This is a genomic window from Synechocystis sp. FACHB-383 (genome assembly GCF_014698605.1).
In the GTDB taxonomy this organism is placed as follows: Bacteria; Cyanobacteriota; Cyanobacteriia; order Cyanobacteriales; family Microcystaceae; genus Synechocystis; species Synechocystis salina.
This window is the reverse complement of the sequence record NZ_JACJTJ010000051.1, coordinates 1-56002: the sequence shown is the minus strand read 5'-3', so window position 1 is coordinate 56002 and position 56002 is coordinate 1. Positions and strand designations below refer to the sequence as shown.

Below are 56002 nucleotides of genomic sequence, written 5' to 3'. Positions count from 1 at the left end.
AACATGACCCAGCAGTAGGGCGTCACATTCCGTCAGGGATAATAACCTTTCCGTGAGATGGGATAACCCTGGCACAAAGCTTTCTGTGGCTAATAACACCGAACCAACCCAATACCCTCGCACCATTTCTTTGCGGAGATTGTGCATGGCTTCTGCAAATAAAAATTGTAGGGGAGGGGGAAATCCCGGGTCGGCGTACTCCCCAATCAAACGTAAATTGGCTCCCTGTTCCATCAACCAAGCCAGGGCCTTTACGTCCCGCACTGTGGCTTGGGTAAAGGTTAAACTGCCCGTGTCCACATGGATGCCCAGGGCCATCACGGATGCTTCCACCATGGAAAGGCTGATGTCCGTTCTTTGTAATTTCTCCACAATTAAAGTGGTACTGGCTCCCACCGCTTCCAGTTCCAAAATATTCGCCTCAATATCCCTGGGACTGTTGAGGTGATGATCGTAAATGGCAATCTGTTGCACATGGGGTAACGTCAACCAATCCGCTGCTTTGCCCAGGCGATCGCCTTGTTGATTATCAACAATGTAGAGAGCGCGAATTTTATCGGAGTTAACGCTACGGAGTTCAATCAGGGGAAATTCGTTACGATGGAGCGCTAAAAATTGCCGCACCGTGGGATGGGAACCCCCAGTGAGCACAATGCGACTGCCAGGATGGAGTTTAGCTAGCCCCACCGCCGCTCCCAACACATCAAAGTCCGCCGTTTGGTGACAAAGGATTAAATCCATGGTTTTTGGGAAAAACTTCGATCACAGCCAAAGAGCAGCATGGCCTTTTGCCTCCAACAACGGTGGTATAAACTTTGACGCCCCGCCTACCGACCATGGCATTCGAACAGGTATTTGTGGGAACAAATTACATATATCGGGTTAATTGGATACGATAACGTTCCTTTTTGGTGACTGTAATTTCGCCTATTTCTAGTCTACCTTTACCCCGATAGGTGACCAAATCTCCTGCTTTGAGGGCGTAGCTAGACTGGGTAATGGGCTTCCAATTGACCTGCACATTGCCCTGGTTAACCGCATCGGCCATTTTACTGCGGGACAAACCAAACCCTGCTGAAGCAATGGCGTCCAAGCGCAGGGACGCTTCCACGGTGGTCATTTCTTTAGTTTTGGGCGGGCGAATTTTTAACTCTTCCAGGGTAATAGCTTTAGCTTTAACGGGGACGGTACGCACCTGGGTTAAATGGAGACTGACAAATTCCGCCACCTCCGGCACCACGATCGCCTGGGCTCCCCGTTCTCCCAATAGGATAATATCCCCCACCTTTTCCCGTACTAACCCCGTGCCTAACAAGGCCCCTAAAAAGTCCCGATGACTGGCAGGATCAAAAAGAAAATTACCAGCTACATCCAGTGCTGTCAGGGGGATTTGCTCCGTTTCCAAGGGAATTTCCGCCCTAGCAATGGCTAACCTCTGCCGTTCGGCTTGGGGATAACCCCCCCAGGGTAAAAAATGTAATTCCGTTAGGGTGCCAAAACGAGCTTGAATTTCCGCAATCAGGGGCGGCGCACAAAAATCCGTCACCACTACTTCCCAGGTACGCAAGGCTTGTTCCGCCTGGTCAATTACCCTGGCGATCGCCTCCCGGTCTGGGGCTCCCTTCAACAAAGCTTCTCTTGGCAACATCGAGCAACGGCATTAACTGACAAATCATTGTGGTAACTTTGGTGGCCTGTTTGTCAAGGGGCTACAATGCGCCTATGTATTAACCCCCAAGGGCAGAGACAGTGTCAGTCCCTTTTTTGTGATCCCTGACGATGACCCAATCACCTATTCTGGCAGAATTAAGCTCCTGGCTCCGGCGATCGGGACAGGCGATTTTATTGTTGGGCAATACTACCTTTCAGCTTTTTACCGGCAGAATCGACGGACGCAACACCAGTCAACAGTTAATGTTTGTGGGGCCCGCTTCTCTGCCCATTACTCTGATCACCGCCGCCGTCATTGGTATGATTTTCACCATTCAGGTGGCCCGGGAATTCCTGGCTTTTGGGGCAGGTAGTGCGGTGGGAGGAATTTTAATGCTAGCCCTAGGGCGGGAGCTATGCCCGATTATGACAGCGGTGGTGGTAGCAGGACGAGTCGGCTCAGCCTTTGCGGCCGAAATTGGCACCATGCGCGTGACGGAACAAATTGATGCCCTTTACATGCTCAACACTAACCCGGTGGAATATTTAGTCATTCCCCGACTGTTGGCCTGTTGCATTATGGTGCCCACTTTGAGCGTGTTAGCCTTAGTAACCGGAATGATGGGGGGAGCTGTAATTTCCAGCAACGTTTACGGCATTGCCAACCAGGTATTTTTTGAGTCAATACAGACCTTTGTCACTCCTTGGGATATATTTTGTGGCCCCATCAAGGGCATTGTGTTTGGCGTTTTAATCGCCATTATCGGTTGTAACTGGGGTTTAACCACCAGGGGCGGAGCTAAAGGAGTGGGAGAATCCACCACCGCTGCAGTGGTAACTTCTCTGTTAGCAATTTTTGTGAGTAATTTTCTGATGTCTTGGATTATGTTCCAGGGCAGTGGTTCCGGTGCTGTGCTGATGGGTAATTAAACTTTTAACCTAGGCGATCGCCATTGGAGGGCCAAAAAATCCCTATAAATCAGGGGAGGAGGCTAAATTCTTAAGGGTATCGGCACTTAATCCAGTCAGACTGATTACCTCCGGTATTGATAGTCCTTTGTTGATTAGATTTTGGGCAACCTCTAGCTTGCCTTCTAGTTTGCCTTCCAACTTTCCTTCTAGCTTGCCCTTGAGCAAACCCCGTTGTTCTCCTTCCTGCAAAATTTCCTGATAAACGGCCGATTCTTTCATAATTTCGCTCCTTAGGATGGTCTTGATTAATTCTGACTTAACCCTTAATCCCCCAAAGATAGCGGCGGCGGTGGTCAAGTTGGCTTTCGTGCTTTTATCTTCAATTGTATCCAGGGTAAGGGCAACCTCCCGCAATCGTTCCGTAGCATTCTGGGTTTGAGTCAAAACCGCGAGGGGCAGGAGTCCAGGACTGGTCAAAAATGGCTCCGGTGATTCTTCCCACAAACGGATGACACGATAGCGATGGGTGGTTTCTCCCAATTGAAAGATGTCCTGATAAACCAAAGCAGAACTGGTTTTTTTCAGATAAATGACCACTTGATGCATGGCTTTGTTTGGAAACCGTCGATGGACCCGCACCCGATAGTCCAGCATCCGAAACCCCATAGTTTCATCCGGCTCAGTCTGAAATTCCAGGTGCAAGACCAAATCCTCCGACTGCTCCAAAATTAGCGCGTTCGCCCGAATTGGTTCCAAGGAAAGTTCCTTGGGGCTTAAGGTGGTGAGGGCCACAGGTTTACCCAGCAACCACATGGCATAGTCTGAGGAAAAGGTTTCTGCGAGATATTTACAAACGTTGTCAAACATTTCGACACTTTATCATTGATTGCTATGGTTTTCCTTGACTTTATGAGTAGAGCTAAATTTAAATTTTTTGATCTTTTGTGAACATTTAAACTTATTAAATAAAAGTGTTTTTAAAAAGAATTAGTTGGAGTCAAGTTTATGCATGAAGTTAGTCTGATGGAACAAACTTTGGCGATCGCCATTGCCCAGGCGGAGGGCCATGGAGCTAGCAAAATTCACCGTTTAACCCTACGAGTGGGACAGCAGTCTGGGGTGGTGGCCGATGCCCTGCGGTTTGCGTTTGAAGTGGTGCGGCAAAACACCATAGCCGCTGAAGCTAGATTGGAAATTGAAGAAATTCCCGTTACCTGCCATTGCCAATGGTGCCAACAAAATTTCCAGCCGGAGGATTGGATTTACCGCTGTCCCCAATGCGACCAGATTAGCCAAACAGTACTGGATGGTAAACAATTGGAACTAGCTTCTCTAGAATTGAGTTGAGCCTCGGCCAAGTCCCAACCCAGGTAAGAACCGCCGTCACCATGGGCTGTGTTAAATTTCTTTAAGCAACCGTAGCTCAGCTTTTCCCAAGCTGAATTAACTACGACCAATCATCAACTGAATTAAAATGATGTTTCCTCTACTGGCCCTTGAGATTCCTGAACCGGTCAAAATTTATGGGCAATTTGGCCATCCCATTATGATGTGGGCGCTGTTCTTTACTTCGGTGTATGCCATGTGGCTGGGCTTCCAGTCCCGACAAATTCGCTCCGCGGAACCGGAAAAGCGGAAGGAGTTGATCCAAAAAGATGTTAAGGGTAAGCACTTTATCCTTGGCTCTCTCCTACTTTCTCTGATGGTGTTGGGCACCATTGGCGGCATGGCTGTTACCTATATCAACAATGGCAAACTGTTTGTCGGCCCCCACTTACTCGTTGGTCTAGCTATGGTCGCTTTAATCGCTACGGCGGCGGCGTTGGTACCTTGGATGCAAAAGGGTAATGAAACGGCCCGCTTAACCCACATCACCCTGAACGTCACATTGATTGGTTTATTTGGTTGGCAAGCTTTCACCGGGGTGGAAATTGTCCAAAGAATTATTAGCAAATTGGGTTCCTAGGTCGTCACTGTTTTGCAAACTTTGCCCGTATTGACCAATCCCGTTGACGTTTTAATCCTGTCCAATGGCCCAGGGGAAGTGACTACCTGGGTCCGTCCCGTTGTCCATGCTTTACGTCAATTGCCGGCTGGCGATCGCCTGAGAATATCGGTGATGCTTTCCCCCTGTCCCCATGCCATGGGTAAGGAAGCGGAGGTGGTGCGTAGCTATCCAGAAGTGGATCGGGTACAGGACAGTGAACATTTTTGGAATTTCTTACTCTGGGGTAAAACGGCGGAGTCATGGTCCTGGCATGCTCAAGGGGTGGTTCTTTTTTTGGGAGGGGACCAATTCTTTGCCCTGGCGATCGCCAAACGTTTAGGCTATCGTTCCGTGGTCTATGCCGAGTGGGATGCCCGCTGGCCCCGCTGGATTGATGCCTTTGGGGTGATGAATGAGCAGGTGCGCCAAACTTTACCCCAGGCTTATCAAGCAAAAGCCGCTGTGGTGGGGGATTTAATGGTGGATGTGGATGCCACTGATTCCCCAGTAGATCCATCGGCCAAACCGTTAATTGGTCTACTGCCCGGTTCCAAAGCTACTAAACTCAGCCAAGGGGTTCCCCTGGAAGTGGCGATCGCCGTGGAGTTGCATAAAACCCATCCCCAATGTCAATTTGTGCTCTTCTTAGCGCCCACCGTGGATTTGGCCCAATTGCAGAGTTACGGACAAGTAAAAACTAATCCCTTGGTTAGTTCCATGGGCAACATTGAAGTGGAAGTGGTGGAAAAAGAGGGGGAAGAACCTTATCTGTTGACAGCAACGGGGTTAAAAATTGATATTTGCCGCCAATTCCCCGCTTTGACGGAGCTGAAAAAACTAACTTTTGCTTTAACCACAGTGGGGGCCAACACGGCCCAACTGGGCGCTTTAGGCATTCCCATGGTGATTTTATTACCCACCCAACATACGGAAGCCCTCAAACATTTAGATGGCTTGCCGGGATTAATTGCCCGCATTCCCTGGGTAGGGCCCCAATCCACCCGTTTGATCAACTATCTCATTGCCAAGAAAAAACGTCTTTTTGCCTGGCCTAATCTCTGGGCTGGTCGGGAAATTGTCCCGGAATTGTTGGGGGATCTAACTCCTGCTGGGGTGGCTAGTCAATTAACCCCCTGGTTGGAGCATCCTGAGCAGTTAGCCCAGATACGCCAACAATTACAACAGGTGCGGGGAAAATCCGGAGCGGCGATCGCCATGGCGGAGTTAGTAATGCAACAAATTACAGCCCAGCAGGAACAAGGGGGCACCAATTTGACAAAGTAGCTACCAACTCAGACAATAGAAGATCGCTTGTAAACTATCCCGCTCGGATCAGGTTACGACAATCATCAGCAAAAAATGCCAAAGCTGAGGGGTTTTTCTTGAAATTCGTTGGAATAAATCGGAGAACTTAACGGCGGCATACCTGTACGGCAATCTACGCAAATAAATTATGAGTTACGCCATTATTGAAATTGGGGGCACCCAAGTTCGGGTCGAGCCCGGCCGTTTTTACGAGATCAATCACCTCGACGGCGCACCGGAAGACAGCTATGTTGTCGACAAAGTGTTACTGGTCAAAGACGGCGACAATGTCACCATCGGCCAGCCCTACGTCGCTGGGGCCACTGTGGAAGGGGAAATTCTCTCCCACCGTCGGGGTCGCAAGGTCATTGTTTATAAAATGCAACCCAAAAAGAAAACTCGTAAAAAACGGGGGCACCGTCAAGAGTTAACCCGCCTGTTGATCAAGTCCATTTCCGTCAACGGTAAGGCGATCGCCGAGGCCCCCGAAGTGGATGCTAAAACCCCAGTGGTGGCAGGTTAAGACTGACCAGCTAAAGCCGCCCAAATTTGGCTAAATTGTAGATTGGGCTAACAAAAAAGCCCATAACTACCCCACTAATCCAACCTAATCAGGATCATTAATAACCATGGCACATAAGAAAGGAACGGGGAGTACCCGGAACGGTCGGGATTCTAATGCCCAACGCTTGGGAGTCAAACGCTACGGTGGTCAAACCGTCACCGCCGGCAGCATCATCGTCCGTCAACGGGGCACCCAAGTTCACCCAGGCAACAACGTTGGTCGGGGCAGTGATGACACCCTTTATTCTTTAATTGACGGTGTGGTTAAGTTTGAATACAAAACCAGAAGCCGTCGCAAAGTGAGCGTATATCCCGCCACTGCTGAGTAAATTTTCATTCAGTTGAAGTTTTGAAAATCCTCCAAATTTTGGGGGATTTATTATTTTTGCCGTGGAAAATAGGATTACATCTTCACTTTTCCCTAATCGGGCAAGCAATCTCCTAGTTATTCCACCGGAGTGGGTAAGGAAATTTAAATGGTTTTTGGTAAATTTAAATAGATTTAAGCAACAACTTCAGACCTTGCAGACGAGTCTCCTTGATTTTTTCCGCCTATGAAGCCCTATCTTGCCGTCTCCATCCAGGATTGTGGTGAACCCCTCGCCCCCATCAATCTTGAGGGTGTTAAGTTGCTTAAACCCCACCCCTACGAAATATTAGGAGCGGATTATCAAGGGCGATCGCCTTACGTGTTGCGTACTGGAGTGTTAAAAAGATTAGGCCAGGCTCGTTTGACCTTAGCTGACATTGAACCAACTTGGAAGATTTTAGTGTTTGATGCCTACCGCCCGATCGCCGTGCAACAGTTTATGGTGGATAACACTTTTGCCGAAATTGTGGCTAGGGATGGTTTACAGGGCCAATCACTAACCACCGAGCAAAGGAAAAATATTTATCAGCAGGTCTACCAAATTTGGGCTGTGCCCAGTTCCAATCCCCTCACTCCTCCTCCCCACAGCACCGGGGCGGCTTTGGACATAACGCTACTGGATGGATCGGGACAACCTGTAGATATGGGAGGAGAAATTGATGAGCTATCAGCCCGTTCCCAACCCAATTATTATCAAACAGCCCAGGCAGAGAGTGACCCCCAAAGGGAAGAGTTTAAACTCTACCAACAGCGGCGGGAGCTATTGAACACCATGATGGAAAGTGCGGGATTTCTACGCCATCCAGGGGAATGGTGGCATTTTTCCCTGGGGGATCAACTCTGGGCCTGGCAATATAATCAACACCATCCCGATCGCCAAAAGATTGCCTATTACGGCCGGGTTGAATGAGTTTGAATATTGATCAATTTTTATCGGAAAAATCTAGCCAAAATTTATCATTTAACAAACTTTCTAGTTCCCCAGGAAAAGGAGACATATCTGGGAAAAATGTGTTGGGATAATCTTCTCTCATTGCTGCTAGGGCGTCTTGGTAAGACTCAGGGAAAATTTCCAGCACAAACCCCTTCAGACTAGGAGAGCTTTTCAATCGTTTTTTAATTTCCTGACGAAAATTGCGAATTTCAATTTCCCACCCCCGAAAACACTCTAGACAATCGACAAAACAACGTTTCAATAAATGCTCTAGCAAACGGGATAATAAACTATCAACAGCGTGACGTTCATTTCTGCCCAAAGTTTCTATTTCCTCAATCAAATTATCCCAATCAACTTGAGAAAAATCCTGGCATTTTAAGAGCTTGGCTGTTTCCTTTATCCACAGGCTGAAGTCCTGTTCATAAAGTGTTTTTTGTTGTATGAATACCATAACTATTCAGCTCCTGGAATTTTCTTGATGCAACTACTTTTTGCCATCGAAATGAGTAGTTCTTAGCCCATAATCTTAAGTGATAAATATATCTGACTAGCGATCGCCAATGGCCACAAATTCCTTCACCCCAAAAATTGCTTCCCGGTGACGGTACCATTTGAATTCCAGGTAATTATGGAAGGGGTCAGCTAGGAAAAAAGTGCGATGTTCTGTCAATTCCCCTCCAAAACGGAGCTTGGGCGGTAAATGATAGGCAATGCCCTGGGCTTCCACTCTTTCACAGAGGGCAAACCAATCCGCTTCAGCGGTGAACACTAAACCAAAATGCCGGGGATAAATGCCCTGTTGTTTTACCAATGGCTCCAGAGTAACGTGGGCCACTACTTGATGGCCATAGAAATTCAGAATTACCGCCTTATCGGTTTCTCTACCGGCCTTGGCCCCCAGGCGATCGCAGTAAAATTCCTTAGTTTTCGGAATATCATTAACGGGGATGGCGAGGTGGAAAATAATGGGGGCTGTCATCGGCATTGCACTCCAGCCTTACAAATAAATCGGCACTGACCTTCCTATTCTAAGCTTCTTGCCCCTTGCCTTTGCCTGCCCCGTCACAGGCTGTTAACTTGACCTCTTTTTTTTGCCTTTTGGAGTTAGGCTGAGAATCCCCCTGTTTGTCGATCGCCCGGTTACCCCGCAATGGCCTACGAACCTCTGCACCATAAATATCGCCCCCAGACCTTTGCGGACTTAGTGGGCCAAACGGCGATCGCCGCTACGCTGAGCAATGCCATTGCCCAGGAGCGCATTGTTCCTGCTTACCTATTCACCGGCCCCAGGGGAACGGGCAAAACCTCTTCGGCGAGAATTTTAGCCAAGTCCCTAAACTGCATTGCCGGCGATCGGCCCACGGCCACCCCCTGCGGTCAATGTGCTACCTGTCGGGCCATTACCAACGGTTCCGCTTTAGACGTCATTGAAATTGATGCGGCTAGTAATACAGGGGTAGATAATATTCGAGAAATTATTGAACGGGCCCAATTTTCTCCAGTACAATGTCGGTATAAAGTATATGTGATCGATGAATGTCATATGCTTAGTACGGCCGCATTTAATGCTCTATTGAAAACCTTGGAGGAGCCGCCGGAAAGGGTTGTTTTTGTTTTGGCCACCACCGATCCCCAGCGGGTGCTACCCACCATCATTTCCCGCTGTCAAAGATTTGATTATCGCCGCATTCCTCTAGAAGCAATGGTTAGCCATCTACGGTACATTGCCCAGCAAGAACAGATTCATATTGACGACCCGGCTTTGACCCTAGTGGCCCAAATTGCCAATGGCGGTTTACGGGATGCAGAAAGTTTACTCGATCAACTAAGTTTACTCCCCGATCTAATTACCCCTGATAAGGTTTGGGATCTGGTGGGGGCAGTGCCAGAGCAGGATTTATTGACTCTCCTAGAGGCGATCGCCAGTGACGATGCAGAAACACTATTGGGCACCTGTCGGCAAATTTTAAACCGGGGACGGGAACCCCTGGTGGTATTACAAAACCTAGCAAGCTTTTACTTAAACTTACTCATTGCCCAAACTGCTCCCCAACGGTCGGATTTAGTAGCGGTGACAGCGGAAACTTGGCAAGCACTCTGCGGTCTGGCTCCCCAGTGGGAGAGGGGGATAATTTTACAAGGACAACAAAAACTGAAGGAGAGTGAAATCCAAATTCGCAATACCACCCAACCCCGACTCTGGTTGGAGGTGACCCTGTTGGGCTTGTTACCATCAGCCTGTGCAGTAGCAACCGTTGCAACTCAGCAATCTTCAGCCAAAGCATCTGGGGTCCAACGGACAACCCAGGCAAAACCCAGTAATGTGGTCGCCTTTCCCAGTGGCCAGCATAACCGTCTGACGGTGGTGGATTCCCCCATTACCCCGCCGCCCCCCACTTCTGAAACCGTTGCTGTGGAACAGAATGAAGTCGTAGATGACTCCAGCTCGAAGCCAACCAAATACCATGGCGACTTAACTCAACTGTGGGCAGAAACCTTAAACAACCTAGGCGCCCTTAGTCAGTCCTTATTTAAATCCTTTGGTGCTTTAGTTGGCTTAGTGGGCAACAATGCCACTGTGAGTGTCACTACCCAACAATTGCTGAAAATTGCGGCAGGTAAAAAAGATGAACTGGAAGCGGCCCTAGGGCAGGCCTGTGGCCAATCGGTGAAAGTTAATTTGGTAGTGGGCAAATCATCTAATCCAGAGCAGTCTTCCGTTAGTACTCCTCCGCCCCCTAGCCATACTAAACCACCAGCTTTTACCCCGGAACCGAGTCATCCTCCGACAAAAACCGTAGCGTCTACTCCCCCTGCATCCCCACCGATCGCCTCTGGAACGGCCACCTCAGAAATTAAGCCTTCCCCCCGACGGGAATCCCATAGTCAGTCCAGACCAACATCGCCACCGGAACCAGTCAGCGAAGCCCTTCCTCCAGAAAATATTAGTGAAACTGCCACCCGTAAGGCGATCGAGCAGTTTGCCAAAAATTTTGACGGGGAAATTGTGGCGTCCGATGCTACTCCCCAACCGGGGGCCGATAATGGCGATGATGTGCCAACAGCACCAGCCCAGCCTCCCATGGACCACAACGGCCATCTTCAAACGAACCAACCCACCGTGCTCAACCGACCGGCGATCGTCCCGGAGGAAGAAGAGGATTTACCTTTTTAGTGCCTGTTGCTCAGGTCTGACTTTTCCCCTAACCACACCTATGGCTTTTCGGCAAAGAAGCCCTTAACTTTTTCCACCCCTGTTTGCACATCCTGCCAAGACAGTTTGAGCAGGGAAAACACCCCCACAAATACCAGGGCAATGCCAATCAAAAAATTACTATCAGCCAAAAACAAACCCACAATGACAATGAAATAGGGGGAAAGAATAGCACTAACTTTTTCCACCACCTGGACGGTTTCGGTCTGTTTTGGTTCATTCATGGCCGGTTGTTCCAGAAAAATGAGCAGGTTGATAGACGATCATCCCTTGGAATTATACTGGGCCGCCAGGGTAGATCAAGCAAAGACCAGCCTATGGCGATCGCCGAGGGGGGAGTAAAACAGCGGTGGATGGGTTAGGAAAACGGGGTAAAATCAACAAGTATTCCTATGCACAACTCTGCCCTAAAGCCACTGTGACTGAAGCCAAAAGTTATAAAGACACCGTTAACTTGCCCCAAACCCGCTTTGATATGCGGGCCAATGCCAGCAAAAGAGAGCCGGAAATTCAGCAATATTGGCAGGAAAAAGGAATTTACGCCGACCTAGCAGACCATAACCCCAAAGATTTGTTTGTGCTCCACGACGGGCCGCCCTACGCCAACGGCGCTCTCCACATGGGCCATGCCCTCAATAAAGTCCTTAAGGATATTATTAATAAATATAAACTATTACAGGGGCACAAAGTTCACTATGTCCCCGGTTGGGACTGCCATGGCTTACCGATTGAACTCAAAGTTCTGCAAAGCCTAAAAAGCAGTGAACGGGCGGAGTTAACCCCTCTCACTCTGCGCCACAAAGCCAGGGATTTTGCCCTCAAAGCCCAGCAGGAACAGGCCGTGGGTTTCCAGCGTTACGGCATTTGGGGGGATTGGCAAAAACCCTATTTAACTCTGACCCCGGAATATGAAGCGGCCCAAATTGGCGTATTTGGAGCCATGGCCCTCAAGGGTTACATCTATCGAGGCCTAAAACCCGTCCATTGGAGTCCCAGTTCCCGCACGGCTTTGGCAGAAGCGGAGTTGGAATACCCCGAAGGCCACACTTCCCGCAGCATTTATGTTGGTTTTCCCATCACCGAGGCGGGAGAAAAGGCTACGGAAATTCTAGCGCCCTACATTGATGATTTAGCGGTGGCTATCTGGACTACCACTCCCTGGACTCTACCCGGTAACTTAGCCGTGGCATTGAACCCAGATTTAACCTACGCAGTGGTGCAAACGGAATCCCATATTTTCCAGAACAGTTACCTAATTGTGGCATTGGATTTGGTGGAAAAATTAAGTGAAACCTTTGGGGTGCAGTTAACCGTTAAAGCCACCATCAAAGGGGAAGCCCTGGAAAATACCCAGTATCGCCATCCCCTATATGACCGGGTTAGCCCCATTGTCATTGGTGGGGATTATGTCACCACGGAATCGGGTACGGGATTAGTCCACACCGCCCCAGGGCACGGTCAGGAAGATTACATTGTGGGGCAACGGTACAGCTTACCAATTTTGTCCCCAGTGGATGGGGCCGGCAATTTAACGGCGGAAGCGGGGCAGTTTGCTGGTTTAAATGTGCTTAAAGATGCCAATGAAGCGATTATTAATGCCCTCCAAGACAAGAAAGCGTTGCTGAAGGAAGAGGCCTATGAGCATAAATATCCCTACGATTGGCGCACCAAAAAACCGACTATTTTCCGAGCCACGGAACAGTGGTTTGCCTCGGTGGCAGGTTTTCGAGATCAAGCCCTAAAAGCCATCAAAGAAGTTACTTGGATTCCTGCCCAAGGAGAAAATCGCATTACCCCCATGGTTGGCGATCGCAGTGATTGGTGTATTTCCCGTCAGCGGGCTTGGGGTGTGCCCATTCCCGTATTTTACGACGATGAAACCAATGAGCCTTTGTTAACGGAGGAAACCATTAACCATGTGCAACGGATTATTGCCCAAAAAGGGTCCGATGCCTGGTGGGAATTGACAGTAGAGGAACTGCTACCGGAGGCATACCGGAACAATGGCCGTACCTACCGCAAAGGGGAAGACACTATGGACGTGTGGTTTGATTCTGGTTCTTCCTGGGCGGCGGTGGCGGACAATCGGCCAGAACTGAAATACCCGGTGGATCTGTACTTGGAAGGTTCCGACCAGCATCGGGGTTGGTTCCAGTCCAGCTTGCTCACCAGCGTGGCGGTGAATGGTATTGCCCCCTATAAAACGGTGTTAACCCATGGTTTTGTCCTCGATGAAAAGGGCCATAAAATGAGTAAGTCCTTGGGTAATGTGGTAGATCCTTACCAAATCATCAATGGCGGTAAAAATCAAAAACAGGAACCCGCCTATGGGGCAGACGTTTTACGGCTTTGGGTGGCGTCGGTGGACTATGCCAATGATGTGCCCATTGGTCAAGGCATTCTGAAGCAGTTGGTGGATGTGCGCAACAAAATCCGCAATACGGCCCGGTTTTTACTGGGTAACTTGCATGATTTTAATCCTGAAACCGATGCAGTGGCTTATGAAGATTTGCCAGAATTAGACCGTTATATGTTGCACCGTATGACGGAAGTATTTACGGAGGTAACGGAAGCCTACGAAAGTTTCCAATTCTTTAAGTTTTTCCAAACGGTACAAAACTTTTGTGTGGTGGATTTATCCAACTTTTACTTAGACATTGCTAAAGACCGTTTGTATATTTCTGCCCCCGATGCTCCCCGCCGCCGCAGTTGCCAAACCGTACTCCAGTTAGCGTTGGAAAATTTGGTCAAGGCCATCGCCCCGGTGTTGTGTCATTTGGCGGAAGATATTTGGCAATTTTTACCCTATGAAAAGCCAGCGGAATCGGTTTTCCAAGCCGGTTGGGTAACCATGGATTCCCATTGGGTGCAGCCAGAATTAGCCCAAACCTGGGTGAAGCTACGGCAACTACGCACAGAAGTTAATAAGGTGATGGAATCGGCCCGTACCGCTAAGGCGATCGGTGCGTCTTTGGAAGCTAAGGTCTTAATCCACACTAACGACGACCATTGGTCCCAATTACTACAGCGTTATAACCGAGAAGAATCCAATCATGTGGATACTCTGCGTTATTTGTTGTTGGCTTCCCAAGTGGAATTGTTGGAGGATACGGCTGGAATTAATGCCTTGCAATTCAAGACTTCAACAGATGCGTTAAGCCTAGGCATTACCAATGCAGATGGTCATAAATGTGAGCGTTGCTGGAATTATTCCACCCAAGTGGGTAGTTTTAGCGATGATCCCAGCATTTGTGAACGGTGCAACGAGGCTCTCCAGGGAAAATTTTAGATCTTCATGGTCTGAACAGAGTTAATTGAGCCATAGTTCAAGGGATAGTTTTGGGGGTTTTCACGCCCCCATTCCTTAAGTTGAAACTGCCAATAGGCTCTTAACTCAAGGGAAAAGGGTAGGAAAATTATTCCATTGACACCTGAAAATTCACCCAGGCAGAACGGGAAGAATAGGGTTCCACCCAGGCCAATTGCTCTCCGCTATTGAGGGCATTGCGGGGGCCACTCCAGGGTTCGAGGCAAAGATAGTCCTTCCCTGCCACAGTCCAAAACACCAGGGTTTGGTACAGTTCACTGAAGCTAACTTCTATCTTTACATTCCGGTCTGGGTCGATAAAATTGGCCCTTGGCTGGGAAATTTGGGTAAAGGCTAAATCCAATTCCGGGGCAGTGAGATCCAGTTGACCACCATAGCCATGGCGATCGCCAGTTTTTTGGTCTAGGTAGTCATCAGCGGGAATTGCCAACGTAACTCCCAGTTTCTCTCGGCAAAAAAAGTAGGGATGCAAGCCAAGCGAAAAGGGCATCCGTTGATCGCCAAGGTTAGCAATACGTTGTTCAATGCGGAGATTATGGCCCTGGAGTTGATAGCGAAAAACTAGTTCAAATGCAAAGGGAAAAACCTCGAGGGTGGCATCATTATGGCTCAATCGCAAATCCAACTGGGCGCTTGCTTGGGTTTGCTGGCCGATTACTTCCCAGGGTAGATCCCGCGCAAAACCATGTTGTCTGAGGCGATAACTTTTACCGTCGTAGTTGAACTGATCATGGGGCAGATTGCCGCAAATGGGAAATAAAATCGGGATTCCCCCCCGCACCGACAGGGATGGATCTTGAAACCGCTCTTCGTCAAAATATAGGACGGGTTGACCTTGAATGGTCCAATTGGTAACCAGACCGCCCCGCCCCGGCACGAGGGAAAGTCGAGCCAAACTTTGATCATCTTCCAGATGGTAGGTTAACGGGCGATCAGGGGTAAAACTAATGTTGTACATGGTTAACAGAGCACCTTACCGTAGGCTTCCACCTCACTACAAACTTCGTAAATATTGGTAACCGGAGGAATATTGAATAAAGGGCCCATTTCATCCAGAATTTTGCGGTGGACTTCCGTTTGATTCGCTTCCATGTCTTCGATGGTATTCCAGAGAATCACAGCAATGCCTTCATCGGAATTGGGTTTTCTCAGTAGGAAGGCACCCTTAAAGCCGCTTTTATAGGTGGAAATAGCCTTTTCATACAACCGTTGGGCCTCCGCAAACCGACCGGGTTTAAATTCTCCGATCGCCACATAGGCGCATTTATGTTGTAGGCAGTCAAAAAATTCGGCGGACATAGTTGTTCTCTCCGGCGGTGAAGGGGCTTTACTTTACTTATACGCCTAGGCTTTGGCCAGCAAGACAAATTAGTCATTATTCTTAACTTTCCCCCTGCCCAGGGTAAATCCCCGTTACCACAATGGCGATCGCCCCCAGAAATTTAAGCAAGTTTTTGCCAAAGTTGGATTTCATAGCATAAATGATCCCGAAAAATATTCCCAGCCTGTAATCCTTCCTGCACCAAGGCTTTGGCTTGTTTACCTAAAAAGTAGTCGAAAATTTTATACAGGGGGGGGACTGCAATCCTAACTAAACTGGCCAAATAAGTTAAAGTTGAAACGCCAAAGGTCTGAAAACTTTGCACACAAAGATCCAGAGTTGGTACAATTTGTTGAGAAATATCATCACTGTCGAGCAGAATAAAACCAGCCTTTTCCATCACCATCTGCAATTCATCTTTAATCAAACAATTGGAAAACATTCCTGTCTGATACTGCGCATTTTTACGAAACATGTCAGCCAGTAGCACATAACCTCCTGGTTTCACCAAGAATTTCGCTCCATCGGCAATGGTATCTGAAGCCATATATTGAGTACTTTCACTAAAAAGCAACAAATCATATTTGGGAGCGGAACTAATCCGTTGTAAATCTTCTATAAATCCTTGGAAAGTATTGCTATTAAAGCGAGCTTTACCTGCGGTCTTTTGTAAAAAATTGGACTCCTGAAAAGGATCTGGAGCAATGCCTTCCACTTGTAAACCTTTGCCAATTAGCTGACTGGCATTGTCCCCGTTGCCACACCCCACATCCAGTACGGTTTCGATATTCTGCGGTAAAAATGAAAGCAAATGGTCAGTATATTGCTCCTGGGCATGGCGAAGTTTTGCCATAGTTAAATCATCTTCTGTCTCCGGAACTGGTTGCCAATAACCATAGTGGAGATGGGAAGATCCTGTCAGATCTTGATAGTACTGAAGCGCAGCGTTTTGATAGCGAGTAACATTATTCATTCAATTACAGTACCATCAAAGCCTAGATAAATAACCGTTGGGCAATTCCTGGCCGGATTTTTTCCAATGGCAGTCAAACCAAAATTACGTTGCTCAAATATAGCGCTAGGCAGTGATGGATACCCCATCTAAAATAATTGACGGAGTGGCACAGGAACCCTGCCAACGGCGGTCTGAACCCAAAGCGATAATCTGACTTAATAGTTCATAAACATTGCCAGAAACCATGGTGTCCTTCACCCTGCCGGTAATTTCCCCGTTCTGCACTCGATAGCCCAAATCAACATTGATGGAAAAATCACCGGAAATATCCGCTCCGCCCCCAAGGATTTGATCAACAACTAAGCCATTGCCCAATTTTTTCAGTAATTGGTCAAAGCTAGCGGTTCCCGGTGTGATTAGCATATTGACCAAACCCGGTTGGGGGGCACTGCCTAAGCTGGGACGAAAGCCGTTACCCGTGGTGGTTGTGCCTAATTTTTCCGCCGTTTCTTGGTCGGTGTAAAACTGGGCAATGGTTCCCTCTTTAATCAAAGCCAGTTTTTGGGTGGGGCTCCCTTCATCGTCAAAGGGGCAATCAAAGGGAATGGCGCCGGGATCTTGATTAATATGTAGTCCTTCAATGGCCACAGTTTGTCCTAATTTTTCCGCCCACGGGGAGGAACCTTCCGTTACCCGTTGCCCATGGAGGGCTTCCCCCACCGTGTCCCACAGTAAACCGGCGGCCCCACTGGTGAGCAAGATGGGCATTTTGCCCCCCTGAATTTGTTGATTAATTTCTGCCCAAAGCAAACGTTGCCGCAGATTTTTCACTACCTGTTGGACGTTGGCTTGACCCCGACATTGCTCCCCATCGTAAATAGCCAAAAAATCTTCCCCCCTAATCCATTCCACCCCGAAATAGTAGCTCAAACTTCTCTCGGTCCAGGTACAATCCAAACCTTCACTGTTGATGAGGCGAGTACTGTCGGTGCTACAGGCTAATTCCCCACTACAAAGCACTTCTGGAAACTCTGACTGTAAACTGGCGATCGCCGTTTGGCCCCAATCAATTAATTGTTCGACGGAAAAATCCTCACCCAAGCTTTCCCGATAATCTTGACGGGGATTAGTGAAGCGGGGCGGATTGGGAGGATTCAAGGCTGCTAGGGCCAAGGCTTTTTCAACTAAAACCCCAGGCTCCACCGGCCCATAGGCCACCGCTAAACCGGCCTGACCATTTTTCCACAGCCGCAGGGCTACCCCTTCCGATTCGGAACTTTCCAACTGCTTTAACCGATTAGCCTCAAAGAAAACCGGCCGAGAAAAGGAACGGGAGTAATAAACTTCAGCGCTTTCCGCTCCGGCTCGTTGGGCTTGGTCAAGGTAAACCGATAGATCGGTGGTCATGGCAAAAAATCAAACTTAATTCTTTCCCCATTATCAACCCCCACTGCTGAATGGAGGGCGATCGCCGCCACAATGCAATAATCACCAAGTAGTTGACGGCCTAACCACGTACAATAGACTTCCGTCGTCAACTGTAGTCGCTGGAAGTGCCCCAATCTCCTCAAAACCACAGTTGAACCTTGCCAGACCACTCAAAATTCGCCAGGATCAGTAACACTCCTGCGGACTATTTCTTTATGCTCCTTTCTTCGACGGCAACGGAACTTATTTTTAACGTTAGTAATCTAGGGGTTCTACCGTTCTGGGCCCTGATGATCCTTCTACCGGGATGGCAGGGAACCCAAAAGGTGATGCAGTCATTCATTCCCCTGGCCCTTTTGGCGGTTGTTTATTTGCTCTTATTCATTAATTCCCTGGGATCAACATCGGCCGCCGCCCTGGCTAGCCCGGAATTGGGGGTAATTGCCCAGGCCTTTAGCGACCCCAGTATCATGGCTGTCGGTTGGATACATTACTTGGTGATGGATCTGTTTGTCGGACGCTGGATCTATTGGCAAGGGCGAGAAACGGGCATCTGGACGACCCATTCCCTGATTTTGTGCTTGTTTGCCGGGCCCATCGGTCTTTTATCCCATTTCCTGACCACGGCGATCGTTCAAAAATGGCCAAAATCTTCTTCTTCCCTGGCCTCCACCGATACGTAAACCCGCCAGCCCCAATCTCTGGCCCACACCCGCCTAATTATCTTTGGTGTGGATAACCATCAATAACCGTTGGCAAAAATAGGGGAAATTGTCCACTTCCCCCATTCGCCAATTGATTAGGTTTTCAGTGGTGATCCTAGGCAGAAACTAGAACCCTATCGCCACTGGTCGCCTCGTCCTTGGCCCGTAGTTGGGTCAAAATGGCATCGACATTTTTCTTGGCATCCCCGAATAGCATTTGGGTATTTTCCTTATAAAACAAAGGATTTTCCACGCCGGCATAACCAGAAGCCATACTCCGTTTCATCACCACCACCTGTTTAGCTTTCCACACTTCCAACACCGGCATGCCGGCGATCGCACTGGTGGGATCTTCCAATGCACTGGGATTGACCGTGTCATTGGCTCCAATCACCAACACCACATCGGTTTCGGGGAAATCTTCGTTAATTTCGTCCATTTCCAGCACCACATCATAGGGCACATTAGCTTCCGCTAGTAAAACGTTCATGTGACCGGGAAGACGGCCAGCGACGGGGTGAATACCAAACCGAACGGCAATGCCCTTTTCTTTGAGCAATTTGGTGATTTCTGCCACGGGATGCTGGGCTTGGGCCACCGCCATACCGTAACCAGGGGTAATGATTACACTCTGGGCATCGAGTAATTCCTCTGCCACTTCTTCCGCACTGGTTTTAGTAACCGTACCAGTTACCTCCTGGGCCGGCCCCGTAGAAGCTTTACTAGAACCTTCTCCAAACCCACCAAGGATAACGCTGATGAAGGAACGGTTCATGGCTTTACACATGATGTAGCTCAGAATTGCGCCACTGCTGCCCACTAAAGCTCCGGTAATAATCAGCAAATCGTTGGAGAGCATAAAGCCCGCCGCCGCCGCCGCCCAACCGGAATAGCTGTTGAGCATGGAAATTACCACGGGCATATCTGCCCCCCCGATCGCCGCGACGAGATGGAGCCCCAACACTCCGGCAATGGCAGTCATAATCAGCAGTGACGTTAAACCAGCGGGACTGGCCAACTGCATAAATTGCACGCCGAAAATGACCGTGGCCACCAGTAGGGAAATGTTCAAGAAGTGCCGAGCCGGGAGCATGAGAGGTTTACTGCTAATCAGGGCCCGCAATTTGCCAAAGGCCACAATGGAGCCAGTGAAGGTGACGGCCCCAATAAACACGCCCACGTAAATTTCTATTTGGTGAATGAAGGCTTCGGAACCCGTTAAACTATTTTCCGGGGCCAGGTAATTGGCAATACCTACTAGGACAGCGGCTAAACCGACAAAACTATGCAGAATAGCGACCAATTCTGGCATGGAGGTCATGGCTACCCGGGAAGCTAGGAGAAAACCGATCACCACAGCGGGGATAATCGCCCCGAACAAGGTGGTATAACCGGTAAAACTTCCTCCCAAAGCAGTGGCTAAAAAGGCGATCGCCATACCGGCAATGCCGTAAAGATTTCCCCGGCGGGCCGTTTCCTGGTTGGCTAAACCCCCTAAGCTGAAGATGAATAATATGCTGGCGGCCACATAGGCCACGGTTTGTAAACTGTTAGACATAGAAATTAGTTGGAATTAGTCGGTAATCTTGTGAAATGATTAAGATTTTGCGTAAACCTTTTCGATAATTGGGATCGGATCTCCGTGTTTACGATAGCTTTCTCTCACCCCTTGCCAAGCAATTTCTAACTCAGCAAGGGCGGCCTGAGGAGAATCGGCAAAAGCAGAAACATTGGGCATTTCTACCAAGTAAGCTAACCAATCTCGATCCTTATCTTGAAAAAGATTAATTGTATAATCATTAAAAATATTGGGGAGAGCCATGATCACTCTTGAGAGTAAATTAAGGAATTGTTTAACTTGATAACTCTTTGCTTGGCTGTTGGCTAGATTGATAAGCGATCCTTGTTTGACGAGTATCAGATACGATGACTACCAGTTTGATGATCAAATATCTAGATCAAAATCATCTCGGAGAATTGAACCAAATAGGGCAAGCTCAGTTATTTGCCATTGCTGACAAAATACAGTAATTTTGTCTGGATCAATGGAAATTTTATATTTAAATGCTGGGGAAATTTGCATGGAAACTATCGAGCGATAACGTAGGAAACAGAAATATGGAAACCGGCTTCATGTTGAGTCAATTGAAAGTCTTGGATAATTCTGTTGTCCTTAGGGAATACATCTAATTTGCGCTCAATTAACTCCTCAACAAAAACTCTTAAATCCTGCGTCGCTTCCATACTTTCTGGGTCGAGGGGATTGGCCAAACCCGAAAAAAAACTTTCCATAAGCTTTTCTCGTCCACTTTCAGGAAATACGGCACAATTCCAGGCTAATACTGCCAACTCAAAGAAAAATTCCCTTTCTTCATAGGAGTCTTCATCATCAAGAAAGGGGGCGACAAATTGCTCCAAAACCATAGACATCTTTCTCATGCCCTTCGGTTTTTCAACAAAGGTAATGCCTTTATTCTGCTCATCATTTTCAAGCTTTTCTTTAAATTGATCGTAAGCCGCTAATTCCTTTTTCCTAATAGATTGAGGAGTAGGCTCCCTTCTTGGTGATTTCTTAGCATGGGTTTCTTCGTGAAATAACCGTTGAAATTCTTTCGATTTTCTAGCCATGGTTGAGGACCTCTTAGCTCAAAACAAATTACTTCCTAAACATTTTTAGCATCCGCTGGGTAACTAAAAATCCCCCAGCAATGTTGATTGTTCCCACTAAAATGGCGATCGCCCCCAGAATGGTAGTGGGACTATTCAACGGCCCAGAAATTTGGAGCATGCCGCCGATGATGATGATGCCACTAATGGCGTTGGTTACACTCATCAAAGGGGTATGGAGAGCCGGAGCCACATTCCAAATTAATTGCCAGCCCACCACACAGGCCAACACAAACACAGTGAAGTGGGAAAGGAAAGAAGTTGGTGCCCCCACCCCAATGCCCACCAAGGCGATCGCCGCTAGGGCTAGCCAGAGAAAATTACTAGAGCCAGACTTTTTGGCAGACTTGGCCTCGCTTTCCACCACGGTTACCGCTGGTTTAGTTGGTTGGGGAGGGCTGGGGGGATTAATTTTCGGGGGCGGCCAGGTAACTTTGCCTTCATGGGATACCAATGCCCCCCGGATTACCTCATCTTCCAAATCCACCTTAAAGTCTTCCGAGCCCCCCATGTCCTTGAGCAAATGCCAAAGATTAGTGCCATACAGTTGGCTGGATTGACTGGCCATGCGACTGGGTAAATCGGTGTAGCCAATGATGGTTACGCCTTGGTAATCGTAAACCTCACCGGGTTTAGTAACTTCACAATTTCCTCCTTGCTCCGCCGCTAGATCTACCACGACGGAACCGGCCCGCATGGATTTCACCATTGCTTCGGTAATTAACTTGGGAGCAGGACGACCAGGAATTAACGCTGTGGTGATAATAATGTCCACCTCCTGGGCCTGGGCTGCAAATAACGCCATTTCCGCCGCAATGAATTCTTCACTCATGGTCTTGGCGTAACCGCCTTGTCCTGTGCCATCTTCTTTGAAATCCAGCAGGAGAAACTCGCCGCCTAAACTTTCCACCTGTTCTTTGACCACTGGGCGGGTATCAAAGGCCCGTACGATCGCCCCTAAACTTTTGGCCGCCCCGATCGCCGCTAGACCGGCCACCCCGGCCCCAATGACTAGAACTTTGGCCGGGGGAACTTTGCCCGCTGCGGTAATTTGCCCGGTGAAAAAGCGTCCAAACCGATTAGCCGCTTCAATTACAGCCCGATAACCGGCAATGTTGGCCATGGAACTAAGGGCATCTAGCTTCTGGGCCCGGCTGATCCGGGGCACCGCATCCATGGCTAGCACGGTGATATTTTTGGCGGCCAATTTCTCCAGCAGTTCTGGACTCTGGGCGGGCCAAATGAAACTAATTAGGGTCTTACCCTCCGGCAACTCATCCACTTCCTCCGGAGCAGGGGGACGCACCTTGAGAATAATATCCGCTTGGTTAAATAACGTTTGGCGATCGCCAACGATTTGACAACCGAGGGCTTCGTAGAGTGCATCAGCAAAATCAGCCCGACTGCCGGCCCCCGTTTCTAGCAGGAGGTCAAAGCCCAACTTTTGTAGCTTTTTCGCGGTGTCAGGGGTCATGGCCACCCGACATTCCTGGTCAAAGCACTCCCTGGGCACCCCAATCTTTTTCGGGGCTGGGGCAGAAGTAAGGGGAGCAACAGCAGTGGCTGGGGCGGCAATGGTCATGGAAAAAAAATTGGAATAAACACTGGGTTCCTAACTTGCATACTAAAGCGATCATCAAAGTTTTGGGCCAATTTCTTAGAATTGAACAGTTAAGATTGTTTGACAACCAAGTTTTAGCCATGACTAGGCGCAAGGCAAAAAAGCAAAAATTGGAAGCCGCCAGACTCCGCCGAGTTAAGCAAAGAGGCCCCATAAATCCCTGTGATCCCAACGTTATTCCACCAGCGGAAGCCATCATGGCCAATCCCCAGGCATTGAGCCATAACAACACCTATGGACCCATGCCCAGATTCTATGTGGACCAATTGGTGCAATGTCGTCAGTGCGGCAAAGAAGAGGTCTGGAGGGCCGAGGCCCAGCAATGGTGGTACGAAGTGGCCAAGGGCAATATCAATTCCAAGGCCGTACTCTGTCGAGCCTGTCGAGCTGTGGAACAACAAATGAAAACAGAGGCCAGAAAGGTACACCAAAATGGCTTAGCCCTGAAGGAAAAACTTGATTAGCCTGATTTTAGGATTGGGCGCAATGGTCATGGGGTATATTGATTGTCGCTTCAGATTCCCTATTACTATCCAACGGCGATCGGGCACAAGGAGAGTGAAACCTTCACCCTGCAACCGTAAGATAGGTAAGGATTGCTCAGGAGGGAACCCATGGATTGGCACGTTGCAAAAAATTACGAGGATATTCTCTATTACAAAGCCGGTGGCATCGCCAAAATTGTCATCAACCGTCCCCATAAACGCAACGCCTTCCGTCCCCAAACCGTTTTTGAACTCTATGATGCGTTTTGTAACGCCCGGGAAGATAGCCGCATTGGTGTAGTGCTACTAACCGGAGCTGGGCCCCACAGTGATGGCAAGTATGCGTTTTGTTCCGGTGGTGACCAATCTGTCCGGGGGGAAGGGGGTTATATCGACGATCAAGGCACTCCCCGCCTCAACGTGCTTGATTTGCAACGGTTAATTCGCTCCATGCCCAAGGTTGTCATCGCCCTAGTAGCTGGCTATGCCATTGGCGGTGGCCACGTTTTGCATCTGGTGTGTGACCTAACCATTGCTGCGGATAACGCTGTTTTTGGCCAAACTGGGCCGAAAGTCGGTAGTTTTGACGGAGGCTTTGGTTCCAGTTACTTAGCTCGTATTGTCGGGCAAAAAAAAGCTAGGGAAATTTGGTATCTCTGTCGGCAATACTCAGCCCAGGAAGCCGAACGCATGGGCATGGTCAACACCGTTGTCCCCGTCGATCGCCTGGAGGAAGAAGGTATCCAATGGGCCAAGGAAATTCTGAGCAAAAGTCCTTTGGCCATCCGTTGTCTCAAAGCTGCTTTCAACGCTGACTGTGACGGCCAAGCCGGGCTACAAGAACTAGCTGGCAATGCCACCCTACTTTATTACATGACCGCCGAGGGTAGTGAAGGCAAACAAGCCTTTTTGGAAAAACGCTCCCCTGATTTTAGCCAATATCCCTGGTTGCCCTAACTCCCACAATGAACGTTCCGCGCCATCGGTCCCAAGCTATCTAGTAAGTCCTAACCAACCCCGCCATATCCAAAAACGTCTTGCCTAGGCCGCTTCGGCCGTGATCATAGTTTCTGAGGGCTCTTCCACCGCATCGTCCTTGGTGGTGAGGGCATAGGCATGCTCCAAATGAACCACATCTTCAAGGTTTTCCCAAGAACCAGCAAAGGGCCTTGCCGCCAGAGCACAAGCTTTCCATTGGGCCTGTACTGGCACGTTGAGTTGGTTACAAATGCCGCCCCGCCTACCTTCAGCTTGGTAGTAACGGCAATAGCGGCAGGAAGAAGTGACAAAATTGGCAGTTTTCATGGGGGTGCGTGGGGAAATTAGGCAGTTATTAAAGTGTTTGAAAAATATCAGCTCGAACTTTCTAGATATTTATATTTTGCCCTATTCAACCAAGGGGGCAGATCTCCATTAAACTGTTACCCCGTCTGCGTTTACCTGCCCAATGGGAGCAAATTCTCTTCAGGTTGTCTTAATATTCGTTTTACAAATCGATACTTTTGGCGCAGTGCCCAGCCTTAGCGGGTAACAAAATCTTTAAATAATCAAATGGGATGGAACAAAAAAAGACGGGGATCAAGAAAAAACAAGACTAAAATGACTGGTTGCCCAACCAATAATCTTTTTTTAATCAAACTTACTGAGATTGAGATATCTCGATCCCAGGCTAAAATTGCTTTTCTAACCAGTAAATTACCTTTTCTCCCAGGCACACTCCTTCGAGGCGGTCGATCTCCCGGATTCCCGTAGGACTCGTAACATTAACTTCCGTTAGGTATCCTCCGATAACATCAATGCCGACAAAATATAGACCGTCAGCCTGCAATTTGGGTTTTAGTAAAGCGCAAATTTCTGCTTCCCTGGGGGTAATGGTGGTGGGGGCAACTCGACCACCAACTGCCATATTGCCCCGGAATTCCGCCCCACTGGGAATGCGATTGACGGCCCCAATGGGATCACCATCCAGCAAGATAATCCGTTTATCACCGTCCTTGGCAGCGGGTAAAAAACGTTGCACCATTACCGGTTCCCTACCCTGTTGAGTACTAATTTCCACCAGGGAGTTAAAGTTACGATCGCCAGGATCTAGGAATAAAATTCCCTCCCCAGCCTTACCGCCCAGGGGTTTTAACACCGCCGCCCCCTGCTCTTCCAAAAATTGACGGATCAGACCCTTGTCCAAACTAACTACTGTGGGGGGCATCACCGCCGCAAATTGCAGGGTGTACATTTTTTCGTTGGCTTCCCTTAGTCCCTGGGGAGAATTGATCACCATGGTCTCAGTAGGGGCCAATAATTCCAAAATGAAAGTGGCGTAAAGGTACTGGACTGTTACCGGCGGATCCTTACGCATAAACACCGCTTGGCATGCGGTCAGGTCCATCCACTGGGAATCAGACACTTCGTACCAAGGTTGGAAGACTTGCCAGTGGCCATCCACCAAACTCACCGGCTGAAGACGGACCGCCGCCAACTTAGCCCAGGCCTGGCCATTGATAACTGCCAAATCTCCCACTGATGTGACGAAGACTTCATGACCCAATTTTTGGGCCGCCTCCATCATGGCCACGGTGGAATCATGGCCCGGATCGAGTTTTTCTAGGGGATCGACAATAAAAGCCAGTTTCACAGTGGAAATATCCTTGGGATGGGGGCAGAAGCCGTAATGATTAAAGTCAAATAGTACAAATAACGATTAGCTTGCCCAACTATTGGAGCAGGGGGTCTAATTTGCCGGCACTTTCCAGGGCATAGATATCATCACAGCCGCCAATGTGTTGGTCGTCAATAAAAATTTGGGGCAAGCTCCTTCTACCGTTGGCCCTCTCTGCCATGGCCTCTCTCGCTTCGTTATCGCCGTCAATGCAATATTCTTGGAACTCTACCCCTTTACGTTTCAATAGCGCCAGGGCTCTCATGCAAAAGGGGCAGGTGCTCCATGTATAAATTTCAACCTTCGCCGAAACAGCCATGGCCATGCTTAATGTAAAGATTTGTACAGTTCTGATTATAGCTGACCCCGTTCGTGGTTAGTGGGGAGCGACAAGCAATAATTGGCTGACTCCCATGGGCTATGCTCAACCTCAAGGTAACAATGGGCCGTTGGCGATCGCCGCAACGTGGGTAAGCAGACCCATGGTCTCCATTGGCGCTGGCACCATTTCCCCGCGAAAGTCGAGAATTTGTACTAAAACCAAATAGGCTACAGCTAAAATAATCGAGATGGCACCGGTGACAATGGCCACAATTTTGCCTGAATCCATAGTGAGCTCCGCCCCAATTTTTCTGGAGAGATCATTTTCGCCTGATCCTACCACGGGTTCCCCAGAGGGTTTTGGAGCAGACTTGTTCATCCCTAACCACAGATCGCCACTTTTGGCCAGCACCATTTGACTATGATTTCTTCCTTAACCCTCCCCGTACCGGCATTTACCGAAGCAACGTCCTGGGAATGTTGGCGACAAATGCAACAGGTTTCTGTTACCATCTCCGGCCCCAGTCAGTCCAGTGCCATAGCGGTGGATACCAACTTTATCGATCAAGGTCAGGGGGAGCCCATGCTTTTTCTCCATGGCTTTGACAGTTCGGTGTTGGAATTTCGCCGCCTACTGCCCCTAATAAAAAAAGATTTTCGGGCGATCGCCGTTGATCTGTTGGGATTTGGCTTCACAACTAGATCTAAAACATTAGCGCCCACCCCAGCCAACATCAAAATTCACCTAGACCATTTTTGGCAAAAAATTATTCAAGAACCCATTACCTTAGTGGGGGTATCCATGGGGGGAGCAGTGGCCCTAGATTTTTGCCTCAGCTTTCCCGAACGGGTCAAAAAACTAGTGCTAATAGATAGTGCTGGTCTAGCCAAGCAACCCTTTGCCAGTCGGTTAATGTTTCCACCGGTGGATCGCTGGTTAACTAAATTTTTGGCCAATCCTAACGTGCGACAAAGCATTGGCCAGGCCGCCTATTACGACCGGAGTTTGGCCAGTGAGGATGCTCGCCGCTGTGCAGAGGCCCATTTAGCCTGTGCCGGTTGGAGTGAGGGACTGATTGCCTTCACCAAAAGCGGTGGCTATGGCTCCTTTTCCCAGCAGTTGGGGCAAATTACCTCACCGAGCCTGATTATTTGGGGTAAACAAGACAAAATTTTAGGCACTAAAGCCCCGGAACAATTCCGTCGCCTGTTGCCCCAGAGCCAACTACTCTGGCTTGATGCCTGTGGCCATGTGCCTCACTTGGAACAACCGGAAGCTACCGCCGCTGCCCTCAGACAATTTTGTCTATGACCACCAAGATCTAAGATCTCCTCCCTGGTTTTTAGAATTGAGATCAATAAAGGATAACTGCATCCAGCCGGGGGGATTTTCTTTAGGAAAGAATGGAAAAGGAGTATTATCGTTTACTTTGGTTGGCGCCCCATGCTGGTTCAAAACTTGGAACAAAATTAATTTACAAGTGAACTTATCACCCCAATTATCATCTTCAAGTAATGATTTTTACTAGTACATACTTTGCTCGTTGTCTGGGGTTGAAGAGCCTGTGCAATAAAGGTTTTCTAAACATTGACAATACATGGTCTGACTAATTATGGTTGTCGAAGTTAAAAACAATTATAAAGGTGACTATCCCCACGAATTGTTTACTTTTCTGCTAATATGTCCTATATCCGACCAAAGATTATTTTCTCTTCAGTATCTATTTTGCACTGGTTCATCATTGCCTAAGATAATGTTGAAAATTTAAAATTCTTTTGGTTGCCAAGGGTCCACATTTCACACTGCTACATAATGTCTATCAATGCTTACAAACTAGCTACGACATTGACAGAAGATGGCACGCTCCTGCTCCAGGATTTGCCGTGTCCAGCTGGTACTTCCGTAGAAGTTATTGTGTTGGTTGCTCCCCAGGGAATGGTTCTTCCCCAAGCTGAGAGGGCCCAAGGCCCTGCCCCCGGCAAAGTGGGGGAATCTGGGGCTGACTATATGGCCGCCACCGCCGACACTATGACCGAATGGAATTCTGAAGCTGATAATTCTGCATACCGACACCTATGAACACAATTTACGAACAATTTGACGTCGTCATTGTCCCAGTTCCCTTCACGGATAGGCAATCTGATATTCGTCGCCCCGCTTTAATTTTGTCCGACGCCTCTGCTTTTAATAACCGCATTGGTCACAGTGTTATGGCTATGATCACTTCGGCTAAAAATGCGCCTTGGCCCCTCGATACTCCCATTGAAGATACCCGTTCAGCGGGCTTATTCACTCCTTCGGTGGTGAGAATGAAACTGTTTACTCTGGAACATAAGTATATTCTTGACTGCGTTGGTTCCCTCTCCAAGCAAGACCGCTTGATGGTTAAAAGCGCCTTTCCCCACGTTTTTAAGCTTAATTAAGTTAATCAATTCATCGGATTGTCATCGGGTTTTTATGACCCCACTGCCCCAAACCCCATCAAATCATCCAATTCTTGGTATTCCGGTGGGCGATGATGGGTTGGTTTTCCCCTGCGTATTACTAGGCGATCGCCTTGGGAGCGGGAGAAAAGCTCACTGAAGTAACGGGCTGGAAAGATGACAAAATCCGCTGGGCCATCCACAGCAAGGCAACCTTGGTCTGCCAGGTCCATTAATTGGGCCGGGGTGCGATTGACGGTGGCACACCAACGACCGTAGGGGGGATCCAATTGGCCAATGCGTACGGATTGGTTCAATACCTCCAGGCCATCATGGTCACCAAAGGGAAAAAACGGATCCCGACAATTATCACTGGCAAATACAAGGGGAATGCCCTGAGCTTGAATGTCATGAACTTTGGTAATGCCCCGCCAGGCCGGTTTCTGGGGCTGATCGCGGCCCTGGAGATACAGGTTGCACAGGGGCAAACTAATGATGGCAATATTGGCCTGTTTGACTAAATTCAAGGTTTGCTGGACTTGCTGGGGGGATTGCACATCCAAACTGCAACAGTGCCCACAGACAATTTGACCGGTGAAACCAACTTTTAAGGCGATGGCGGCTACTTGATGTAACACTCGAGAGCGGCGATCGCCATTTTCATCAACGTGGAGGTCAATGGCTAAATTCCTGGCCTGGGCAAGGGTAAATAGGCGTGTCAACTCGGCTTCCACTTGGGGGCCAGCATAGGCCACTCCCCCTAAAATTCCTCCCCACTCCACCATCTGATCGGCCAATTTTTCTGCCTCTGGGGTGAGGTAATAGTCGGTGCTTACCATGGCTACCCCCTGCAAAGTCAGGCGATCGGCCCAGGTCTGGCGTAGTTGACGAAAAACTTCCCAAACCATTTGCCCCCTCTGCCCTGCCGATTCTAGATGAGTCCGCACCGCCACTGTGCCATGGGCGTAGCTACACTGGAGACCAAATTCCATTCTGCGGTAAATATCCTCCGGTTGTTGATGGTGGGCCGCATCCCGTTCGGTGCCGGCAATGGCCTCAGCAAAGGTTCCATTTCCATTAGGCGATCGCCCCCAAATATGGCCCTTATCCAGGTGGGTATGCATATCCACAAAACAGGGCAGGATCATCCTTTGCTTCAGATTCACCCTGGGTATGGCGTCATCTTTAACAACATCATTAACGTTTTCCCCCTGCCCAACAGCAATGATGTTTTTAATTGTGCCGTCGGCAATTTCCAGATGATAAAGTCCTAAATCTTCCCAGGGCCTAGGAAAATGAATTTCTTGGGGGTAATTTACCCTAGTTTTGATTAAATCGGGGGGAATATGGGCATTTTCAAGCCAATAATGGCTGTCACTGGGGAAAACCAGAGGGGAAGACATAAAAACAATAATTAGTTTGCCGTTGGATCAACTCAGGGCCAAGCCCCAGGGCTTTGCGTTATCCTCCAAGGGAAAAATTTAGCCCCTGTTTGAGATTAGATACCAATTTTCCTAGAACATTGACCAGTATAATAGCCGGATTATCTGCCCTTTACTGACTTTGCCATGATTACCAGGGAAACTTTGCCCATTTATCTACAACGCCTGTGGCGGAATGCAATGGTGCGCTGGTGGATCATCGGCATTATCGCCATGGTCTTTAACGTTGTCCTGCTGGATTGGTTCAAGGTGTCCCTCGGTATGACCCTCACCTGGGCTTCTGTCCTCTCTGCTGAAGTTATTACCATCATTCGTTACGGGGCGATCGACTTGTGGGTCTTTCGTAATCCCAGCCTTTCTTGGCAACGCTGTTGGGAATACCATGTGGCCAACTTTAGTGGCTTTTTTCTCTGGAGTCTAATTATTGTGATTTTGGGCAATAAGCTGGGCTGGGATCATAAAATAGCGGCGATCGTAGCCACCATGATTACCGTTTTTTGGAGCATGGCCACCAACTTTCTTTGGGTCTGGCGCAAACCAAAAAAGAAAGCTTAATTTACAGATCATTGGTGTGATGGAAGGGATAGATAATGGTAGGTAAAATTTTTTACTTCATTAACGACGAGAAAAACCTTAAATACTGCTTTTTAATTGCAATAGCTGTTACTTTAGGGATTTTTTTGCTCAAGTTCTTTGTCACTGGCTTTGGGGTGTACGGTGATGGATTAGGCTATTACACCCCCTTGAGGTCTTTATTATTTGATGGCAACCTCAGGGTAGATAACGAATATAGTTATTACGCTGAAACCGCAGGCCAATTCAACAGCAGTCCCCGGGTATTTGGACCCATTCCAGAATACAGCAAATACACGGTGGGCCTAGGCATTATTCTATTACCATTCTTTGCCTTTGGCCATCTTGTTGCTCTGATTTTGCATCAGTTCAATAACGCCATTCCCGTCAATGGCATGTCCTGGCCATACGAGTTATTTTACTGTTTAGGAAGCGTTGGTTTAGGCATCACTGGTTTAGCCTTAAGTTATTTATTCGCCCGGCGTTATTTTTCCCATCTCAGTTGTTTATTGGCGGTGACAGGAGTTTGGTTTGCTTCACCATTGAGCTACTACCTATTCATAGAAGTGTCCATGTCCCACGCCGTTTCTGCTTTCCTAATTGCCTTATTTTTATATGGCATATTCACCAAACCTTGGTTAACCAATGGCCGTTGGCAAATTATTCTCGGGCTGGCGATCGCCTTTGCTGCTTGGGTACGGCCCCAGGATGTGCTGTTTTTTATCGCACCTATATTGGTGGCGGCGATCAGTTTTGAAGGAAAATTATCGAATGAGAAAGAAAATAACTTAGCAATTATTAATTGGAGAAACGGAAGTCAAACTATTTTTAGAAATATTACTCAGAGAAAATTTTGGCAACCGCTGCTAATAATGCTGACAGTGGCGGTAATAATGCAAATTCCCCAGCTATTAATTTATCTTTGGCAGTATGGCGGCATTGACCGCATTCCCTATTTAGAAGAGGGGCAAGCTACAGGCCATGGGGGCAGCTTTAATTGGTTGCAACCATCCCTTTGGCAAGTGTTATTCTCCGGTCATCGGGGCCTATTTATTTGGCATCCCATAACCTTACTAGCTGTAGTTGGCTTAGTGCTGGGTTGGCGACTATTGCCCCGTTTAAACACCATTTTTTTGGTAACTTTCCTAGCTCAAGTTTATTTTATTGCCGCTTGGTGGTCTTGGTGGCAGGGAGCTAGTGTGGGGGGGAGAATGTTTAGTAATTGCACTTTTTTATTTGTGTTTGGGATAGCCAGTTTTTGGCAAAAATTTCCCCGTCAACGCTGGCAGAAATGGGCAGTTTTTGCCACAGCTCTTTTTGCTTTCTGGAATATGCTAACTGTTTTGCAATATCAGTCCGGCATGATTCCAGTAGAAGCTCCGGTGACATTGGTAGAGCTATATCAAAATCAATTTAAGGTCATTCCTTTCTTTGTTAGCCATCTTCTGGAAAAATTTTGAATTATGAACGATGGTAGAAGGTCATTGGCTGGTTAAGACTAATTAAAAAATATTGCAGTATACTTAGTGGCATCGGAGTTACTAAGTCATGAAAGTTATGATTTGCAACGGTTGAAGAATTTGCCTGGGGGACACCGCAAAAAAAGAGCAGATTCTGGATCGCCCGATAATTCTGGCGTGGCTAATCTCTTGCATAGACCAAATGCTTGTCAGACAAAGGATTGAGCAATTTTAGTATTTTCCCTAGAAATGGCCTCTGAAGCTTTGGCAGCCAGCCTTTCTTCATAATGGGGGAGCAATGGAAATCCTTCTTGAGAATTTTAAGATACTCAGCCTGGAAATTTGAGCGGGCTATATCAAGGAAAAACCCAGTCTGGGAGCTTGAAACGCAGCAAAAATTTGCAAATAATTTAATTAAATATGAAGCTTCTTAATCTATAAACATCTCTATTTATAAGACTTAATTTAACTAAAGACACCGCATTCTAATTTAAATTTTTTTGCGATCTATGGGAAATAGCCAACAAAAAATTGTTTTTTCTGCCTTCTTGAGGCATAATGAAAATAATTTGCAATAGTCTTTGTTAAATCTCTTATAACAGTTCACAGAAGAACCCTTATGTACATCTGCGTTTGCCGGGGTATCAGCGATAAAGAAATTGAAGCCGCCGCCCAACGGGGCATAACCTCCCTAGAAGAATTGTCCGAGTCCACGGGAGTAGGGGCTGATTGTGGTGTGTGCCAGGGCCATGCTTGCCAGGTGCTAGAGGCGATCGCCAGAAGGAAATTAGCCTAGGTGGGAGTCGGAATAAATTGAGTATTAAGTTGAAAAAATACAAATACTAACGATAAGCTGCAATCTACAAACTATTTGACGGGTACATCCCCTGATAAGGGCAGAAATTCCAGTACTTGGTTGACTTCCAAGCCCAGTTCTTGAGCCCTTCCTGCCTTCAGTTCCAGCACCTGATTAACCTCTTGGCCGAGGGGGCCGTAGTTGGGACAGGGGTTCGCTTTGCAGGGAGGCACGTTGGGAATAATTTGTTTAATCTGCCCATCCCGCAGAAAGATCATATCCAAGGGAATCAAGGTATTTTTCATCCAAAAACGGGCAATTCTTGGCTCAGGGAAAGTGAATAACATTCCCCGATCGCCAGCTAGTTCGGTGCGAAACATCAAGCCTTGGGCCTGTTGGGTGGGAGTTGTCGCCACTTCTAGCAAAATTGTTTCCGAGCCAATCGTTACCTGCGCCGTCAGGGGCAAAGATTCCACCACCGGCGATCGGGAGTAACTGGGACTACACCCCACCGTCCCCATTGCCAATCCAACACCAAAGCCAATGGTTACCAAAGTCCGCAGAATAGATTGGGCTTTAGATTGACCTAAGTTACGGAAAGTCAACGGGGTCATGGCAAACGATGGGGATCAACCCCAAGGGATAGGGGACTAACCAATGGTAGCTAACCAATCCCGCATCAGCCGATTGACGGTGGACGGATCTTCATCGTGGGGACAGTGCCCTGCTGGTAAAAAATGTTCCGTTAACTGGGGATAATGTTGCCGAAACTTGATGCTTCTTTCCTTGACCCGCATCCAGGGATCCCCCTCTCCCCAAATGACCAACAGGGGCGCTTGCAACTTAGCCAGCAATTTGTCCACCATTTCCCCCTGGGGAGATTTGAACACTGAGGCAAACACCTGGGCTGCCCCCGCATCGCAGGAAGGACGGTAAATTTCCTCCACTAGGCGATCGGTCACCGCCGTTTGATCTACGTAAACTTTTTGTAGGGTCTTCCGAATGGTGGGTTTGCGGCGCAAATATTGGAATAGCAAATAACTGGGTAGGGGCTGGAGCATCAAACTTTGGATCATTTTTTGCGCCAAATTGATACTGCGCTCACTAATTTGATCCCCAAATGGCCCGGCGCTGTTGAGCAAGACCACCCCAGCAATTTTGTCGCCACCGTTAGCCGCCGTACAGAGGGCAGCGTAGCCCCCCAGGGAATTGCCCGCCACTACCGTTTTTTCGCCAATCATCTGGTCAATAAAATCCAGTAACTGTTGTTCCCACAGTTGACCACTATATTCCTGGGCGGGTTTAGCCGATCGCCCAAAGCCCAACAAATCAATGGCCCACACCTGGAATTGCTCCTGGAGTTCTTCAATGTTTTTACGCCAATGGTCAGTGGAGGCGCCAAAACCGTGCACTAGCAGTAAAGAGGGCTTATCCGGCTGGGGTTGTCCTGCCCGGACATAGTAAATTTGGTGCCCTTGCCATTGCCAATAATTACCCGTTGGTGCGGTGATCTGGGGCGAAAAGGACTGCATCTTGTTAAGAATTGTTAAGTGAGCTTATTTTCCCATCATAACCCTTTAGCCCGGAGGCCAGCTAAAAGGGCGATCGCCGAGGATATGGAGGTGGAGATGGAACACAGTTTGTCCCACTTCGGCCCCGTTATTGATGACCAGCCGAAACTGATCGCCAATGCCTAAATCCGCCGCCACTTCCTTCGCCTTCAGCAAAAGATGTCCCAGTAGGGCGTGGTCTTCGGGGGTTGCCGCCGACAATTGGGGCAGAGACTTTTTGGGAATTAGGAGCACATGGACTGGGGCCTGGGGGTTAACGTCCTTAAAAGCTAGACAAAGGTCATCTTCATAGACGATTGCCGCTGGAATTTCCCGACGAATAATTTTGCCAAAAATGGTATCTTCTGCCATGGTTTGAACCTCAACTGCCACCATTCAGATTAACCCACTACCAGGGCATGGCTAATTGAATTTTTGTTTAGCCTGTTCATAAACGGCTTCCGTTATCTCTGTGATGCCCGCTTCCCTAGCAAAATTTTCTATTTTCTTGCGGGCGGCAGGACGAACGAAAAAGGGAATTTCCTTTAAACGACTGGTAGCTTCGTCAGTCCAGATAATGGGATCACTCATTGAAAAAACGGGTTTAAAACTTCGCCCTTCAGGACGACTTGACAGGCATATTCTAACCCAGAGGCTTGGCCAAGACTATGCCCAGTAAAACTTAAGTGCAATCTGGCACTAGCCCCAATCCTGGCCGTTAGTAATTAATATTTACGCTCCTTGGGCTCAAAACGATTAATCACCACCGGCATATAGTCAACTTTGATTTTTTCTCCCTCAAAACTAGCCAAAGTATGGCGTAGAAATTGTTCATCGTCCCGACTGGAAAAATCTTCCCTGGCATGGGAACCCCGACTCTCCTGCCGTTGAATGGCAGAAGTTAAAATCAATTCCCCCACCGCCATAATGCTTTGCAGTTCCAAAGCTTCAATGATTTCCGTATTCCATTGCGGCTGTTTATCGTCCAAAAAGATTTGCTCGTATTGGGCCTTAAGATTTTGCACCTGGGCCAATCCCTCCGCCATGACGGATTCAGAACGGAAAACCCCGCAATGGCTAGTCATGCAATCCTGGAAAGCTTGGCGCAAGGCACTGATACGCACCGTACCCTGCTGGTTAAGAAGTTGCTCAAGGCGGTTTTGGGCCTCGGTTTTATAAACGGTTTCGTCAATGGTCGGGAGCGATCGCCCTTGGACATATTCGGCAATGCTGCGACCAGTACGACGGCCATAAACTACACATTCCAAGAGGGAGTTACTGCCCAAACGATTGCCCCCATGGACGGAAACACAGGCACATTCCCCCGCCGCAAAAAATCCTTCTGTTAACTCGTTGGCATTTTTCCTGACCCGACCATCGGTATTTACTGGAATGCCCCCCATGCAGTAATGCACCGTCGGCCGCACCGGCATTGGTTCTTCCACCGCGTCAATGCCCACTAAGCGATGAGCTTCTTCCCAACAAAAAGGAATACGGCTCATAATTTTTTCCCGCCCCATGTGGCGCAGATCGAGGTACACGTAGGGTCCTCCAGCACTGCCATCGGCATTCACGCCCCGCCCCGCTCGGATTTCCAAGGTAATCGCTCGGGAAGTAATATCCCTGGGGGCCAACTCCATGCGACTGGGGGCATAGTCTTCCATAAACCGTCGCCCCTCACTGTTAATCAAATAGGCTCCTTCTCCCCGCACCGCCTCGGAAATCAGTACCCCCACCGGATATAACCCTGTGGGATGGAACTGGACAAATTCCATATCTTCCAACGGTATTCCGGCGATCGCCGCCATGGCCAAACCATCTCCAGTGGAAGCGTAGTCATTGGAAGTGGTGTTATAAACCCGACCGTAGCCCCCCGTGGCCACCATCACCGCCTTGGCCCGGACAATTTCGATGCGGCCAGTGGCAATTTCATACATTACTAAGCCCTTAGCCTGGCCATCTTCATAGATGAGTTTCATCACATACCACTCATCATAAATTTCCACCTTATTGCGGCGGAGATTATTAACCAATTCATGCAAAATGGCATGGCCGGTTTTATCGGCGGCATAGCAAGTGCGGTTGTGGGAGTGGCCGCCAAAGGCCCGCTGGGCAATTTTGCCGTCCGGTAGGCGGGAAAAAAGAACGCCTAAATGTTCTAGTTCGATAATTACTTCCGGTGCTTCCTTGGTGAGAATTTCCACCGCATCCTGATCCGCCAAATAATCCGACCCCTTCACCGTGTCAAAGGCATGGGCCTCCCAGGAGTCCTCCGCATCAACGTTTTTCAGGCTGGCCGCAATGCCCCCCTGGGCTGCCACAGAATGGGAACGGATGGGATGGGTTTTCGCCACGATCGCCACTTTGGTATCGGGGGCCAGGCGCTTAATTTCCAGGGCTGCCCGACAACCGGCTAAACCCCCACCAACGATGACAACGTCCTGTTCAAGCATGGAAAAACCTTCAAAGAAGCAACAACGACAATCCCCTCGGGCCTGCCTTTCCTAATGCTGAATCATTTTTGGTGATTGATCAATTTTTGCTTGTCCTACTTGTGTATATTTTTCTAACTATTTTTAACTGCAGACTATCTAGGCGAGTAATTGATCAACGAATTAACCGAATTTTTCTAAAAATAGTCGTAGTCTTTTTCCGTTTCAAAAGCAGAGTAACTAAAGTTGGAAGGGTCTCTTAAAAAAGCAAAGACTTCTTCCTCCAGACGGTGGATCAAGTAGGGTTCGATTTGATTGCTATAACGCAGACAGGCAATAAACCCATCCACATAGAGGCGGATTTCCTCCATCGAACGGCTACGGTTCCATAAATCCACCATCGCATCGGTTAACTTCTGATAAAAACGAATGAGTTGGGGGTCTTGCAACATTATGGACATGGTTATGATTCACTGACTATTTCAGGCATTATCTCTGATTCTAACGAGACGGGAATACCTTTGGAAAGTTTTGTTGATCCCCGCTAGTTAAGCAATGGTCAGCATCAACCGCCAATCTCCGTCTTGATCTACGGGCAAACATAACGTTCCGTCACCCAGCCCCTCATGCCATTCATGGTTTCCACCAAGAAAAAACCGTTACTGTAACCTTCGGTGCTAACCGCAGTGCCATTGCTCAGGGTACGGTTGGCATTCTGGCTGGCATTACTGGGGCGAGCGCGCAAATATACCCGTCCGGTTTCGGCGCCGCAAATATAGGCCGGAGAGCCACCAACGGGGGAACCGCCACACAGATAGCGTTCTGTGACCCATCCGGAGGAACCATTGGCAGTTTCCACAAACACAAAGCCGTTGCGGTATTCGTATCCTTGCACAGGGGTGCCATTGCTAAGGGTGCGGTTGGCATTTTGGCTGGCATTACTGGGACGGTTCCGTAAATAAACCCTTCCGGTCTCCGCTCCACAGACAGTGAGGGCATTTTGGCTTAAGGCAGGACCCTGCAAGCAAAAAACTTGCCCCAACAGACCAAACACTGCCATCAAGTTAATGAGTTTGAAGATACGGTGGGGAGCAACTTTTGCTGTGGCATTGATGGGACCTTGCATGGTGAGTCACCATTGAATTCGATAAAAATCCTGAAAAGATTTTGATTTCCATCTAACATTATAGTTGACTAGTTGTTGCGGCCTTACCAAAGGGTTAACTAGTTCGACAAATGAAACAATTAGGTAATCAAAATTAACAAAAAGTTAACAGAAATGAAACAAATATCCGTGGTTATTGTGGGTGGTGGTCTCTGCGGTTTAATGGCGGCGGTGGTGCTTCAACGTCAGGGCTTAGAAGTGACAGTGCTGGATAAGGGCAAGGGCGTTGGGGGCAGATTAGCTTCCCGGAGATTACGCCATGGAGAAGCAGTGGGCTGTTTTGATTTTGGCGCCCAGTATTTCAAGGCTCAAGATCCTCTCTTTCTTGCTTGGGTAGAGGATTGGCTCAATGCCGGAGTGGTCAAGGTTTGGGCAGAAGGCATGGGTACGGAAACCGGCGCAATCCGTAGTCAGGGGGTCAAGCTATATCGCGGGGAACCAAGTAATCGTAGTTTGGCCCAATACCTCGCCCAGGATTTGAGGGTGGTTAATCAGGAAAGGGTTAATTCTTTTCACTGGCAGGATAATGTTTGGCAGATTCATTGTGATTCCGGGCAGGTTTATCCAGGTGATCGCCTGGTGGTGACAGCGCCGTTCCCCCAAACCTTAGACCTATTTGAGACTTCGGCCATTAAGTTGCCGGATTATGCCCACCAAACCTTCGGGACCGTGACCTATGACCCTTGTTTTAGCTTGTCTTTACTGCTAGAGCAACCCAGTTTGGTGCCTGACCCCGGTGGTCTCTGGTTGTCGGGGGAACCATTAGCTTGGATGGCTTGCAGCACGAAAAAGGGCATTTCTCCCCAAGGCTACGGGGTGACGGTGCAGGCGAGCCCGGAGTTTAGTCGTCATCATTTAGAAACCGATGCCGCCCAGGTAATCCAGTTGATGACCGAAGCGGCCCAACTCTGGTTAGGCTCAGCGGTGTTGGCTTCCCATTTACATCTCTGGCGCTATAGCCATCCCCAAAATCCCCTGGATCAACCTTTTCTCTTTGGGGATTTTCCTGGCCCAGTTTACTTTGGGGGAGATGCTTTCCATGGTGGCAAAGTGGAAGGGGCGGCCCTATCCGGATTGGCGATCGCCGAACATTTGTTGAATTCCCTAGCGAAAGGTTAGAACGGGAATGGAAGTTTTGCGTAGAACTTGAGCGGTGGTACTGCCGATGACCAAATGGCGAATACGGCTATGGCCATGGGCCCCCATTAACAATAAATCAATGGCATTATCTTCCTGGTAACGAACAATGGCTTCTTCAGCATGTCCTACCAACAATTCCGCCTGGGGCTTAAAACCAGCTTTTTCCAAGACTTTTTCCGCTGTACCCAAATTGGCGATCGCCTGGGTATCGTGATTAGTCTTGCCCACGGTGACAATGTGTAGCGGCAAATCAGCCAACAGGGGAGAATTGGTCAAAAACTGCAGAATTTTTTGGCAACTGGCACTACCGTCATAGGCAAAAAGAACTTTGGTAATGGTTTGAAACTGTTTTGGAGTGACCAAACAGGGCTTGGGAATACTGCGAATAATTCTTTCCATATTGGCTCCCAAATGGCCCTGGGCAAATTTAGCTGTTTCCCCTCTTTTACCAAGGATAATTACATCAAAATCGCTCTTTAAATCTTCTAGACAATCCAATAAAAAACCTGTTTTGTGCATAACCTGCACCGACTCTATGCCAACTTGCTGGAGGGCGTTTTTCGCCGTTGCCAGGAGCAGTTTCGCCTTTTGATGATTAAGCTTGGCTTTAGTATGTTCTAAATCCACCAATTGTTTTAATAATTCTTCAGAAGTTCCTAAGCCAATACTGCCACTTAAGTTGACCGATTCCACTGCCTTTTGAGCCCGAATATCAGTGACGTATAAAACCTTGATATTGCCACCTAACTTACTGGTCAACCAAGCGGCATAGGGATAACTTTGTTGGGCGAAATCCGATCCATCAGTGCAGAGTAAAATATTTTTCACAATGGTAGCATTCCCAAAAAATAATTAGTGATGTGTAAGTTATAAAAAAGCATGGCCACTTCTCCCAACTTCGCCCTACTTAAGTACCGATACTAAGTCTTAATTTTCAGCAGAAGAATTGATAAGTTTTAGTTCCGGTTCCTTGGTCAACTTTTGCCAAAGGGTCGCACTAGCTTCGTTTAAGCCCACCAATTCCACATCAATGCCATTGCGCCGGAACTTAGTCATAATTTGCTCCACTGTGCCCACTGCCCCTTGGTCCCAAAGATGGGCATGGGTTAAATTGATAGTAACCCGGTCTACCAATTCGTCAAAATCAAAGGCTTCAAGAAACTCTTCTTTGGAAACGAAGAAAATTTGACCAGAGACATGATAAATACGATGGTTTTCGTCCTCGGTTAAAACCCTATCCACAAAAACAAGTTGGGCAATTTTACGGGTAAAAAAGATCGTGCTCATAATAATGCCCGCCGCCACCCCTAGGGCAAAGTTACGGGTAATAATAATTAGCCCCATGGTGGTAAACATAACAATGTTTTCGCTCTGGGGAATTTTGCGAAAGTCCCGCAGGGAAGACCAACGAAAAGTTCCAATGGAAACCATAATCATCACAGCTACTAAGGTTGCCATAGGCATTTGCTGCACCCAGTCCTTTAATCCCAAAATGGCAATTAGGAGAAAAATTCCCGCCGCAAGGGTGGATAACCGGCCCCGGCCGCCGGATTGCACATTGATGACTGATTGGCCAATCATGCCACAGCCCGCCATGCCACCAAAAAAGCCAGTGACAATATTGGCAATGCCTTGGCCTTTGGCTTCTCGGTTTTTGTCGCTGGGAGTATCAGTCAATTCATCCACTAAAGATGCAGTTAAAAAGGAAGCGAGCAACCCAACGATCGCCAGGGTGAGGGAGTAAGGCAGAACAATTTGTAAAGTTTGCCAACTAAGGGGAATTTGGGGTAGTAAAAAAATTGGTAAACTTCCAGGTAACTCCCCCATATCTCCCACGGTGGGTACATCTAATTGCAAGAAAATCGTGGCATTGGTCATCACAAATAAAGCCACCAAAGGAGAAGGAAAAATCGTGGTAAACCTGGGCAGAATATAAATAATTGCTAGGGAACAGGCCAGGATTAGATAAACTAACCAATATTGACTAACCTTAGTCGGGTCTAGCTGGGGTAGCTGAGCCAAAAAAATCAACACGGCCAAAGCATTGATGTAACCCAACACCACCGCCCTGGGGACATAGCGCATTTGCTTGGCAACTTTGAAAACCCCCAACAATACCTGGAAAATTCCCGTCAGTACGGTGGCGGCCAACAGGTATTGCAAACCGTGGTCTTTGACTAAATCCACCATTAATAGGGCCATGGCCCCCGTCGCGGCGGAAATCGATCCCGATCGCCCACCGAAAAAGGCCGTCAATACAGCAATGGTGAAGGAAGCATAGAGTCCCACCTTGGGGTCAACCCCAGCAATAATCGAAAAGGCGATCGCCTCGGGAATGAGGGCCAAACCCACCACAGCCCCGGCTAATAAATCTTCCTTCGTATTGCGAAACCACTCCCGCTTTAATATTGTCCAATTGATCATTATTTCGGTCTAAAACTTAGTCTTTTACAGGATTTTTCGCAAGAATTTTTATAAGGAAGGAGGAATGGCGATCGCGCTCAATTTTAAATCGGGACAATCCCCTGCCACCTGTTCCAAATTCCACTGATTTTTAAACAATAAAACTGGGGCATCCCAGCGGTCTTTGACCACCACCGTATTAAATAGCCGTCCCGCTTTTTCTAGGGCATCCCAACCTTCCACCACCCAGCGGGCAAGGGAAAATCCCAAAGGTTCCAGGCGAGTTTCTACTCCGTATTCTTCCTGCAAACGATACTGCACCACTTCAAATTGCAATTGCCCCACCGCAGCTAAAATGGGATCCCGTTTACTTTCATCCAGGGATTGGAGAATTTGCACCGCCCCTTCTTCCTGTAGCTCCGCTACTCCCTTTTTAAAGTTTTTATACTGACTAGGATCGGTGGATTTAAGGTAGGCAAACAACTCCGGGGAAAAGGAAGGAATGGGAGGGTAAACTAATTTTTCGCCAGTGTGGACCGTATCGCCAATGGTGAATGCCCCTGGATTATTTAAACCAATCACATCCCCCGCATAGGCAATGTCCACGGATTCCCTTTCCTGGGCAAAAAGTTTTTGGGGCCTCGATAAACGCACTGTTTTTCCCGTTCGGGGATGTTTTACCACCATGTCTTTTTCAAATTTGCCGGAACAGATCCGCAAAAAAGCAATGCGGTCCCGGTGTTTGGGGTCCATATTGGCTTGGAGTTTAAACACAAAACCAGAAAATTCGGGATAGGTGGGCTCAATTTTTCCTTGGTTACTATCGTGGGCTTCGGGCTTTGCCGCATACTGCAAAAACGCTTGCAAAAATAGTTCCACCCCGAAATTGTTCATGGCACTGCCAAAAAATACTGGAGTCATTTCTCCAGCATGGACGGCGGCCAAATCAAATTCGGCCCCCGCTTCTTCGATTAATTCCAACTCATCTTGAAATTCGGCGTACACATCACTACCCAGCAAGGCTTCCAGGGCCGGATCATCCAGAGCCATGGTCTGATCCGCAGCCTTTTTACTACCGTGGGTGCCCGTGCGTTCAAACAAATGAATAGTTTTAGTTAAACGATTGTAAACGCCCCGAAACCGATCGCCAGTGCCAATGGGGTAGTTAACGGCATAGGTGGTCATGCCCAATTCCTGCTCAATTTCGTCCATCAATTCCAGGGGGGTCAAGCTGGGGCGATCGAGCTTATTGATAAAAGTAAAAATGGGCAGATGGCGCAGGCGACACACTTCAAACAGTTTGCGGGTCTGGGTTTCTAAACCCTTGGCGGCATCAATTAACATCACCGCATTGTCCGCCGCTGCCAGAGTCCGGTAGGTATCTTCACTAAAATCTTGGTGCCCGGGGGTATCGAGTAAATTGAGAATTTTGCCCCGGTAGTCGAACTGCAGCACGGTGGAAGTGATGGAAATACCCCGCTGTTGCTCCATGGCCATCCAGTCAGACGTGGCACTGCGCTGAGTACGGCGAGCTTTCACGGCCCCTGCTTCTTGAATTGCCCCCCCATAGAGCAATAATTTTTCCGTTAGGGTGGTTTTCCCTGCATCGGGGTGGGAAATGATCGCAAAATTACGACGGCGATCAACCTCTTTCAAAAGATCGTCCAGGGCTTTGTCCGAAGACGGCGCCGTTGAAGATAGGGAAGTTTGCATGCGATGGGAAAAAATAGGCGGGCATTAGCAACGGGCCCACTCTTTCTAGGCTCTAGCTGGAAGTATTGTCTCAAGTTAGCGGCGGATCTGTCCAATAGTGGGTCGAGTTTTGCCCTAGAACTTCTCACCAATGCCGAAGTTAATGCGGGATTCTCCCTCTCCAGTAAAGCCGAGGTCAATGCGGATGGGGCCCACCGGGGACTGGATTCTCACTCCGAAGCCATAGCCCACGCCGGAACCCGGTAAACCCCGGACGATGGCCGGAAAGCCTGGTACTGCCCCCTGGGAACCAAGGTTAGAGCCGTAGTCCACAAATAGGGCCCCTCCCACCGCCGCAATAATGGGGAAACGGTACTCCGCTGTGGCCTGGAAGAAGCTACGACCATTGCCCAGTTCTCCTTCCTGGTAACCCCGCACCGAGTTACTACCCCCTAAAATAAACGCTTCATAGGGCGGTAAATCCCCTAACACAGTCCCCGCTTGCACGTTGAAAGCCACCGTTTGGGGTTGGGTGGACTCCACAAAGCCAAAGCCCGTCAAATCCAGCCAGTTAACCGGGATGTAGTAGCTATAACTACCCCGCAACCGGGTCATCATAATATTGCCGGTGCCAACGGGAATGGTTTGTTCTGCCCCAAAGCGCACTAGGGAACCACTGGTGGGTTGCAAGGCATTGTTGCGGTTATCTTGGGAAGCACCAAAGGAGAGGGTGAACAGCTCGTCTACCCCGTAGTCGCTAAAGGAGAGGGGCTGGGAATTAAAGCCATTTAAAGGCGCGGAAAAGGGAGACAGGGCACCGGCGGCATTCTCAATGCGGACATTCTGGTAACCAAAACCCGCTGACAAACGCCAATCCGGAGGGGAAAACACATCATCGGCGATCGGTCTAAAAAAGGTTAGTCCTAAACCAGTACGCACTACCCTGGGACTGTCAAAGCCGTTAAAGGTACGAATGGAAGAATCGGCCCCGTCGAATACGAGGGAAATGGTCCGACGGCGGAAAAGGTTGGCAGTGTAGGAAGTACGGAATGGATCGCCCCCAATCCACGGGTCGGTAAAACTGACATCAAACAAAAGCTCCCTTTGACCCACCTGGGCTTCCACCCCAATGGTTTGGTTGTTACCCCCCAGATTTTTTTCCTGGTAACTAATGGTACCAAACAGCCCACTGGTGCTACTGATACCCCCCCCAGCGGCGATGGAGCCCGTATTACCTTCCACCACATCGACGTTGACAATTACCTCCGTGGGATCGGTACCAGGGTTAAAAGACAGCCTGACATCTTCAAACAGTCCCAGGCTATACACCCGCTGTAAATCCGTTTGGGCGCGATTGCGGTTAAAAACGTCCCCCGGCTTCAGGCGCATTTCCCTGGTGATAATGAAATCCCTGGTTCTGCCCTCCACTGGCTCGTCTTCCGAGTCAAAAAAGCGCACTTGGATATTTTCCACAATACCCTCGGCAATAACCAGAGTGACTTGGCCATCGGCTCCCACCTGGGGAGACCCCACCACCTGGGCCAGGTCATAACCCTGGTTGGAATACCATTCATTGATGGTTTTAATCCCCTCTTGTAATTCCCGCAGGTTGAGGATTTTGCCGTACTGGTCCCCAAAGGTTTCGTCCACTACTTCCTGGGGCAGAATTCGTTCCTTCCCTTCAGCCACTTCTGGCACTGTGCGTATATTCAAGCCGGTGAAAACTGGGTTGGCCTGCACTTCAAAGGTCACCCTCACTCCCAAGGGTGTATCACTGGGAGCTACCCGCACATTACTAAAGTAACCGGTGGCATAGATAGCGTTGACATCCTCTTGCAACTGACTGCGGGTAGTTGTGCGGCCGGGTTGGGTACGAATGGCGTTATAAACTAACAGCTCCAGTTCCGGGGTGGTGCCGGTAACTAATACTTCACTGACCAATACCCTTGGTTCGTCCTGGGCCGGGGCTGGAGTGGTGGTGCTGGGGCTGGCCGGAGGGGTAAAACTGGGTAGGGTCTGGGTCGGCCCCGGAGTACCTTCGGTGGTGGTGGGAGGGGCATCGGGGGTGAAGGTAGGGGCTTCCTCCACCGTTTCTTGTTCAATGGTGGTCTCCATTTCCACCTCTTCTACCTGCTCTTCCACAGGGGCTTGGGCCATTAATGGAGAGTCGTTCCCAAGCTGGTCTATGGGACTAGTTGACGTCGCTGTTGTTGCTACAGATTCCTGCTCACCCTGGGCCATGGCGGGGAGGGATGCCGTATCTTTGACTGCCTTGACGGACTCAATAGATGCCATGGAAGCAAGATCATCCACCGCTCTATCCAAATTGCCAGCCCCAACCTCCATATCTGCAGTTTCCGGGGGCAGAACCTCGATCGCCGTATTGGTCGCATCAATGGGGGAGACAATTTCCTGGGGGGAAGACGATCCAAAGGCCTCCGATTCGGAAGTGGGGCCGGGAAAATTAAGTTCCGGAGATGGGGAAACCAATAGCTCCGTGCTGTCCCCGTCGGCCAACATATTGAGGGGGGAAAATGGCTGAGTTGCCTGGGCTGGAGATGCCCCCAGAACAAGACCACTGGTTAACAAAAGAAGTCGATAGTAAGGAGAAAGAGTCACGCTTTTGTTCTGGTTTGACACGTCCTGACACCCAATTCAAGCCATTGATATTGATACAGACACAGGGGGTACGAAAAAATACCCAAAAACAACGCCGCGATGGCTAGGGATTCGCCGCGATTGCTTGCCCATTATCGAGTCCCGTCGGTTTCCTGACAAGCCGTTTGTGCAAGGTTTTAAACTGGTAGGTTGACCCAGACCCGTTGGAAAGGTTCCAAACCAAGCAAGGGCGATCAGGAGGCACCTATTTGGGACTGCAGGCGCTCAATTTGGCTTAAAACCCGTTTTTCCACCGTTTGGTAAGCGGATTCAATTTCGCCCAAATCCCGCCGGAAACGATCTTTGTCCAACACCCTGGCCTGGGGATCGGTCTGGGTGTTATCCCACAAACGACAGGTATCCGGACTAATTTCATCGGCTAAAATAATCCTCCCCTGGCGATCGCCGCCGAATTCTAACTTGAAGTCCACCAGGGTAATGTCGCACTGGGCAAAGAATCGTTGGAGATGCTGGTTAATATTTAGGGCCAAGTCCTTGAGGGTCTGCAATCCCGCTTCATCGGTGACCCCCAAGAGCAAGGCCCGCTCCCAAGTCAGCAGGGGATCCCCTAGGGCATCATCTTTAAAGTAGAACTCCACCAGCGGGTTGGCCAAGACCAAGCCTTCCTTCAAACCAGTTTGCTTACAAAGACTACCGGCGGCAATATTACGCACTACCACCTCCAAGGGAATGATTTTCACCGCTTTGACCAACATTTGATTGTTTTGGGGGCAGTCAAGGTAATGGGTGGGAATCCCTAGGGTTTCTAGCCAGCGGAATAGGGCCGCTGAAATGGCGCAGTTGATGGCTCCTTTGCCCTGGATCTGGCCTTTTTTTTGGGCATTAAAGGCGGTGGCGTCGTCTTTAAAAATAGTTAGCAGTACATCTGGATCCTCTGTGGGGTAAAGGATTTTAGCCTTGCCTTCGTACAGTTTTTCCATGGAAGAGTTACCAAAATTGACAGCGAACTAACCTTGGGGCTGACCTGACCCTGAACCGATTTTAGCGGAGATGGGTATTAATACTTGGCTCCGGCGAAGGAAAGATTACCATGGTGATGTGGGGTGCTGGGGTGCCAGTCCCATCGGCCTAGGGAGCAAGAGGAGACCATCAAATGTTAAAGGCAGTGTTATTAGACTTTAATGGCGTGGTGATCAACGACGAAGCCATTCACCGGGCCCTAATTGACGAGTTGCTCCTCACGGAAAATTTGCGTCCCCTCACCCCAGCCGATTACCAACAATTTTGTTTAGGCCGCAGTGACCGGGCCTGTTTGGTGGATTTGTTTGAGCATCGGGGTCGGGGGTTAACGGAAGCCTATCTGCAAAAGTTAATTGACCGCAAAGCGGAGAGCTACCATCAAAAATTGGTGGCCGTGGAAACCCTACCTATCTATGACGGACTGAAGGATTTTCTGGAAAAGTTGCAGTTACAACGATTGGCGATCGCCTTGGTGACGGGGGCTGTGAGGGCGGAAGTGCAATATGTCCTAAACCGGTCTGGGCTAGCATCGTACTTTCCGGTCATTGTGGCGGGGGATGATATTACTGCGAGCAAACCCCAACCGGACGGTTATCAACTGGCCATCACCAAACTCAATCAATGGCGTCAAAGCCAAGCGGTGGCCGATAGCCTATTGGATGATACCGCTCCCCTCTTGCCGGAAAATTGTCTGGCGATCGAGGATACCTTTGCTGGCATTGAAGCGGCGAAAAAGGCCGGCATTGGGGTGGTTGGCATTGCCCACACCTACCCCTATCACTTCATGCAACGGCAAGCGAACTGGGCCGTGGACCGCTTTGATGAGTTGGATCTAGACCGTTTACAGGTAATTTTTTCTCGGCCCAAGGTGGCAGTTTAAACCTTACTTAAAACCGCAAATAACAATTTGAGAATTAGCAAAAACAGAGCAATGGTGGCCATAACGGCGATCGCCCCGGCCATGGCGGCAATAATGACCGTGACAAGGACGGGAAAATCCAATTGGGCCGCCAATTCGACGATCACGGGCCAGCGGCTCAAACCCGGCACGGCTAATAAAGCCAAAATGGTTAGGGTATTGAGGCTCAACATTTCTGTTACTTCTAACCAGCGCTTAAATTGGGCAAAAATTATTCCCGCCACCACCATGCCCAAAATACCTAGACTAATATTGGTTTGGGGAAAGAGGGTGACAGCAATAATGCCCCAAAAAACTACGACGGAACCGGTTAAAGCCCCTTGGAACAGAACTTTGATAACCGGCAAATTTTGCACCGCTTGGCTAATTTTACCCGGGGTTTTGGGGGGGGCTGGAGTTGGAGCAGAACTTGCTGGGGTTGGTTGAATTTGGGTATTGGCACCTTGGGGAGTGGATGCTACGGCCCCCGGTGGAGATTTACCCTGATTGCCCTTACCACCGTTGAGAACTGCCAAGACCTCGTCGGCACTGGCGTAACGGTCCTTGGGGGTGGGTAAAAGCAAACGATCAATCACATCGGCCAAAGGTTGACTAACCTGCAAACCAGGCGATCGCCAATTCCATTGGTTATGGTAAGCGTCATACAAATCCTGGGCCGTTTTGCCCGTTAACAGATAAAGACAAGTTACAGCCAAAGCATATAAATCCGTGGCGGGATAAACCTGGTTGCCAGCCATTTGTTCCGGCGGCGCAAAACCCATGGAGTAAATCCCCGTGGAACTTTCGTTGCTTGTCCCCACCCCGGCGGTTGCCTGCTTCACTGCCCCAAAATCCAACAGGTACAATTTGCCCTCTTGGTCCCGCATTAAATTAGATGGCTTAATATCCCGGTGGATCGCTCCGGTGCCGTGGACGAAACTAAGAATTTTGAGCATTTCCGTCAGCACCCACAGCACTTCTGCTTCCGCCATGGGACCGTGTTTTTCAACGGTTTTTTCCAAATCCTGACCGTTAATAAATTCCTGCACCAAATAAAAAAATTGATCCTGTTTCCCAGTGCGGGGATCGTCCACCAACAGGGGAAAGTAGGCAAACAAATCGGGAATCTGATCATGGCGATTGCCCAACTTTTCCAACACCACCGCTTCCCGTTCAAACAGGGATAAAGCTAAATCCAATTGCTCTTGATTTAAATTCCCCGACGGTTGAAATTGCTTAACCACGCAAAAACGCATGGTGGGGGTAAACCGGTCTAGGGCAAGATAGGCGGCCCCAAAACCTCCCTGTCCTAAAAGTTTCACCGGCAAATATCTACCGGCCAAAATCAGCGGCATCCGACAACTGGTGCAAAACCTTTGTTGCACTGTTTGCAAGGTGTTGCGATTATCCAGGTCAGGAAAAGAATTTAAACGGGCACAACCGGGGCGGGTGCAGAGCAGATCCATTGGCTGGTAAGGGTCTGATAGGTTTGGGCGGACTCAGCCCCAGTTTATCTTGTTTTTTTATTAACCTCGGCTGAATGGTGGGAAAATTGGCTTTGGCTGATAGTCCGTTTTGTTTCCTTTTCAAGTCCACTTTCAGAATCCTTAATCTTCCTAGCGTTGATTGATCGCCTGTTCAGTTTTCGCGTCAAACAGATGGATTTTTTCAGGGTTGATCGCCAACCAGAGTTGTTCCCCCACCTGGAGCAGATGATCAGGGGCAATGCGAGCCTGTAGGGTTAGCTCCGGTTCCGTCACTAAATGGGCATAGATAAAAGTATCGTTACCGAGGGCTTCCACCAAATTTACTTTCACAGGGAAAGCGTCGGATCCTTCGGCGCTAAGGACAAAACTTTCTGGCCTTACTCCCAAAATTAGGGAACGACCCACGTAGGGAGCCACTAGTTCGTGCCATTTTGCCGGCAGATTTAGGGCAAAGGCGGGATGTTGCAGCACTGTAGCCGATGCCACTTTGAGGGTAAAAAAGTTCATGGGAGGAGAACCGATAAATTCCCCCACAAAACGGTTGGCGGGCTGATTGTACAAAGTTAAAGGGGGCGCAATCTGTTGGATTACCCCCTGGTTGAGCACCGCTATCCGATCGCCCATGGTCATAGCTTCGGTTTGGTCGTGGGTGACGTAAATGGTGGTGATGCCCAGTTGCCGCTGAATTTGCACAATCTGACTGCGGGTTTCCGCTCGCAATTTGGCATCCAGGTTGGACAGGGGTTCATCCATCAAAAAGACCTGAGGATTCCTGGCGATCGCCCGACCGAGGGCCACTCGTTGCTTTTGCCCACCGGATAATTGTTTGGGCAGACGGTCTAGCAAATGATCGATTTGCAATTGTTGGGCCACTTGGTTGACCCGTTGAGCCAACACCTTTTCCTGGGCTGACAGATAATGCAAAGACTTGGGCAACGGCTTGGTGATGCCCCGTAAGCTGTCCCCTACCCAGCGGGGTAATTTATCCTCAGTCTGACTATTTTCCCGATCAGGCATGCGCCGCAAACCAAAGGCAATGTTGTCGTAAACGCTCAGATGGGGATAGAGGGCATAGCTTTGGAACACCATGGCAATGTCCCTGGCCTTGGGGGGTAAATCATTGACCCGGCGATCGCCAATGTAAATTTGGCCCCCTGTCACAGTTTCTAAACCCGCAATTAACCGCAGGAGAGTACTTTTGCCACAACCGGAGGGGCCCACCAGGACCATAAATTCCCCATCGGCAATTTCTAGGTTAATGGCCTTGAGCACATTTACCGGAGCCCCTTCCTTAGCCTGATTTTTGCCTTGGGGAGGGAAACTTTTGTAGAGGTTTTCGACAATTACCTGGGCCACAGCGGAAACCGAAATCAATGGGCATCAGAGCATCCTAGCACCTTAATTAGGCTTATCCCTGCTGATAGATATGGATATTAACTTGCCAAAATTTGCCGCAGACTGGTTTCTAGGTCTGGCGCTTGGAATTGAAAATCTGTTTTGGCGATCGCCTCTGGTAAAACCTGTTGCCCTTCCAGCACCAACTTGGCCGCTTCTCCTAGGAGTAATTCCAAAGCAATATCCGGCACCGGCAACCAGGAAGGACGGGCTAACACTTTCCCCAGGGTATGGCAAAATTCCTTCATCTTGACCGGATTGGGCGCTGTGGCGTTAAAGGTACCCCGCAGTGATGGGTCAGTCAAGGCCTTGTCAATCAGAGCAACCAAATCCCGCCGATCAATCCAGGAAAACCATTGTTCTCCACTGCCCAGAGGTCCCCCCGCAAATAATTTAAACGGTGGCAACATTTTGCCCAACGCACCGCCATCGGCCCCCAGTACAATGCCAATGCGCAAGATCACTAACCTAACCCCCAAGGACTCTACTGGGTGGGCGGCATTTTCCCACGCCTGACAAACTTCGGCCAGAAAATCATCCCCCGCTGGACTCCTTTCCGTAAAAATCTCTGTTTCGCTAGTGCCGTAGTAGCCAATGGCTGACCCGGAAATCATTACCTGGGGCTTCCGTTCTGCTTTGGCGATCGCTTCCACCAACTTTTCCGTACCTAGTTTCCGACTATCAAAAATTGCGGTTTTGTAAGCTTCCGTCCACCGTTCCGAAATGGGTTCCCCCGCCAGATTAATCACCGCATCCTGGCCATTGACCTGTTCCTGCCAGGGACCACTCTCCGTCGCTTCATAGGCGATCGCCTTTAACTGGGGGAAACTACTGGGGGGAAATAACCGTTGGGCCTTGGGCACACTACGCACCAACAAAGTTAGCTCATGGCCCTGTTGATGTAGCAGGGGCACCAAAGAACGCCCCACAAAGCCCGTCACCCCAGTCAAAATAATTTTCATTAATGTACGCTTCCCACCACCAGCAGTAATGTGCCATTGCCAATCTTCCCCATCTTAGGAGGAACTGCCCACGCTGAACAACCTACTATCAATGCCATTGCCCAGGCGGGAGAGGGAGTGGGTTAAAATAAAATCCTGCATTGTGCTGTCAATGTTCCCCAGAGGATCTACCCAATGATTGAGATGAGAGTAGCTGGCATTGCCCTCGATGCGGTAAGTCGCAGTCCCATCGTATTGCTCAAGGATGGATCTGAACGGCGGGCATTACCTATTTACATTAGCCAAGACCAGGCCCGTTCGATTATCGGAGCCTTAGAAAATCAAAAACCTAGTCGTCCCCTCACCCATGACCTGATGGTTAATCTCCTCACTACCTGGGATGTGGACCTCAAAAAAATTATCATTCATTCCCTGCAGGACAACACTTTTTACGCCGTGCTCTGCTGTGTGCAGGGGGATCAAATCAGGGAAATTGACTGCCGCCCCAGTGATGCCATTTCCCTTGCCCTGCGGATGGATAGTCCCATTTGGGTGATGGAAGAAGTATTGGCTGATGCTTCCATTCCGGTGGATCGGGATGCGGACGAAGAGGAAAGACAAGCTTTTCGCAATTTTCTCGACAATGTTAGCCCCGAAGCCTTGATTAAACAGGCTCGCCTCAGTTCCGATAGCTTTGAAGCGGAATCCGATAGCTAGGGGCGATGTTAGTTCAGATTGGCAGATTGTGGCGTAGACCTATCAACAACAGGCAGTGGAAATAGAAAAGGACGACAGCAAAAAATAATTTCCCTTGGTTGATTGCTAAACTTAATTGTTGATTGAACCTTGAGCTTAGTGTGCCCATGACTGTTGTCCCCGACTACCTTGCCCATCTTAATCCCTCCCAAAGACGGGCGGTGGAGCATTTTTGTGGTCCCCTCCTAGTAGTGGCCGGGGCCGGCTCGGGGAAAACCAGAGCACTAACCTACCGCATTGCCCACCTCATTCGTCAACATCGTATCAATCCGGAAAATATTTTGGCGGTCACCTTCACCAATAAAGCCGCCAAGGAAATGAAGGAACGGTTGGAAAAGATCTTTGCCCAAACCTGGGCCCAGCAGGAATTTAATCAACGCTGGGAATTGTTGGGGGAATATGAACAAAAACAGTTGCTTTCCAGGGTGTACAAAACAGTTACGAAACCCCTCTGGATTGGCACTTTCCACAGTCTATGTTCTCGTATTCTCCGCTACGATATTGATAAATATCAGGACACCAGTGGCCGCCGTTGGACAAAACAATTTTCCATTTTCGATGAAAGTGACGTGCAAAGTTTATTTAAGACCATTGTCACTAAAGATATGGATTTGGACGAAAAACAGTTCAATCCTAAGAGCATCCGCTACCAGGTCAGTAATGCTAAAAACCTCGGGCAATCACCGGAAATTTATCTACGGGAAAATCGCAGCTATAAAGGCAGAGTTATTGCGGAAGTTTACCAAGCTTACCAAAACCAATTGGCGGCCAATAATGCCCTAGATTTTGATGATTTAATTCTCATTCCCACCCGTTTATTCCAACAAAATGAATCCGTTTTAGGCTACTGGCACCGCAAGTTTAATCATATTTTGGTGGACGAATACCAAGACACTAATCGCATTCAGTATGATTTAATTCGCTTACTAAGTACTAATGGGGAAGAACGACGATCGGAGTGGGATTGGCGGGGACGCTCCACTTTTGTGGTGGGGGATGCGGACCAATCTATTTACAGTTTCCGCATGGCGGACTTTACCATTCTGCTCAATTTTCAGGATGATTTTGGTGATCGCCTGGTGGATGAACAAACCACCACCATGGTTAAGCTAGAGGAGAATTACCGTTCCCGGGAAAATATTCTCCAGGCGGCTAACCATTTAATTGAACATAATAGCCAACGCATTGATAAGGTGCTAAAGGCTACCCGCAGCGGCGGAGATGATATTATCCTTTACCAAGCCGATGATGAACGAGATGAATCCCGTTTCGTAATTAATAAAATCCTAACTTTAAAGAAAAATAATCCCGAACTAAACTTTGGCAGCTTTGCCATTTTGTATCGCACCAATGCCCAATCCCGGGCCTTTGAAGAGCAGTTATTAAATAATAATATTCGCTACAATATTGTCGGTGGTTTTCGCTTTTACGATCGCCAGGAAATCAAAGATGCCATTGCTTACCTCCGGGTATTGGTGAATCCGGCGGATACGGTCAGCTTGTTACGGATTATCAATACTCCCCGACGGGGCATTGGTAAGTCCACCATTGAGGGTTTCGTCAATGCCTCCAAAGAATTGGACATTCCCCTGTGGGAAATTATCACCGACGAAACTTCTGTGAATACCCTAGCCGGGCGATCAGCCAAAAAAACGCTGCAATTTGCCCGCATGCTCCAGGAGATCCAAAGCCAGGTTGGTGACCTTTCGGCGTCGGAAGCCCTCAATTTGGTATTAGAAAAATCCAACTATGTGGAAGATCTCAGGCAAAAAAGCACAGAAGAAGCGGATAATCGCCTAGCCAACCTGGGGGAATTGGACAATGCCGTGCGACAGTTTGAAGCGGAAAGTGAAGATCCCAGCCTAGTGGAGTTTTTGGCTTCGGCATCCCTCACCTCCGACCTTGATGACTTGGAGGAATCCGGCGATGAAGTTTCTCTCATGACGCTCCATTCTGCCAAGGGCTTGGAATTTCCAGTGGTCTTTTTGGTGGGGTTGGAGCAGGGCACCTGTCCCCACGCCCGCAGCTTAAACGATCCCTTGGATCTGGAGGAGGAACGTCGTCTATGCTACGTGGGCATTACCCGGGCCCAAGAAAATCTCTTTTTAACCCATGCCCGCATGCGTTACGTCTGGGGTTCTTTGGAAACAAAAATTCCCTCCCAATTCCTCCAGGAATTACCGCCGGATTTACTGGCCGATGGCTCAACGGGTCGAAAAAATAGTCGCCATGTCCCCGCCGCCGATCCCAAGGGTCCTTCCATTGCCCAAAAACAGGCCCGGAAACCAGCCAGTTTCCAGTCTGCCAAACCAGCCAAAGAACTGATCTGGAACGTTGGCGATCGGGTAATGCATAACAATTTTGGCGAAGGCACTGTAACCCACATTTTGGGCAAGGGCCACAAGGCTAATTTGGCCATCAAGTTTCCCGGCATTGGGGTGAAAATTATTGACCCTAGTTTCGCCCCTCTACGCCGCCCTTAACTCCCAAAATTTTTCCGTTGCTAATACTAAGCCATGCTGCACCTCAAGATTCTTGAGACCCTTGCCTTGAAGGCTTTTCGTCCGAAACTGTAACTTTTTGTTCAAATGCGCACGTTGGTTCTCTTAGAAACAGCAACCATTTCACCCTTGCCAGAAGGTAGCGGAGAGTCCAACAATTGAGATAGGGACTGAGAAAGTGCCATCCTTCCCGATGGACTCGCCTGTGATAAAAAACCAGCGTGTAAGCAAAATCGCGAATTCTTCGTCCCCAGTAGATCCGCTGAATGCCGCCGAGATCAAGGCGAATGCCATGGCGACTGTAGTTGGCGTAGTTGAGAGGATTAAGGGGGGTGAGTTGCTGCTGTTGAGCTAGACTATCATAGGAGCGTCCAGGGCGAGTTTTAGGACAATCATCCGGTTCAATCCATTCACACAGCATCCAGGTGAGTCCAGCGGCATGGAACTGCGCTACGTCACGGGTGACATGCTGGGATTGCAAATATATTCCTACTGGTATCTCAGACCAAACGCCATGTTGCCAGACGAAATCCGGCTCGAAAAAGGCTTTAAATGCCCAGGAATGCGTCTTCTCCCCGTATGTTATGTCAAGCTTAACTACCTGTCCGATCATTCCACTTCCAGCATGGCTGACGCGAAGTTCCAGAGTACCTTGCAGACTCTGAAGGTGGAGAGTTGTTTTTGGGAAGGGCTGCGGTGATCTCCCTACACTCTGTGCTAAGCGATCAAAAAAGGCAAGAAGCAGTGGTTCTGGCAAATAATCACAGAAAATATAGCAAAGAACGAGATAGTTAGGACAATTCTCGCAAAGCTATATCCAATGCAGAAATTAGCGATTCTCCCTTACTAACAAGTTGGGAAACATAACGTTTTAGTCTCGCCC

The 56002-nt window shown here is 48.8% G+C and carries 59 protein-coding genes (1 of these 59 cut by a window edge); 22 read left to right on the top strand and 37 right to left on the bottom strand.

Annotated elements, in window-relative coordinates; translation table 11 throughout:
• Positions 1-741 carry the 5' end (the start) of an A-adding tRNA nucleotidyltransferase gene (locus tag H6G45_RS16350; RefSeq protein WP_190599460.1) on the bottom strand. 2052 nt of this gene lie to the left of the window's left edge, so the window shows 741 of its 2793 coding nt (coding positions 1-741); the start codon lies at positions 739-741; its stop codon lies beyond the left edge, outside the window.
• 127 nt (positions 742-868) lie between these two features.
• A complete protein-coding gene (locus H6G45_RS16345; RefSeq protein ID WP_190599459.1) occupies positions 869-1648 on the bottom strand; it encodes a photosystem II S4 domain protein in 780 nt (259 codons plus the stop codon).
• 131 nt (positions 1649-1779) lie between these two features.
• Here H6G45_RS16345 and H6G45_RS16340 point away from each other — a divergent pair, with 131 nt between their 5' ends.
• The gene (locus tag H6G45_RS16340; protein WP_190599458.1) at positions 1780-2580 is read left to right on the top strand and encodes an ABC transporter permease; all 801 of its coding nucleotides are present in this window, start codon (positions 1780-1782) and stop codon (positions 2578-2580) included.
• Positions 2581-2622: 42 nt separating this feature from the next.
• Here the strand turns inward: H6G45_RS16340 and H6G45_RS16335 are convergent, their stop codons facing one another.
• The gene (locus H6G45_RS16335) at positions 2623-3429 is read right to left on the bottom strand and encodes an Rpn family recombination-promoting nuclease/putative transposase (RefSeq protein WP_190599457.1); all 807 of its coding nucleotides are present in this window, start codon (positions 3427-3429) and stop codon (positions 2623-2625) included.
• Between the two features lie 138 nt (positions 3430-3567).
• On the opposite strand from H6G45_RS16335, the gene hypA reads away from it, so the two are divergent.
• The 6 genes from hypA to H6G45_RS16305 all read left to right on the top strand — a co-directional run bounded on the left by hypA (position 3568) and on the right by H6G45_RS16305 (position 7698).
• A complete protein-coding gene (gene hypA / locus H6G45_RS16330) occupies positions 3568-3909 on the top strand; it encodes a hydrogenase maturation nickel metallochaperone HypA (protein ID WP_190599456.1) in 342 nt (113 codons plus the stop codon).
• A gap of 127 nt (positions 3910-4036) precedes the next feature.
• On the top strand, positions 4037-4528 hold the full coding sequence (locus H6G45_RS16325; protein ID WP_190599455.1) for a DUF4079 domain-containing protein: 492 nt from the start codon (positions 4037-4039) through the stop codon (positions 4526-4528).
• Between the two features lie 12 nt (positions 4529-4540).
• The gene (locus H6G45_RS16320) at positions 4541-5833 is read left to right on the top strand and encodes a lipid-A-disaccharide synthase (protein WP_242018211.1); all 1293 of its coding nucleotides are present in this window, start codon (positions 4541-4543) and stop codon (positions 5831-5833) included.
• 169 nt (positions 5834-6002) lie between these two features.
• Complete coding sequence (gene rplU, locus H6G45_RS16315; protein WP_190599454.1) at positions 6003-6377, top strand: 50S ribosomal protein L21; 375 nt, start codon at positions 6003-6005, stop codon at positions 6375-6377.
• A gap of 106 nt (positions 6378-6483) precedes the next feature.
• Positions 6484-6747, top strand: coding sequence for a 50S ribosomal protein L27 (gene rpmA / locus H6G45_RS16310; protein ID WP_190599453.1), 264 nt, complete (start codon positions 6484-6486; stop codon positions 6745-6747).
• 225 nt (positions 6748-6972) lie between these two features.
• Positions 6973-7698 (top strand): M15 family metallopeptidase, encoded by a 726-nt coding sequence (locus tag H6G45_RS16305; RefSeq protein WP_190599452.1) that lies wholly within the window; start codon positions 6973-6975, stop codon positions 7696-7698.
• A 13-nt stretch (positions 7699-7711) separates the two neighbouring features.
• Here the strand turns inward: H6G45_RS16305 and H6G45_RS16300 are convergent, their stop codons facing one another.
• On the bottom strand, positions 7712-8176 hold the full coding sequence (locus tag H6G45_RS16300; protein ID WP_190599451.1) for a DUF29 domain-containing protein: 465 nt from the start codon (positions 8174-8176) through the stop codon (positions 7712-7714).
• 96 nt (positions 8177-8272) lie between these two features.
• A complete protein-coding gene (locus tag H6G45_RS16295; RefSeq protein ID WP_190599450.1) occupies positions 8273-8704 on the bottom strand; it encodes a VOC family protein in 432 nt (143 codons plus the stop codon).
• Between the two features lie 171 nt (positions 8705-8875).
• Here H6G45_RS16295 and H6G45_RS16290 point away from each other — a divergent pair, with 171 nt between their 5' ends.
• A complete protein-coding gene (locus H6G45_RS16290) occupies positions 8876-10900 on the top strand; it encodes a DNA polymerase III subunit gamma/tau (RefSeq protein ID WP_190599449.1) in 2025 nt (674 codons plus the stop codon).
• A 38-nt stretch (positions 10901-10938) separates the two neighbouring features.
• On the opposite strand, the gene H6G45_RS16285 is transcribed toward H6G45_RS16290, so the two are convergent.
• On the bottom strand, positions 10939-11163 hold the full coding sequence (locus H6G45_RS16285; RefSeq protein WP_190599448.1) for a hypothetical protein: 225 nt from the start codon (positions 11161-11163) through the stop codon (positions 10939-10941).
• Between the two features lie 194 nt (positions 11164-11357).
• Between H6G45_RS16285 and ileS the strand changes: the two genes are divergently transcribed.
• Positions 11358-14228: an isoleucine--tRNA ligase gene (gene ileS, locus H6G45_RS16280; protein WP_190599447.1), complete on the top strand. Its 2871-nt coding sequence runs from the start codon at positions 11358-11360 to the stop codon at positions 14226-14228.
• Positions 14229-14355: 127 nt separating this feature from the next.
• On the opposite strand, the gene H6G45_RS16275 is transcribed toward ileS, so the two are convergent.
• From H6G45_RS16275 to H6G45_RS16255, 5 genes are all read right to left on the bottom strand, one after another.
• Complete coding sequence (locus tag H6G45_RS16275; RefSeq protein ID WP_190599446.1) at positions 14356-15225, bottom strand: aldose epimerase; 870 nt, start codon at positions 15223-15225, stop codon at positions 14356-14358.
• Positions 15226-15227: 2 nt separating this feature from the next.
• Positions 15228-15566, bottom strand: coding sequence for an antibiotic biosynthesis monooxygenase (locus H6G45_RS16270; RefSeq protein WP_190599445.1), 339 nt, complete (start codon positions 15564-15566; stop codon positions 15228-15230).
• 143 nt (positions 15567-15709) lie between these two features.
• A complete protein-coding gene (locus H6G45_RS16265) occupies positions 15710-16561 on the bottom strand; it encodes a methyltransferase domain-containing protein (protein ID WP_190599444.1) in 852 nt (283 codons plus the stop codon).
• Between the two features lie 105 nt (positions 16562-16666).
• Positions 16667-17950, bottom strand: coding sequence for a TldD/PmbA family protein (locus H6G45_RS16260; protein ID WP_190599443.1), 1284 nt, complete (start codon positions 17948-17950; stop codon positions 16667-16669).
• Positions 17947-18141: a hypothetical protein gene (locus H6G45_RS16255; protein WP_190599442.1), complete on the bottom strand. Its 195-nt coding sequence runs from the start codon at positions 18139-18141 to the stop codon at positions 17947-17949. The genes H6G45_RS16260 and H6G45_RS16255 overlap by 4 nt, the downstream gene beginning before the upstream one ends.
• 45 nt (positions 18142-18186) lie before the next feature.
• Here H6G45_RS16255 and H6G45_RS16250 point away from each other — a divergent pair, with 45 nt between their 5' ends.
• The gene (locus H6G45_RS16250) at positions 18187-18654 is read left to right on the top strand and encodes an ABA4-like family protein (protein WP_190599441.1); all 468 of its coding nucleotides are present in this window, start codon (positions 18187-18189) and stop codon (positions 18652-18654) included.
• A gap of 136 nt (positions 18655-18790) precedes the next feature.
• Here the strand turns inward: H6G45_RS16250 and pntB are convergent, their stop codons facing one another.
• The 5 genes from pntB to pntA form a co-directional block, all read right to left on the bottom strand.
• A complete protein-coding gene (gene pntB, locus H6G45_RS16245) occupies positions 18791-20233 on the bottom strand; it encodes a Re/Si-specific NAD(P)(+) transhydrogenase subunit beta (protein WP_190599440.1) in 1443 nt (480 codons plus the stop codon).
• A gap of 39 nt (positions 20234-20272) precedes the next feature.
• Positions 20273-20497 (bottom strand): type II toxin-antitoxin system HicB family antitoxin, encoded by a 225-nt coding sequence (locus tag H6G45_RS16240; RefSeq protein WP_190599439.1) that lies wholly within the window; start codon positions 20495-20497, stop codon positions 20273-20275.
• Positions 20498-20620: 123 nt separating this feature from the next.
• Positions 20621-20758: a hypothetical protein gene (locus H6G45_RS16235; RefSeq protein WP_242018210.1), complete on the bottom strand. Its 138-nt coding sequence runs from the start codon at positions 20756-20758 to the stop codon at positions 20621-20623.
• Positions 20759-20763: 5 nt separating this feature from the next.
• Positions 20764-21303, bottom strand: a complete 540-nt coding sequence (locus H6G45_RS16230) for a hypothetical protein (protein ID WP_190599438.1) — start codon at positions 21301-21303, stop codon at positions 20764-20766.
• Between the two features lie 28 nt (positions 21304-21331).
• Positions 21332-22924, bottom strand: coding sequence for a Re/Si-specific NAD(P)(+) transhydrogenase subunit alpha (gene pntA, locus H6G45_RS16225; protein ID WP_190599437.1), 1593 nt, complete (start codon positions 22922-22924; stop codon positions 21332-21334).
• Between the two features lie 119 nt (positions 22925-23043).
• Between pntA and H6G45_RS16220 the strand changes: the two genes are divergently transcribed.
• Positions 23044-23427, top strand: a complete 384-nt coding sequence (locus H6G45_RS16220) for a zinc-ribbon domain containing protein (protein WP_199309818.1) — start codon at positions 23044-23046, stop codon at positions 23425-23427.
• Positions 23428-23577: 150 nt separating this feature from the next.
• Positions 23578-24405, top strand: coding sequence for a 1,4-dihydroxy-2-naphthoyl-CoA synthase (gene menB, locus H6G45_RS16215; RefSeq protein ID WP_190599436.1), 828 nt, complete (start codon positions 23578-23580; stop codon positions 24403-24405).
• 84 nt (positions 24406-24489) lie between these two features.
• Here menB and H6G45_RS16210 read toward each other — a convergent pair whose 3' ends face one another.
• The 4 genes from H6G45_RS16210 to H6G45_RS16195 all read right to left on the bottom strand — a co-directional run bounded on the left by H6G45_RS16210 (position 24490) and on the right by H6G45_RS16195 (position 26714).
• Entirely contained in the window at positions 24490-24753 is a 264-nt protein-coding gene (locus H6G45_RS16210) for a hypothetical protein (RefSeq protein WP_190599435.1), read from the bottom strand.
• Positions 24754-25117: 364 nt separating this feature from the next.
• Complete coding sequence (gene gshB / locus H6G45_RS16205) at positions 25118-26080, bottom strand: glutathione synthase (protein ID WP_190599434.1); 963 nt, start codon at positions 26078-26080, stop codon at positions 25118-25120.
• 79 nt (positions 26081-26159) lie between these two features.
• Positions 26160-26423: a glutaredoxin 3 gene (gene grxC, locus H6G45_RS16200; protein WP_190599433.1), complete on the bottom strand. Its 264-nt coding sequence runs from the start codon at positions 26421-26423 to the stop codon at positions 26160-26162.
• 111 nt (positions 26424-26534) lie between these two features.
• Positions 26535-26714: a hypothetical protein gene (locus H6G45_RS16195; RefSeq protein ID WP_190599432.1), complete on the bottom strand. Its 180-nt coding sequence runs from the start codon at positions 26712-26714 to the stop codon at positions 26535-26537.
• Between the two features lie 132 nt (positions 26715-26846).
• Between H6G45_RS16195 and H6G45_RS16190 the strand changes: the two genes are divergently transcribed.
• The 3 genes from H6G45_RS16190 to H6G45_RS16180 all read left to right on the top strand — a co-directional run bounded on the left by H6G45_RS16190 (position 26847) and on the right by H6G45_RS16180 (position 28849).
• Positions 26847-27737 carry an alpha/beta hydrolase gene (locus H6G45_RS16190; protein ID WP_190599431.1) on the top strand — a complete coding sequence of 297 codons (891 nt, stop codon included), beginning with the start codon at positions 26847-26849 and terminating at the stop codon, positions 27735-27737.
• A 501-nt stretch (positions 27738-28238) separates the two neighbouring features.
• Complete coding sequence (locus tag H6G45_RS16185; RefSeq protein WP_190599430.1) at positions 28239-28505, top strand: hypothetical protein; 267 nt, start codon at positions 28239-28241, stop codon at positions 28503-28505.
• Positions 28502-28849: a type II toxin-antitoxin system PemK/MazF family toxin gene (locus H6G45_RS16180; protein ID WP_190599429.1), complete on the top strand. Its 348-nt coding sequence runs from the start codon at positions 28502-28504 to the stop codon at positions 28847-28849. The genes H6G45_RS16185 and H6G45_RS16180 overlap by 4 nt, the downstream gene beginning before the upstream one ends.
• 32 nt (positions 28850-28881) lie before the next feature.
• Here H6G45_RS16180 and H6G45_RS16175 read toward each other — a convergent pair whose 3' ends face one another.
• A complete protein-coding gene (locus H6G45_RS16175; RefSeq protein WP_190599428.1) occupies positions 28882-30252 on the bottom strand; it encodes a cytosine deaminase in 1371 nt (456 codons plus the stop codon).
• A 165-nt stretch (positions 30253-30417) separates the two neighbouring features.
• On the opposite strand from H6G45_RS16175, the gene H6G45_RS16170 reads away from it, so the two are divergent.
• From H6G45_RS16170 to H6G45_RS16160, 3 genes are all read left to right on the top strand, one after another.
• Positions 30418-30846, top strand: a complete 429-nt coding sequence (locus H6G45_RS16170; protein ID WP_190599427.1) for a GtrA family protein — start codon at positions 30418-30420, stop codon at positions 30844-30846.
• Positions 30847-30881: 35 nt separating this feature from the next.
• A complete protein-coding gene (locus H6G45_RS16165) occupies positions 30882-32324 on the top strand; it encodes a hypothetical protein (RefSeq protein WP_190599426.1) in 1443 nt (480 codons plus the stop codon).
• Between the two features lie 619 nt (positions 32325-32943).
• On the top strand, positions 32944-33120 hold the full coding sequence (locus tag H6G45_RS16160) for a (2Fe-2S)-binding protein (RefSeq protein WP_190599425.1): 177 nt from the start codon (positions 32944-32946) through the stop codon (positions 33118-33120).
• Positions 33121-33191: 71 nt separating this feature from the next.
• Here the strand turns inward: H6G45_RS16160 and H6G45_RS16155 are convergent, their stop codons facing one another.
• The 7 genes from H6G45_RS16155 to H6G45_RS16125 form a co-directional block, all read right to left on the bottom strand.
• Positions 33192-33734: a DUF192 domain-containing protein gene (locus H6G45_RS16155; protein ID WP_190599424.1), complete on the bottom strand. Its 543-nt coding sequence runs from the start codon at positions 33732-33734 to the stop codon at positions 33192-33194.
• A 36-nt stretch (positions 33735-33770) separates the two neighbouring features.
• A complete protein-coding gene (locus H6G45_RS16150) occupies positions 33771-34652 on the bottom strand; it encodes an alpha/beta fold hydrolase (RefSeq protein WP_190599423.1) in 882 nt (293 codons plus the stop codon).
• A 45-nt stretch (positions 34653-34697) separates the two neighbouring features.
• Complete coding sequence (locus tag H6G45_RS16145) at positions 34698-35042, bottom strand: histidine triad nucleotide-binding protein (protein ID WP_190599422.1); 345 nt, start codon at positions 35040-35042, stop codon at positions 34698-34700.
• Positions 35043-35093: 51 nt separating this feature from the next.
• The gene (locus H6G45_RS16140) at positions 35094-35261 is read right to left on the bottom strand and encodes a PCP reductase family protein (protein ID WP_190599421.1); all 168 of its coding nucleotides are present in this window, start codon (positions 35259-35261) and stop codon (positions 35094-35096) included.
• Positions 35262-35395: 134 nt separating this feature from the next.
• Positions 35396-37123 (bottom strand): succinate dehydrogenase/fumarate reductase flavoprotein subunit, encoded by a 1728-nt coding sequence (locus H6G45_RS16135; protein WP_190599420.1) that lies wholly within the window; start codon positions 37121-37123, stop codon positions 35396-35398.
• 176 nt (positions 37124-37299) lie between these two features.
• Positions 37300-37554: a DUF6761 family protein gene (locus H6G45_RS16130; protein ID WP_190599486.1), complete on the bottom strand. Its 255-nt coding sequence runs from the start codon at positions 37552-37554 to the stop codon at positions 37300-37302.
• Positions 37555-37691: 137 nt separating this feature from the next.
• Complete coding sequence (locus H6G45_RS16125; protein WP_190599419.1) at positions 37692-38228, bottom strand: SH3 domain-containing protein; 537 nt, start codon at positions 38226-38228, stop codon at positions 37692-37694.
• 153 nt (positions 38229-38381) lie between these two features.
• Between H6G45_RS16125 and H6G45_RS16120 the strand changes: the two genes are divergently transcribed.
• Entirely contained in the window at positions 38382-39386 is a 1005-nt protein-coding gene (locus tag H6G45_RS16120; protein WP_190599418.1) for an NAD(P)/FAD-dependent oxidoreductase, read from the top strand.
• On the opposite strand, the gene H6G45_RS16115 is transcribed toward H6G45_RS16120, so the two are convergent.
• From H6G45_RS16115 to purC, 5 genes are all read right to left on the bottom strand, one after another.
• Positions 39372-40235, bottom strand: coding sequence for a universal stress protein (locus H6G45_RS16115; protein ID WP_190599417.1), 864 nt, complete (start codon positions 40233-40235; stop codon positions 39372-39374). The genes H6G45_RS16120 and H6G45_RS16115 overlap by 15 nt on opposite strands.
• A gap of 99 nt (positions 40236-40334) precedes the next feature.
• Positions 40335-41831 carry a SulP family inorganic anion transporter gene (locus H6G45_RS16110; RefSeq protein WP_190599416.1) on the bottom strand — a complete coding sequence of 499 codons (1497 nt, stop codon included), beginning with the start codon at positions 41829-41831 and terminating at the stop codon, positions 40335-40337.
• A gap of 48 nt (positions 41832-41879) precedes the next feature.
• Positions 41880-43523: a peptide chain release factor 3 gene (gene prfC, locus H6G45_RS16105; RefSeq protein WP_190599415.1), complete on the bottom strand. Its 1644-nt coding sequence runs from the start codon at positions 43521-43523 to the stop codon at positions 41880-41882.
• 114 nt (positions 43524-43637) lie between these two features.
• Positions 43638-46121, bottom strand: a complete 2484-nt coding sequence (locus H6G45_RS16100) for a BamA/TamA family outer membrane protein (protein ID WP_347338285.1) — start codon at positions 46119-46121, stop codon at positions 43638-43640.
• Positions 46122-46354: 233 nt separating this feature from the next.
• Entirely contained in the window at positions 46355-47101 is a 747-nt protein-coding gene (purC, locus tag H6G45_RS16095) for a phosphoribosylaminoimidazolesuccinocarboxamide synthase (protein WP_190599413.1), read from the bottom strand.
• A 173-nt stretch (positions 47102-47274) separates the two neighbouring features.
• On the opposite strand from purC, the gene H6G45_RS16090 reads away from it, so the two are divergent.
• Positions 47275-48021, top strand: a complete 747-nt coding sequence (locus H6G45_RS16090) for an HAD family phosphatase (RefSeq protein ID WP_190599412.1) — start codon at positions 47275-47277, stop codon at positions 48019-48021.
• Here the strand turns inward: H6G45_RS16090 and H6G45_RS16085 are convergent.
• From H6G45_RS16085 to H6G45_RS16075, 3 genes are all read right to left on the bottom strand, one after another.
• Complete coding sequence (locus H6G45_RS16085; protein WP_190599411.1) at positions 48018-49505, bottom strand: serine/threonine-protein kinase; 1488 nt, start codon at positions 49503-49505, stop codon at positions 48018-48020. The genes H6G45_RS16090 and H6G45_RS16085 overlap by 4 nt on opposite strands.
• Positions 49506-49655: 150 nt before the next feature.
• On the bottom strand, positions 49656-50882 hold the full coding sequence (locus H6G45_RS16080) for an ABC transporter ATP-binding protein (protein WP_190599485.1): 1227 nt from the start codon (positions 50880-50882) through the stop codon (positions 49656-49658).
• 77 nt (positions 50883-50959) lie between these two features.
• Entirely contained in the window at positions 50960-51883 is a 924-nt protein-coding gene (locus H6G45_RS16075; RefSeq protein WP_190599410.1) for a TIGR01777 family oxidoreductase, read from the bottom strand.
• Positions 51884-52057: 174 nt separating this feature from the next.
• On the opposite strand from H6G45_RS16075, the gene H6G45_RS16070 reads away from it, so the two are divergent.
• Both H6G45_RS16070 and pcrA read left to right on the top strand, forming a co-directional pair.
• Positions 52058-52579, top strand: a complete 522-nt coding sequence (locus tag H6G45_RS16070; RefSeq protein ID WP_190599409.1) for a bifunctional nuclease family protein — start codon at positions 52058-52060, stop codon at positions 52577-52579.
• Between the two features lie 140 nt (positions 52580-52719).
• A complete protein-coding gene (gene pcrA, locus H6G45_RS16065; RefSeq protein WP_347338284.1) occupies positions 52720-55101 on the top strand; it encodes a DNA helicase PcrA in 2382 nt (793 codons plus the stop codon).
• Positions 55102-55144: 43 nt separating this feature from the next.
• Here pcrA and H6G45_RS16060 read toward each other — a convergent pair whose 3' ends face one another.
• Positions 55145-55732 (bottom strand): hypothetical protein, encoded by a 588-nt coding sequence (locus H6G45_RS16060; RefSeq protein ID WP_190599407.1) that lies wholly within the window; start codon positions 55730-55732, stop codon positions 55145-55147.
• Positions 55733-56002: the final 270 nt, after the last annotated feature.

What these genes read in the sequence shown, in the direction of transcription:
- H6G45_RS16345 (WP_190599459.1), bottom strand. Translation starts at nt 1,648, where the DNA reads ATGTTGCCAAGAGAAGCTTTGTTGAAGGGAGCCCCAGACCGGGAGGCG.
- H6G45_RS16340 (WP_190599458.1), top strand. Translation starts at nt 1,780, where the DNA reads ATGACCCAATCACCTATTCTGGCAGAATTAAGCTCCTGGCTCCGGCGA.
- H6G45_RS16335 (WP_190599457.1), bottom strand. Translation starts at nt 3,429, where the DNA reads ATGTTTGACAACGTTTGTAAATATCTCGCAGAAACCTTTTCCTCAGAC.
- hypA (WP_190599456.1), top strand. Translation starts at nt 3,568, where the DNA reads ATGCATGAAGTTAGTCTGATGGAACAAACTTTGGCGATCGCCATTGCC.
- H6G45_RS16325 (WP_190599455.1), top strand. Translation starts at nt 4,037, where the DNA reads ATGATGTTTCCTCTACTGGCCCTTGAGATTCCTGAACCGGTCAAAATT.
- rplU (WP_190599454.1), top strand. Translation starts at nt 6,003, where the DNA reads ATGAGTTACGCCATTATTGAAATTGGGGGCACCCAAGTTCGGGTCGAG.
- rpmA (WP_190599453.1), top strand. Translation starts at nt 6,484, where the DNA reads ATGGCACATAAGAAAGGAACGGGGAGTACCCGGAACGGTCGGGATTCT.
- H6G45_RS16305 (WP_190599452.1), top strand. Translation starts at nt 6,973, where the DNA reads ATGAAGCCCTATCTTGCCGTCTCCATCCAGGATTGTGGTGAACCCCTC.
- H6G45_RS16300 (WP_190599451.1), bottom strand. Translation starts at nt 8,176, where the DNA reads ATGGTATTCATACAACAAAAAACACTTTATGAACAGGACTTCAGCCTG.
- H6G45_RS16295 (WP_190599450.1), bottom strand. Translation starts at nt 8,704, where the DNA reads ATGACAGCCCCCATTATTTTCCACCTCGCCATCCCCGTTAATGATATT.
- H6G45_RS16290 (WP_190599449.1), top strand. Translation starts at nt 8,876, where the DNA reads ATGGCCTACGAACCTCTGCACCATAAATATCGCCCCCAGACCTTTGCG.
- H6G45_RS16285 (WP_190599448.1), bottom strand. Translation starts at nt 11,163, where the DNA reads ATGAATGAACCAAAACAGACCGAAACCGTCCAGGTGGTGGAAAAAGTT.
- H6G45_RS16275 (WP_190599446.1), bottom strand. Translation starts at nt 15,225, where the DNA reads ATGTACAACATTAGTTTTACCCCTGATCGCCCGTTAACCTACCATCTG.
- H6G45_RS16270 (WP_190599445.1), bottom strand. Translation starts at nt 15,566, where the DNA reads ATGTCCGCCGAATTTTTTGACTGCCTACAACATAAATGCGCCTATGTG.
- H6G45_RS16265 (WP_190599444.1), bottom strand. Translation starts at nt 16,561, where the DNA reads ATGAATAATGTTACTCGCTATCAAAACGCTGCGCTTCAGTACTATCAA.
- H6G45_RS16260 (WP_190599443.1), bottom strand. Translation starts at nt 17,950, where the DNA reads ATGACCACCGATCTATCGGTTTACCTTGACCAAGCCCAACGAGCCGGA.
- H6G45_RS16250 (WP_190599441.1), top strand. Translation starts at nt 18,187, where the DNA reads ATGCTCCTTTCTTCGACGGCAACGGAACTTATTTTTAACGTTAGTAAT.
- pntB (WP_190599440.1), bottom strand. Translation starts at nt 20,233, where the DNA reads ATGTCTAACAGTTTACAAACCGTGGCCTATGTGGCCGCCAGCATATTA.
- H6G45_RS16240 (WP_190599439.1), bottom strand. Translation starts at nt 20,497, where the DNA reads ATGGCTCTCCCCAATATTTTTAATGATTATACAATTAATCTTTTTCAA.
- H6G45_RS16235 (WP_242018210.1), bottom strand. Translation starts at nt 20,758, where the DNA reads ATGCAAATTTCCCCAGCATTTAAATATAAAATTTCCATTGATCCAGAC.
- H6G45_RS16230 (WP_190599438.1), bottom strand. Translation starts at nt 21,303, where the DNA reads ATGGCTAGAAAATCGAAAGAATTTCAACGGTTATTTCACGAAGAAACC.
- pntA (WP_190599437.1), bottom strand. Translation starts at nt 22,924, where the DNA reads ATGACCATTGCCGCCCCAGCCACTGCTGTTGCTCCCCTTACTTCTGCC.
- H6G45_RS16220 (WP_199309818.1), top strand. Translation starts at nt 23,044, where the DNA reads ATGACTAGGCGCAAGGCAAAAAAGCAAAAATTGGAAGCCGCCAGACTC.
- menB (WP_190599436.1), top strand. Translation starts at nt 23,578, where the DNA reads ATGGATTGGCACGTTGCAAAAAATTACGAGGATATTCTCTATTACAAA.
- H6G45_RS16210 (WP_190599435.1), bottom strand. Translation starts at nt 24,753, where the DNA reads ATGAAAACTGCCAATTTTGTCACTTCTTCCTGCCGCTATTGCCGTTAC.
- grxC (WP_190599433.1), bottom strand. Translation starts at nt 26,423, where the DNA reads ATGGCTGTTTCGGCGAAGGTTGAAATTTATACATGGAGCACCTGCCCC.
- H6G45_RS16195 (WP_190599432.1), bottom strand. Translation starts at nt 26,714, where the DNA reads ATGGATTCAGGCAAAATTGTGGCCATTGTCACCGGTGCCATCTCGATT.
- H6G45_RS16190 (WP_190599431.1), top strand. Translation starts at nt 26,847, where the DNA reads ATGATTTCTTCCTTAACCCTCCCCGTACCGGCATTTACCGAAGCAACG.
- H6G45_RS16185 (WP_190599430.1), top strand. Translation starts at nt 28,239, where the DNA reads ATGTCTATCAATGCTTACAAACTAGCTACGACATTGACAGAAGATGGC.
- H6G45_RS16180 (WP_190599429.1), top strand. Translation starts at nt 28,502, where the DNA reads ATGAACACAATTTACGAACAATTTGACGTCGTCATTGTCCCAGTTCCC.
- H6G45_RS16175 (WP_190599428.1), bottom strand. Translation starts at nt 30,252, where the DNA reads ATGTCTTCCCCTCTGGTTTTCCCCAGTGACAGCCATTATTGGCTTGAA.
- H6G45_RS16170 (WP_190599427.1), top strand. Translation starts at nt 30,418, where the DNA reads ATGATTACCAGGGAAACTTTGCCCATTTATCTACAACGCCTGTGGCGG.
- H6G45_RS16165 (WP_190599426.1), top strand. Translation starts at nt 30,882, where the DNA reads ATGGTAGGTAAAATTTTTTACTTCATTAACGACGAGAAAAACCTTAAA.
- H6G45_RS16160 (WP_190599425.1), top strand. Translation starts at nt 32,944, where the DNA reads ATGTACATCTGCGTTTGCCGGGGTATCAGCGATAAAGAAATTGAAGCC.
- H6G45_RS16155 (WP_190599424.1), bottom strand. Translation starts at nt 33,734, where the DNA reads ATGACCCCGTTGACTTTCCGTAACTTAGGTCAATCTAAAGCCCAATCT.
- H6G45_RS16150 (WP_190599423.1), bottom strand. Translation starts at nt 34,652, where the DNA reads ATGCAGTCCTTTTCGCCCCAGATCACCGCACCAACGGGTAATTATTGG.
- H6G45_RS16145 (WP_190599422.1), bottom strand. Translation starts at nt 35,042, where the DNA reads ATGGCAGAAGATACCATTTTTGGCAAAATTATTCGTCGGGAAATTCCA.
- H6G45_RS16140 (WP_190599421.1), bottom strand. Translation starts at nt 35,261, where the DNA reads ATGAGTGATCCCATTATCTGGACTGACGAAGCTACCAGTCGTTTAAAG.
- H6G45_RS16135 (WP_190599420.1), bottom strand. Translation starts at nt 37,123, where the DNA reads ATGCTTGAACAGGACGTTGTCATCGTTGGTGGGGGTTTAGCCGGTTGT.
- H6G45_RS16130 (WP_190599486.1), bottom strand. Translation starts at nt 37,554, where the DNA reads ATGTTGCAAGACCCCCAACTCATTCGTTTTTATCAGAAGTTAACCGAT.
- H6G45_RS16125 (WP_190599419.1), bottom strand. Translation starts at nt 38,228, where the DNA reads ATGCAAGGTCCCATCAATGCCACAGCAAAAGTTGCTCCCCACCGTATC.
- H6G45_RS16120 (WP_190599418.1), top strand. Translation starts at nt 38,382, where the DNA reads ATGAAACAAATATCCGTGGTTATTGTGGGTGGTGGTCTCTGCGGTTTA.
- H6G45_RS16110 (WP_190599416.1), bottom strand. Translation starts at nt 41,831, where the DNA reads ATGATCAATTGGACAATATTAAAGCGGGAGTGGTTTCGCAATACGAAG.
- prfC (WP_190599415.1), bottom strand. Translation starts at nt 43,523, where the DNA reads ATGCAAACTTCCCTATCTTCAACGGCGCCGTCTTCGGACAAAGCCCTG.
- purC (WP_190599413.1), bottom strand. Translation starts at nt 47,101, where the DNA reads ATGGAAAAACTGTACGAAGGCAAGGCTAAAATCCTTTACCCCACAGAG.
- H6G45_RS16090 (WP_190599412.1), top strand. Translation starts at nt 47,275, where the DNA reads ATGTTAAAGGCAGTGTTATTAGACTTTAATGGCGTGGTGATCAACGAC.
- H6G45_RS16085 (WP_190599411.1), bottom strand. Translation starts at nt 49,505, where the DNA reads ATGGATCTGCTCTGCACCCGCCCCGGTTGTGCCCGTTTAAATTCTTTT.
- H6G45_RS16075 (WP_190599410.1), bottom strand. Translation starts at nt 51,883, where the DNA reads ATGAAAATTATTTTGACTGGGGTGACGGGCTTTGTGGGGCGTTCTTTG.
- H6G45_RS16070 (WP_190599409.1), top strand. Translation starts at nt 52,058, where the DNA reads ATGATTGAGATGAGAGTAGCTGGCATTGCCCTCGATGCGGTAAGTCGC.
- H6G45_RS16060 (WP_190599407.1), bottom strand. Translation starts at nt 55,732, where the DNA reads ATGATCGGACAGGTAGTTAAGCTTGACATAACATACGGGGAGAAGACG.